Raw genomic sequence first — 56,445 nt, 5'->3', positions numbered from 1 at the left:
TCGCTTAAAGAGACTCGTTCGAAAAACTATCGGTTTCTCGAGATCAGAAGAAATGCACGATAAGGTCATCGGCACCTTTATCGAACGAGAGTTTTACCATTAATCAACAGATTGGAGTCATGACCGGCAGATTTAGTAATGATATTCACCACACCATTAACCGCATTGCCTCCCCAAATCGTTCCACCGGGGCCTTTTAGTACTTCGATGCGTTCGATATCGGCAAGTATATAGTCAACATCGCTCCAATACGTGCCGCCATACACTGGGCTAAATAAGCTTCGTCCATCCATCATCACGAGCATTTTGTTATACAGCCCATCATGAAAGCCGCGCGTCGAAACAAACCACGAGGTCTCGTTAAACTTGGTCACTTTGAGGCCGGGTACTAGCGTCAGCACTTCAGCAATGGTTTTAGCCCCACTGCGTTGAATTCGCTCATTAGAAAGTACATAAACCGACGAGGGAATGTCGGTAAGTTTTTGTGTCACTTTGAAGCCGTTTCCATTTCAACATCTAACATAGACAACTCTTCAAGGCTCATCGACATGAGTTGGTCTAAAGAGTTTTCTTGAGCAACTACAAAAACAGGTGTCGTTAATGCTAGTCCTAAGCAAACCTGGCGCGATATCATGTGCTCACCTAATATACAGATAGATATTAATCCTTTAATCAATAGTTCAACTATATATGAAATGCCATACTGGTAAATTTTCGGTGTCGAAAGTTTGAGTCAGGTCATTGTTTATTTATGGCATTTATAAGACCGTCATTACTTACCTCAACGTAAAGGATTAGCACCACGTGACAACGAAGATTTTGCTTAATTGCGACATGGGAGAAAGTTTCGGCAATTGGAAGATGGGCGATGATGAGTCGGTCATGGAATGGGTCGATATGGCAAACATCGCTTGTGGCTTTCACGCGTCTGATCCGCACGTTATGTCCAAAACCATAAAACTGGCGCAGCACTATCACACTCAAATCGGTGCTCACCCTGGTTATCAAGATTTGGTTGGGTTTGGTCGCCGTTCTATTCCTCATACCATGGACGAGATCAGTGAACTGGTTTGTTATCAAGTCGGTGCACTACAAGCCCTTTGCCGATATCACCATGCATCTGTTGGCTATGTGAAACCTCATGGCGCCCTTTACAACGATATGATGGCGAACATTGATGTGTTTAATGCGGTAGCCCAAGCCGTCGCTGAATTTAACATCCCCTTAATGATCCTCTCTTCGTCAGACAATCAGCAGTATTTAGACATTGCTGACGATCATGACTTACCCCTCTTGTTTGAAGCGTTTGCCGACCGTGCATACTTGAATAATGGGCAGTTATCGCCGCGAACTCAAAAAGGCTCGGTTTACGTCAATCAAGACGACATCTACAACCAAGTCATGCAAATCATTAACTACGGTTCGGTCACGACCATTGAAGGTGAAAGACTGCCGATTGAAGCTGATACCATCTGTGTTCATGGTGATAACCCCCAATCCATCGCATTAATTAGAAAAATCAGACAAGACCTTAACGCTTTTAACTAGTATGGAGCGTGTGATTGGTATGGCACATGACCTTATCACTCGCCTAACCGAGCATCTAACCAATTGCTCGTAAGGTCTAATCGCTTTGTATTGGTTTAGACACGGAAGTGAGACACGCCAAATAAGCAAACAAACGTATGGAAACGAAATGACGACGAATCAAATTGAGTTCAATATAGCGCCAGTCGCGGAATGCAGCGTTTTGGTGACCTTGACGCTATCGCCTTCAAATAATCAATCTAGCGCCGAATATGCGCAGTACATGGCTCATTTTTCCGATGCTATTCGTCAACACTTAGCATCTATATTGATGAATGTGACACCGGCTTACCACACCATTCTGGTTGACTACTTACCTTATCGAATATCAGAACATCAGCTCATGGAACAACTCCACTCTTTGTTGAGTCATGCTATTTCGTCCTTCTCTAGTGTTAGTAACACGCGTAACACTATCGAGCTTCCCTCTTATTACTCACCAGAAACAGCACTCGATTTAGACCGATATCAAGACAAAGGCATCTCGCTGGATGAGATCATTCAACATCACACCTCACAAACATACAGCGTCAGTGCCATTGGGTTTACGCCTGGCTTTGCGTTTATGTCTGATGTGGTCAATGAACTTGCTTTGCCTCGTCATTCAACCCCACGCTTAAGTGTGCCGAAAGGCAGTATCGCCATCGCGGATACGAAAACGGCGGTGTATCCTTCGGACTCACCGGGCGGTTGGAATATTATTGGCAATTGCCCGCTCGCACTATTTGATCACAGCCAATTGAAGAACGCTGATACCACGCAAACGCCGCTGTCTCTGCTTAATGTTGGTGATACGGTCCGTTTCATCGCGATTTCAAAACAAGAATTTGTAGAGCTTAGGCTTATGGAGATTAGTGGAGATGTTGCTCATGGTTAATACAATAGCTAAACCAACACTAACAGTGATTAAACCTGGCCCGTTGAGTTTGATTCAAGACTTCGGACGATTTGGTGTCGCTCATCTTGGATTAACACAAGGTGGCCCTGTTGATGATTACTCGTATAGCTGGGCCAATCACCTGCTCGGAAACCCAGTCAACCAAGCGGCGTTGGAAATCACGCTTGGGCAATGTGCGTTACGAATCGATTTTGATTGCGAAATGGCGTTATGTGGTGGCGATTTACAAGCGAAGCTCGATGGCAAACCACAGTCGAACTGGCGTACTTTTCAAGCTTTCGCAGGGCAAGTTCTCTCATTTGGTTTACCTAAAAATGGTCTAAGGGCGTATTTAGCCGTTAAGGGTGGCTTCGATGTCCCATCAACTCTTGATAGCTGTTCTACGGTGACTCGTGAAAAGATTGGTGGATTAACGCAAGATGGAGAGCCATGTCAACAAGGGCAACAAATTGCGTTTACCCAACACAAACTCTCTCGCCCGTTTAAAGCGTTGAGTGTCACTTTCCGATACACGCCTAATTACAACCTACCAGTGAACCTGCGAGTGATTGAAGGCTATCAAAGCGAGCTGTTCTCCGAGTCAGCAAAAGAGACTTTGTATAACGCACAATATCACGTTGACCAAAATTCAAATCGCATGGGTTATCGACTGAGTGGTGAATCGGTTGATTCACCTTATATTTCGCTATTGTCAGAAGGCATTGCCTTGGGTGCGATTCAAATCCCCCAAGATGGGCAACCTATCGTGTTGCTTAATGACAGACAGACCATTGGTGGCTATCCGAAGATTGGATGTGTCGCCAGAGTCGATTTACCGCGCTTAGCACAAGCCAAACCGGGACATGAGGTCTCGTTTAGTAAAGGCGATCGCTTAGGATTACAAGATGTGTGGTGCCAATGGGCTCAGTTTTTCGGCTATTAGTTTTTACTCTGTAGCTATGTAGCTCTGTAGCTATGTAGTTATGTCGCAAAGAATCTAAGAATCCAAGAATCTTGAAAGAGTTAGCCAAGAAGATTTCGTTTAGAAGATGTAGTTCAGGCAATTGACAAGATACAGGCAGGCGTTGCAGTTAAAGGTTCGGCTTACCTGTCAAAGTAAGCCGAATTGAAGATGTTCAGCGTAGTCGATTATGACTGAGTATTAAGCGTGATCTTGGCCTGATACCTTTGCAAGGGCTTCTGGGTATCCACGTTCTTGTGTCAAATCTATCGCTCTATTCTCAATAGCATTTAGATTAAGTGACATTGTCACCGAGTGCGTATCTTCAATCGATACTGACTCTGCGACATCAAACCAATGCTCAGCGACCTTTTGTGCAGCCTCTAAGGTTGAGGAAGCTTTGACTACTTCAAGTCGAGCATAGCGATCACCACAGAATGAAACGTCTGAAGCTCTTAAGCTCGGATCGGTTCCCGGAATCTGCTGTGCACCGAACAGAGGCTTACCACCTACCAGTGCAGAGCTGAAACTTGGGATGAACTGAGACATATGCGTTATCGCAGCGCGAGTTCTTAATTCAAGCTGCTCTTCACTCCAACCTGATACGATTTTCTTAAGAAGCTTAGAAGGCAGCTGAGGCTGTGATGAATCTGTTGATGATGAAACAAGCCCACCCTCAAACAGAGTAATCCCTTCTGTCATACCGTGAAGTTGGAACACACCATCAGCGTAGGGCGTTAATTGCGCCATGCCTTGCGGTGTGCCTCTCGGGCCATGGAAGATAACCTCTGGCCACTCTTCCTTACATTCTTGCGAATACGGCCACTCTGTAACGTATGCGGCTTTGAACTCAACAAGCCTTTGTTGCTTAGAACCGACAAAGTCATCCACGATGCCCGTTTCAAAGCCACTTGCATTAATCAAGTAGTCGGTCGTTAAATGACAGCTTTGGTTCTCAGCGTCTGTATAAGTCAAAGACCAGCCTTGCTCTAACGATTCAACAGATTGTAATCGGCTGTTGGTTAATACTGAGCAATTCGATTGTTGCCCCAAAGACAGTTGAGCGGTTGCAGACAAGCGGAATACACTCCAGCCATACTCTTGAACCATAGCAACAGGATACTTAAGGGTTTCTAGATCCGTATGTTTAGCGAAAGGAATACACCAATCATCAAGCGATGTTGGTTTGAGAGGCTGTGTTTGGGTGGCAAGTGTTAATAACTCTTCTTTGCTGTACAGCTTGTAATAATCTTCCGGCTTACCAAGCACTTGGTTACTTTTATCTTGATTAACAAGTTCAGCATAAGCGTCCTTGATTATCTTTAGACGCGGAAGTAGATCCAACGGCTCTCCACCATCACTGTGTGGAACAGCGATAATTGTCGGACGAATATTGATCGTGTGGGGAAACAAGCGGACGGTATCAATTGACTGCGTGAGCAACTGAAGACACTGCTCTACAGAAATATCTCGATACAAATTGCCGCCAGCGTGCAGGTGGCAAATTGGTGGACCATTAACCAAACTCGGCCCTTTTTCCAAGATAGTGACCTTAAAACCCAACTCACTAAAGTGAATCGCGCTCGTTGTTCCGGCAATACCACCACCAACAATGGCAATAGAAGGCTGATTTGTATCCGTTTTGTTGTGGTTCATCGTGTTCTGTAGAATAAGATTAACTGCCGCTATTCTACTTTTGTTCTGCGATGAATTAAAACACATTTTTATCAAGGTCTTAGTTAAGTGGGATTTAATATCTATGTAAAAAACATAAATAATCTCTTGACTCAATAACTCCAGATAGAGTTTTAAAGGTTATTCTAACAGTCAAAATTGTCCTAAGTGACGCCACATAAAGGCTGCATCAGTACTCTTAAAACATAGATGTTAACTTATCCCTAAAGTTATCCACCGTTTTTGTGGATAACTGTTGATAACGTTCTTGCTAAGTTGCGCAAACCCTTTGTTTACAGGGACTAACCGCTGTTCATTAAATCGGCATTATTGTGCGATTAGTTTTAAAAAACACTAAAAAATTGGAAAATTAAGGTGCGATATTCGTTACTTGTGCTACGCATTGGTCAAATAAAAAACGGTCTAAAGCGACGCCTTATAAATAGTGCATGACTAAATATAAATAATGTCACTTTTAGACCGTTTTAAGCATTTGTGAGATCTCGCTAGAGACTAGCCAAAATCCTTGTTTACTGGTGCCAACAAACGTTTGATTAAGCTATTCACTACCGCGGCCAATGTGATAAACGTTAGCACGGGTAGCGCTATCCACAGCATTGGGTGGAGTGAAGGCTCTAACTCGAAGCCAAAGTTCATTACCCCTGCAACACTGAGCTCAGAACCCATCGCAGCAATAGAGCCAGCCACTAACGCCATTAACCCGTATTCACACCAAATAGTGTTGAGAATTCGCTTCTTACTCGCACCTAGAGTGCGATACAAACGTATCTCTTGTTGTCTTTGAGACAAGCTCAATCGCAACAGAGTAAAGATTAGCAACAACCCCGCTACCACACCCAAAGCCGCAAGTACGGTTATCGACCAAACAATCTGTTTGAGCAACTCTTGGATCTTGCTACCCATCTTACGAATATCCATCAAACTGACGGTTGGGTGATTTCGAGAGAGTTCGTTGAGCATCTGATTATGTTGTTCTTCTAGTCGGAAACTCACGAGCCAAGTAGAAGGAATAGAGCTCAAAACATCTGGCGTAAATATGAAGTAGAAATTCGGCTTCATTTCTCGCCACTCTACTTTTCGGATGCTGTTCACCTTGGCAGAGACATTCTGGCTGTTGATTGTGAACGATAACTCATCGCCAATCTTTAGACCCAGCTGCTCCGCGACATCGGATTCCACAGATACGCCCTGCTCTTGTGTCCAGCTGCCCTCTAACACTTCATTGTACTCAGGCAGGCTATCTCCCCAAGTGAAGTTGATTTCGCGGCTTAGTGCGTCTGTTTCTTCTGAGGTCTCGCTGTATTTTGCCGCCTCAACGCCGTTAATGGTTGTGAGTCTTCCTCGTATAATTGGAAACGCTTGAGTACGCTCTACTTCGTTTGCATCAATCGTCTCGAGATAACTGTCTTTCTCATAACTTGCAATGTTAAGGGCAAACGCATTGGGTGCGTTCTCTGGTAAGGTTTGCTGCCAATCTGACAGTAAATCACTCCTGACCAACCAGATGATAGACAGCAACATCAGTGAAAGCGCTAAAGAGCCAAATTGAATCCCAGTTGCTAATGGGGTGCGATTAATTCGACTCAATGCTAAACGCATAGACGTCGATGTCGGTAACTTGCCAACCAAACGCAGAACAAGCGTACTGACAATTGCGAGCACTAAGAACAGGCATGCGATACCCGCTAGAACTATCCATACCAACAGGTTATCGCCGTACATCAGCATCATTGGAATAATAGGCACCAGCAACAACAGGTATTTCTTGTAGCTTTCATTGGACTGATGACTTGATTGAATCACGCTGATTGCCGAGGTGTTGACCAAGCCAATTAACGGAATACCAAGAGCAGGCACACCAATGAGGATGCTTGATAAAATCGCCAAAATGACAGGTTCAATACCATAGCCAGGAAGTGGTGTTGGCAACAAATCACCCAATGGTATACGAAGTAAGAACTCTAAGCCGACCCCTATTGTAATTCCAAGTACAGCGCCGATGACCACTAACAGAGACACCTGTACAAACAACCATTTAATGATCCATTGCTTACTCGCACCTAAACTCTTAAGCATCGCAATGGTTTTACGGCGACTCGCAACATAATGTTGGCACGTAAGTACCAAAGTGGTCGCCGCCATGATCACAACGATAGCAACCGTTAGCGAAAGATATTGAGTCGTGCTTTCGAACATGTCGTTAGTGCGACTCGCAGAATCTTGCGTGCGCCAGCGATCGCTCGGTGTCAATTCTACGCTGTCTTGCGCGGCTTTCAGTTTTGTATCATCACCGTTTAGAAACAGCCTAAAGCTTACACGACTGCCCGGTTGAATTGCTCCAGTGGCCTCGATATCGCTGGTATGAATTAGCACGGCTGGCATTTGTTGGAATGGGTTAAAGCTCAAACCTGGCTCTTGGGTGATACGCCCTGTTATCGTTAAATCGGCATCGCCAATAGTGACATTGTCACCAATTTCAACCTCTAACTGTGCGAATATACGTTCATCTAACCAAAGTTCACCCGGCTTAACATGGTTACTTGATGCTTTATCAGCGCCCTCTAAGATCATTTCACCGCGTAATGGGTAATTACTTTCAACCGCTTTCACCGTCACTAACTGCATTGAGTTATCACTGAATGCCATGGTTGAAAAACGAGTCAACTGAGAGCTTTCTAACTGTTCAACCTGAGTGAGGTCTAACAAGGGTTGCGGGATGGGGTTTGCTGAGATAAACACGCTATCGGCAGTAAGCGCATCTTTGCCCTGCTTAACAATTACCTGCTCCATACGTTCGGCCAACGCCGACAATGCAAACACACAAGCAATAATAAGCGTTAAAGCGATTGAAACTGGCCACAACTGACCGTGTCGAATCTCTTCGACACTCCATGAGAACAGGCGTTTATTCAGTCCGTTTGATGAATTCAATTTAGACTTCCTCTATCTGACCGACATGCATCTTAAGTGTTCGTTGGCAACGTTGTGCGAGTTTAGGATCATGCGTCACTAGAACAAGCGTTGTGCCGTGGGATGAGTTCAACTCAAACAACAACTCGACAATTTTGGCTGCCGTTTGTTGATCTAGGTTGCCTGTGGGTTCGTCAGCAAAAAGGATTTTTGGCTTGATCATAAAAGCGCGAGCTAAAGCGACCCTTTGTTGTTCACCGCCTGATAGCTGAGATGGCAGGTGATCAAGTCTGTCTTTTAAGCCCACTGATTCAAGCAAAGCCGTCGCACGTTCGATGTCTTCGTCTTCACCTTTAAGTAAACAAGGAAGCGTGACATTTTGCAGCGCAGAAAGGCTTGGAATTAATAAGAAGCTTTGAAATACAAACCCTACCGATTCACTGCGGATCTTAGCCCTTGCCTCATCATCAAGCTGTGAAAGCGGCTGTCCTAATAAACTGATTTCGCCTTTAGTTGGCACATCAAGCCCTGCAAGCAACGTCATTAGGGTTGATTTGCCTGCGCCAGACGTGCCGACAATCGCGACAGTTTCACCTTCACGAATATCAATATCGACGTGCTCTAGGATTGTTAAATGTTCTTGATTAGTAGACACTGTCTTCGAAACAGCTTCTGCTTTAATGATGGATGTATGCATGACTCGACTAATTTCCTTTTTATTCTTTATTATATTTTCAACCGCTTCTTTGGCTCAAGATACCGAGTTAGATTCTAAGTTACTGGTACTTGGTGATAGCTTGAGTGCTGGTTATAACATGGACATCAAACAAAGTTGGCCAAGTCTATTGCCAAACGCATTAGCGAGGCATGACAAAACAGTTACCGTGGTTAACGGCAGTATTTCAGGTGACACAACCGGCAACGGGCTAGCTCGTTTACCACAATTGCTTGAAGAACATGCTCCAGACACTGTTCTTATCGAACTCGGTGCAAATGATGGTCTTCGTGGCTTCCCACCAAAACTGATGTCTGCAAACCTTGATCAAATCATTGAGCAGATAAAAGCTGCGGGCGCCAAGCCAATTATGATGCAGATTAAAATCCCACCGAATTACGGTAAGCGTTACAACCAGCAATTTGAATACGTTTTTGCAGCGCTTGCTGATCAACAAAATGTGCCGCTTTTGCCGTTTTTCCTAGAGCATATCATCCTTAAACCTGAGTGGATGATGAACGACGGACTGCATCCAAAACCAGAAGCTCAACCTTGGATCGCTGAATTCGTCGCCGAAGAATTATATCAGTATCTTTAAGTTTTAATGGTCTAGCTCAATAAATTTTACACAGCTTTACGTTAGCCTGAGTGCATATCACCGTTAACTGTAAGGTTATTTATGCTGATCGAACCTATTATCAAGGGTGTGGTAGCCAAAAGCGCTCACCCTCTTGGCTGTCAAGAAGCCGTAAAGCAACAAATCAAGTTTGTTAAGAGTGCGCCGCAAATCAAAGATGGCCCTAAACGAGTACTGATTATCGGCGCTTCCTCAGGCTTCGGCCTTGCCGCTCGTATTGCCGTGACCTTTGGCGGTGCAAAAGCTGACACCATCGGCGTCTCATTCGAGCGCGGTCCTAACGAAAAGTCCCTCGGTAGTGCTGGTTGGTACAACAACATCTACTTCAAGAAAGAAGCCGAACGAGAGCAACGCACTGCTATCAACATCGTTGGCGATGCATTTTCACAAGAAACACGTACACAAGTTGTCGAAGCCATTGAAACCTACTTCGAAGGTGAAGTGGATCTGATTATCTATAGCTTAGCGGCTGGCGTTCGACCTAAGCCAAATTCTGATGAGCTTTGGCGCTCCGCGATTAAGCCTATTGGTGAAAGCGTTACCGGCGCGACTATCTCACTAGAGCACGACAACTGGGTGACAAACACACTTGCTGCAGCGACGGAAGAAGAAGCCGAAAGCACACTCAAAGTCATGGGCGGTGAAGATTGGGAACAGTGGATAGATGAGCTCATCAACGCTGAATCCATTGCCCCTGGTTGTAAAACCATCGCATTTTCCTATGTTGGTCCAGAAGTTACGCACCCTATTTACTTAGACGGCACTTTGGGGCGCGCTAAAATAGACCTTCATCAAACCAGCCATGCGCTGAATCTTGAACTAGCAAACTTTGGCGGTAATGCCTACGCGACTGTGTGTAAGGCACTCGTCACCAAAGCCAGTGTATTCATTCCGGGATTAAGTCCTTACCTACTCGCTTTATATAAAGTGATGAAAGAGAAAGAGACGCACGAAGGCTGTATCCAACAAATGCAGCGTTTATTCAGCAGTAAACTGTATGGTCAATCAAAAGTCCCTCTGGACGGCGAACGCCTAATTCGGATGGATGAATGGGAACTCGATCCAGAAACCCAAGCTCATGTGACTGAGCTACTTGAAGCTATGGATGAAAACAACTTCCAAGCAATTGGCGACTATCAAGGATTCAAAGAAGAGTTTTTACAGTTGAACGGGTTTGCTCAACCGTCGGTAGACTATAAAGAGAAACTTAACACTGATGATTTTATAAAGTTAAAGCCTTAATCGAAACTTATCTCATTACTGAGACCCAGATTCACATTTGAAAACCTCTGCAAAATTGCAGAGGTTTTTTTGTGCAACATTTCTTATACTTAGTAAAAGTAAGATTCACAGTTTATTTGGTTCATCTTAATTAACACAGGATGTGTTGATGCATTTAGCATAATTGACTCGGAGTCATATGAAGAAGATAAAAACGATAGACTTAGATATCCCTGACGATATGGCCTCCAGTTGGCAGAATATTGTCGACCTCTTGGCTCAAATCACTGAAGTTCCCGCCGCACTTATCATGCGCGTTCACACCAACTACATTGAAGTTTTCTCTACCAGCCGCAGTGAGGATAACCCTTACAACAAAGGCGATTCTGAGACCTTAGGAAATGGGCTTTACTGCGAAACGGTGATGGAATCTCAGCAACAGCTTGTGGTGCCCAATGCGCTTGCCGATCCTGATTGGGAAAACAACCCCGATACAAAGCTTGGCTTAATCTCTTATTGTGGCATTCCGCTGTTTTGGCCTAACGGCGAATTGTTCGGTACTATTTGTATCTTGGACTCGAAAGAAAACCACTACACACCTACCTATATCAAGCTATTAGAAAGCTTTCGTACCTCGATAGAGTCCCAGCTTAAAACCTTGTTTCAGCACGCTAAGCTCACCCAAATGAATCGTGACTTAAAGAACCGGGTTTACACTCGCACTAAAGATCTCGCAAGCCTCAATTATTCTTTAAACCAAGAGATCGATAAGCGAAGAGCGGCTGAACAAAAGATAAACTTCCAAAAGAATCATGACATCGGCACCGGTTTTTTGAACCGAACCGCATTCGAGTCTCGCCTAAATAACAAACTATCGTCACAACAAAGGCTGACGGACAGTTCATTTGCGGTTATTCATATAGGGTTTACGAATGGAAGGCGCATACAGGCTCGATATGGCTATGACGCGTTAGACCAAGTGCTGGTTGAATACCGAAAACGTATCGACAGTATCTCTGATATCGAGGTACTAACTGCACGCCCTACTTCTATCGATCTCGTACTGGCGTTCAGCGTAAAAGATTTGCACCAACGCCTAGAAGAACTTTGCCAGACGCTCGTTAAAGTCGGCCATTCAGAGTTCGATATCGACAGTGACAAAGTGCATTTGCATGCCTTTATCGGGATTGCGATTACTGATAACGAAGACGATGCGGAAAGCATTCTCCAGAAATCATCAGAAGCCATGCTCGCCTGTAAAGATTCCGGGCAAAAATTCGCTTACTACTCTCAATCTCATACTGAACAACAAAGTCACATCAATAAGATCGAAGGTTATTTGCTTCAAGCTGTCCGTAACGATGACCTCATGCTCTACTTTCAACCTAAGGTATGTCCATTAACGCATCGTTGGGTTGGTGCTGAAGCCCTACTACGTTGGCGCCATCCAGTATTAGGTGATATCTCCAACGAAACCTTGATACATATGGCCGAGCAAAACGGCTTGATTTTCGAAGTCGGAAGCTTTGTTCTGCGTAATGCGATTGAAAAAGCGAAAGAGTGGTCCGAATACGTTGAAGATTTCAAGATGGCTGTGAATGTGTCTGCAATTCAACTCAAGAATGTGCACTTTGCGGAACAAGTGGTTCACCTACTCGAAACCTATCACCTAGAACCCCACTTCTTGGAACTTGAAGTGACAGAAAGTGGTCTGATTGCCGATGAGGTTGTCGCTAAGAACACCTTAGAATCACTGCATGACATTGGCGTTACATTGTCACTGGATGACTTTGGGACGGGCTACGCCTCTTTCAGTTATCTCAAGAAATTTCCGTTCGACACGATTAAAATTGATAAGAGCTTCATCGATCAGATGCTTAACTCACAGGAAGACTCGGAAATCGTTCGTTCTATTGTCCAAATCGCGAAGAAGCTCGACCTAAAAGTCACAATTGAAGGCATAGAATCGGAAGTTCAGGAGCAATTTATCATCAACGAGGGCTGCGATGTGGGCCAAGGTTACCTTTATGGGCGCCCAATGCCGAGCCAAGAATTCGAACACAGTTTAATCAATCAAAACTATTTGGGGACAACCCGTTACGCTTAAAGCGAAAAAGAGCAGTTTGTTTTGGATTTAGGCCTACTTTCTCTTTACTCTAAAGGTGGTGATTTTTATAATCGCCGCCTTTCTGTTTTAATCTTCCCTTTATATAGGCATTCCTCGTTATGGATCAGTTGACTGCAAAGCTTAAAAAGCTCGAAAAACAAAACTTCCGCGCATATCAACAAATTAAAGGTCAATACGACTTTGCTGATTTCGAATTACACATCGACCACGTTCAAGGTGACCCGTACGCATCTTCTTCACGTTTTCGCGCAACACGCGCCTGGTCGTTAACAGGGTTAGGTTGGCTGAAAGAAAAGTCTTACGAATACCAAGTAGCAGCGCGTGATTTTATTGCACGTAGCTTCTCTGAATTTGCTAAGCAAGAAACAACTGTGTCTATCGCACTAACAGGCCAAACTGTTTTAGATAACACATCTGTGGTTTTCACCGAGCACGGTATCGAAATCCGTTTTCGTATCAACCTACCGGCTGATGGGCGTAGTATTCTTGCAAAGAAAGCAATCAACATCATTACATTCTATTTGCCTAAGTTTATCCGTCGCGCAACGCTTGAACGCGAACTCAACATTGAAGCGATGATTAAGCATTGTGAAGCCGTTGAAGACCAAGACGCGTTACGTGCTCAATTGGAAGAAAACAATCTGGCGGCATTCGTAGCAAATGGCAGCGTATTACCTCGTATTGCTGGTAACTGTGACCTACCAATGAAAGGTGCGGTACCTTTCGCTGCTCCAGAATCGTTGAGTGTTACGTTAAACACACCGAACCAAGGTGATGTGACTGGCCTAGGTATTCCAAAAGGTATCACGCTAATCGTTGGTGGTGGTTTCCATGGTAAATCTACGCTGTTAAACGCCGTTGAACGTTCTATCTACAACCATATTCCTGGTGACGGTCGTGAAGGTATCGTGACGGCGACTGATACGATGAAGATCCGCGCTGAAGATGGCCGCTGTGTTCACAACTTGAACCTATCAAATTACATCAACCATTTGCCGATGCAAAAAGACACGTCTGATTTCAGTACACAAGATGCATCTGGCTCGACATCGCAAGCGGCTTGGTTACAGGAATCAATTGAAGCAGGCGTTCAAACGCTACTTATTGATGAAGATACGTCAGCGACTAACTTCATGATTCGTGACGAACGTATGCAAGCGCTAGTATCTAAAGGGGCTGAGCCAATCACACCACTTGTTGACCGTATTGGCCAACTACGTGAAGAGATGGATATCTCTACCATTGTTGTAATGGGTGGTTCTGGCGATTACCTAGATGTGGCTGACACTGTGATTCAAATGCACGATTACCAAGCGGTAGACGTCACTGCAAAAGCACAAGAAGTGATAGCTCAACACCCTACTCAACGTACTAACGAATGTGAGACGGCATTAGAAACGTTTGTTCCTCGTTCGTTAAACCGCGCAGCACTGATGAATATTCTTACTGACGGTAAGTTCCGTGTTAACGCGAAAGGCAAAGAGTCTCTGCGTTTTGGTAAGGAATTCGCTGATCTTTCTGCATTAGAGCAGTTAGAGTCAACATCAGAAGTTAACGCGATTGGTTGGGCATGGTTCCAGTTTGCACAAACTCCAGGTTGGTCAAACAACCCTGCTAAAGAGTTTAGCGCGATCTTAAGCGATGAGTGGCACGTTAATATGCCAAACTACGGTGACTTAGCGAAACCAAGAGTATTGGATGTAATGGCCGCACTAAACCGTATGCGTAAATCTCAGTTCAAGCCTTCGAACTAGGTTAGATCCAAGCATCATAAATTGTATTGACGGCTCTCATTCTGAGGGCCGTTTTTTTTATTCGCTAGCTCTAGCTCTAGATCTAAAGCCTTAAGACCGTCTCCTGCCTCACTTATCTTGTTTGGCGATAAAACCGACCAATATTGTGTTTATCCTAAAAATCATGACACAGCTTTTACAAAACTATGGCGATATTCATATAAAGTTCCAACTCGACAGGTGTAACTAAATGTAACAAACCCTTGAGGCTTCAATGAATCATAAACGCGTTAAGATGCGTGACCATAAAAAAGAAGTAAATCTGTTCAAAAACCGTGTAACCGTTGCGTTTTGTGGGATCTTGCTGTTCACTCTTGTCTTAGTCGGCAACCTTTACCGACTTCAAGTCGAAAATTTTAAAAGCTATCAAACCCGTGCCGATGGCAACAGAATCAAAGTATTACCTATTCCCCCGACTCGCGGGCTTATTTACGACCGCAATGGTGTGTTGCTCGCCGAGAATGAACTTGTCTTTAATCTGACGATGATTCCAGAGCAAACTGATGATGTCGATGCAATGCTTGCTAAGTTGGACAAATACATCCCGCGAGAGGCTGAGCAGATTGCTCGTTTCAAAAAGCGTTATCACAACACCCGCCGTTTCAAATCTGTCACGATATTAGAGAACCTAAGCGAAGAAGAAATTGCTAAGTTCTCAGTGCACCAGTACCAATTCCCCGGCTTATCGATTGATACCAGCTTGAAACGATTTTATCCAAATGGAGAAGTACTTACCCATGTTTTGGGATATGTCGCACACATCAATGATAGCGATCTTAAGAGGCTAGAAGAAAAAGGCATCGAAGCGAATTACCAAGCCACAACAATCATAGGTAAGCTCGGTGTTGAACGTTATTACGAAGACATTTTGCACGGTACCAAAGGTTATCAAGAAGTCGAAGTAAACAGCCGTGGGCGAGTCGTCCGCACCATTGAGTATGTAGCTCCGGTAGCAGGAAAAGATATCGTATTAAATATCGACCTCGAACTACAAAAATACGTATTCGACCAGCTTGATCACCGAACAGGCAGCGCGGTCGTTCTTGACCCGAAAGACAACAGTGTACTTGCAATGGCATCAAGCCCCAGCTACGACCCGAACCTCTTTGTCGACGGTATTTCTAGCAAGAACTATCAACGTTTATTGAATGATCCTGCTCACCCATTGGTAAACCGCACTACTCTCGGCGTTTATCCTCCGGCGTCAACCGTGAAACCATTTATGGCTGTAGCGGGACTGCAAGAACATGTCATCTCCGAGGATACGATTCGTAATGACCACGGCTCATGGCAAATTCCCGGTTCCAAACGCAACTCTAAATCATGGCGAGACTGGAAACGTTGGGGTCACGGCCCTGTCGACGTAACGCAAGCCATTGAGGAGTCTGTGGATTCGTTCTTCTATCAAACCGCTTTTGACTTGGGCATTGACCGTATTTCAAGCTGGATGAATCGCTTTGGTTTTGGTGAACCTACAGGTATCGATATCTATGAAGAAAGCACCGCTAATATGCCGACTCGAGAATGGAAGATGATGCGCTATCGTACCCCTTGGTATCAAGGTGACACTGTTCCTATTGGCATTGGCCAAGGTTATTGGACATCGACACCAATGCAACTGGCAAAAGCGACTTCAGTGTTGGTCAATCATGGAAAGGTGATGCCACCTCATATCCTGAGAGCAATCTTGGATCATGGTGAGGACTTTGACACACAACAACTCGTTACACCTGAGCCTATGCCGTCTATCACTGAAGTCCCTGACAAAATATGGGATGTACCTATCAATGCAATGAGACTGGTAAACCACGGTAGTCGAGGTAGCGGTAGGCGCGCATTTAAGGGAACTAACTACACGAGCGGCGGAAAATCAGGTACGGCACAAGTATTTGATCTTGCGAAAGATCAGGTCTACAACTCGAAGAAGTTGGCTAAGCATTTACTCGACCATGCTCTTTATACGGCTTTCGCACCTTACGAACACCCTGAATATGTCGCGACGGTGGTCATTGAACACGGTAACGGTGGCTCAAAAGTCGGCGCGCCATATATCCGTAAAGTACTCGATTATGCATTTGAGCATAAAAGTGGTGAAAGCAAAGACCAGTCGTAGCAACAATAAATGAAGTAGTAACGACGCTTAATCTAGTTGCAACACATAACGTATTTACAAAACATAATATAGTTACAGAACATAGCGTAATGATGACAAAGCCCCACTTGTATTACTCACAATGTGGGGCTTTTCAATTTTATATATTAGGGCCTAAATTTTACTCTATCTAAAGGGTCAATAAACCGCGCAGTAAGAGTTACTTTCGATTACGAGCTTCGTAATACATTCCATGCTTCACAGAGCGTCTGGAATTTCGCCGTGTTGCCCTCGTCTCTGTCTGGATGCCAGCGCAAAGCCAATTGTCGCCAGCGCTTTCTAATCTCATGGTGAGTCGCGTCCAACGGTAACTCAAACAAATTTAACGCTCGGCTTCTATCCATATCGAGTTCATCACCACCGACAAACTTTCTGTACCGAGTCCAGAACTCGTTCAGCAGCCTTTTGACTTCGCCCTCGTCCGCTTCATAGTTAATCCAATTAATATAGTATTCTCGCAGTGGGTCTTGATGATCGATGCTGTGACTGCTTCCGTGATACCGACCATTCATCAATTCAATGTCCATCGCTTGGACTTGTAACCAACCATCAGGGTGTAAGGTTTCTTGAAGCTGATAAAGCGCATTCATTATGAGGAAGTTCTTTTTAAACAACTCTTTCTCAGGTGCTGGGTCTAACACCGGTACAAACCCAAGGTCGTTAAGGTGAGCCGCCAATGTGTGTACTTTCCAGCCGCTTGGCTTTTGCTTAAGCACTTCCATAATCGGCCAAAGCAATGGGTTCTCCATGTGGCAATGAAAGTTTGCTCTCACCTCTTGATGATTCGACATAGTGGACTCAGTTAGATTTTCTGTATTAATGGATGACTAGGGCTTTGGATACAATGAGCAACCTACATCATAACCATTGGCGTATCTCTTTTAATTGAAAGCGATTTTCTGCGATTTGTCGAGCTAATGGACCAACAACTTTCAAACGCTTGGCTCAAAGGCACCCTTTCATCATGAAACTGAAAGTCATTAAGTGAGTGCAACCGCCATCAATGCAGAAGTGACCCTGAAGTACAGGTACAAAAAAGGTCAGCAATTTAGCTGACCTTTGATATCTATACCAATTTTAGTACGAAATATTTCGCTAATTAGATAACGCCAAGTTCTCTTAGGCGCTCCATTAGGTACTCGTTTGCTGTGTACTTTTCAGACAGCACAACTTCCGGTTTCGGGTGAAGGAATAGAGGCAAAGAGATACGAGATTTCTCTTGGCGTTCACCTGATGGATTGATTACACGGTGAGTTGTCGATGGAAAGTAACCACCCGATGCCTCTTGAAGCATGTCACCAATGTTGATGATCATGTTGCCGAAGTCACATGGAACATCTAACCACTCGTCGTTTTGAGCTTTAACTTGAAGGCCCGGCTCGTTTGCTGCAGGAAGAACAGTCAGTAAGTTGATGTCTTCGTGTGCTGCTGCACGGATAGCGCCAGGCTCTTCGTCACCTTGCATTGGTGGGTAGTGAAGAACACGAAGCAGAGTCTGCTCACTGCCGTTGATCATTTCAGACAACGCGATAGAGAACTTCTCTTGTACTTCTTTAGGAGCATGAGCTTCAACCCATCCTAGAAGCTCTTGAGCAAAAGCATTCGCACGTTGGTAGTAATCTAGAATCTGTTCTTTCAGCTGCTCAGGAATTTGGCCCCAAGGGTATACGTGAAAGTACTCTTTGATGTCTTTTACAGTGTGGCCCTTAGCAACTTCAGACACTGATGGTGGAAAGTATCCATCTTGTGTTTCAACATTAAAGTGGAAGTTCTCTTTTTCTTCAGAGATGAAGAATTGGTACCAGTTTTCGTAAATAGACTCAACAAGCTCTTTCGGGATTGGGTGGTTCTTAAGAACACCAAAACCAGTTTCACGTAGAGAGCGAACAAATTGTTCTGCTGCGTCGTCAGCAAGGTAATCGACAGTTTCCAGTTTCATGACTTTTCTTTCTTGTTATGTAGTGATGAAGCGATTTTAAGGATCGCTTTGTTGTAAATCAAACTTTTGTGAAACTCTCGCAACCGTTTGTCTAGATACTGGGCGATAACGCCAGTTTTCAACAAATATGGTGATTACAGCTCAATTGAACACCGTTCAATATTGTGCAACACTATTAAAAACTTCGACGAGAGATCTCGATATGACAATTACGCCACTTGCTCAAAATCGACCATTACTTTCATTAACGACGCTGTATCTGATTGTGTTTCTATTTTCAGCGTTTGCTCCCTCTTCAAGAGCAGTATGGATTGCCGAAATTATCCCGGCTCTAGCGATATTAGTGGGTATCTGGTGGCTATCAACCAAGCTGACCTTCACTAAGACTGCCTACATTTTGATGTTTATCTGGCTGATGTTACATACGATAGGCGCGAAATATACCTTTGCAGAAGTGCCGTTTGAATGGTTTAACAACATGATTGGCTCTGAACGTAATAATTTTGACCGTGTCGCGCATTTCTCTATTGGCCTTTACGCCTACCCACTCGCTGAGTATTTGATTCGTAAGAAACTGGCTCAACCGGTACTGGCATGTTTCTTTGCCTTATTTGCGATCATGAGTGTTGCAGCAGGTTATGAGATTATTGAGTGGTGGTACGCGGAGATTGCAGGTGGTGATGAAGGTATCGCGTTCCTTGGCTCACAAGGTGATATTTGGGATGCGCAGAAAGACATGCTGTGTGATACAACGGGTGCTATTGTCTCGCTATTACTTCTGAAACTTCAAGGGCGAGTTAGAGCTCAGTAGTTCGTGGATAGCCTGCTCAACTTCTTTCTTATAAGTTAATTAGTCGATTTAAATGCCACGACACACAAACTGTGTCGTGGCATTTGTTCTTTTCTATTTCATAGTCACCTTGCCACCCACAAACTTGTAGGCTGGTGTACCTCGAACCAAGGTATCTCGCGCGAATTCAATCCCACATTCAGGGCACACACATGGCTCTTTAGTGAAATCTTCAACAATACGTTCCTTAAAACACTTCACGAGTGTACCTTTGCCACCTTTCCGATACTTAAAAAGTTGCGTTTTGCATTTCGCACAGAAAATCTGAACCGTTTTGGTCGGTTGTTTCTTGTTTGGTTTAGCCATAGAAGTTAATGATTGAACTCTTTATTTCTTAAGTTTAGGTGCGACAAGAACCAAGCTTATCCCGAGTAAAATAACGGTCGATGAGATAATGAATTGCATGGTGACCGGCTCAGAGAGTAACAAGACGCCACCGAGTGTCGCGATAACAGGCACAGAAAGCTGTGCAATGGATGCGACCACTGTATTCAGCTTTTTCACCACGTAATACCACAAACTATAACCCACGCCAGAAGCCACCGAGCCCGATATAACCGCGTAAATCAAACCTTGCTCAGTGATAGAGACTTGAGGCATTGCATTAGGTATTACAACTAGAAGGCTTAAACCTGCAAGGATAACTAGCGAGCTAAATCCAAAGTTAGCGGTCGTCGATTGCAGTGCGTTTAAAGATTTCTTTCCTGCCAATGTGTAAATACCCCACCCAACTCCGCCCAGAGACATCAAGATGATAGAAACTAAGTCTGGTGCCTGTGTCGATTCAGTTGGCATTAACAGGTAAACAAGCCCTGCCACCGATAACAAACATCCGCCCCATTCAAGTAATGACATTCTGTTTCCAGAGAACAAGTGCGCGGCAATCATCGTAAATTGTACTGCGACAAACAACACCAGCGCACCAAGACCTGCGCCAAGCTTTAAGTAAGCGAATGAGAAGCCAAACATATACACAAGCAGTGACAGTATTGATGTGAGTTGAAACTGTAACTTTAGCTTTGTATATACCGATGTGCTGTTGTTTGCTAGCTCCTGTTTATGCTTAGATTGGGAAGATAAAGTGAATAAAATCAGAAGTGTAAGCGCACCAGACCAGATGCGCACGATCGAAAAGCTCAAAGGATCAATCGTTTGATCCATTAAAGCCCAGCGACACAAAACTGAATTAGCAGCAAAGGCCACCAGCGTAATAAATGTAACCATCACAGTTTGCATCGTTTTGTCCTAATTGAGTTGTTTGGTCCTAATAAGTGTTCTTGGGTTTTAATCAACGTTGGATTTCAATCAACGTCAGGCTTCACCCAAACTTGACTAAAGTCGAACCAACCTAATGCATTACATTTTGCGTTCTGCAACGTACCACATTGATCTTTGTTAACGCCCAACCAACAGTGGAACATCGGAATTAACTGATTGCTTTGCACCAGTTGTTTACCTAACTGTCGTGCTGGGAATTGCTCGAATTCTCCCGAACGCCAACGATCAATCATGTGACACCATTGGTCGAAATCTTCAGCTGGGCTAGATTCATCAAGAAAACTGTAGTCCATTAACCAGCCGGCCAATGCATCGTCTCTGTTGTTAGCGATACCCATAGGGTTAATCCAAATATCAACATTATCGGCGTGTGGAGGATCGGTTTCGTAACCGATAAGCTCAACATCGACATTATATTGCTTCAACACGGTGACAATCGCTTTGGCAAGTGTTGGGAACATCGGGTGTTGGCATTGGTACGCCAATCTAATGGTTGGTTTCGCATTTGCTGGTGGACAGACCGGCGTGTTTAACTTTATGTCATACCAACCAGGTTTTATCCCATAGGCGTGTAGAACGCCCAAATCGATGACGGTCTCTTTTGGGATATGAACAAACAGATCAGCTGCATTCAATGCGTTAGACAAAAACTCCGCCCATGCGGGATCTTGTGCGATGCCCTTCTTTCTATTCAACAGTAAATACGTACAGCCGGGATCAAGCTCTACTTCATCACTATCACCACGGTCGGCCATTACCGGTTTCGAAAGACTTGGGTAAACCATAGAAGAATACGCCTCATCAACCACCCAAACCTCAACGCGATCAATCAGCGGCCTGAAACCAAAGTATCCGTTAAAAGCCGTTAGTACGAGTTGCTTCTCATCGTTCTTCTCAATGCGATACGGCCCCGTACCAATTGGTCGAATATCGTAGTCTTCGCCACGTAAAATCATCGGTAAAGTGACCTTAGCGACCGACTCCGTGAGCGCGAGTGGGAAATACTTATCTGGGCGCGTTAAGAAGACATCAACCACGCAATTTGCGGGTGAAGAGACATCTTTAATATGCGAGAACAAATTGAGTGGTTCGAGCGCAAGAAGCGTGTCGACGACATGATTCGTTAATAGAGGCTCCCCGTTATGAAAACGGACACCCGGCCTTAAGAAGAATCGCCATTGATAGTCACTGATTTTTTGCCATGAATGAGCAAGATCGGGTTGTAACTGATCATTTTCATCCAGTCGCGTTAACCCACTGAAGACTTGGCAGGCAATATGCTGTTCTGAACGTCGCATCGATTTTGTAGGGTTAAGCATTGAGAGCGGTCGGTAATAAGGCAAACGAATGACCTGCTCACCTTCTTGATATTGCACACCCAAATAGTTTTGAATAACCTGAGTAAGCTTGGCAGCATTGTGGTCAAGCACTGACAGCGCCTGACCAATTTTACCTTCCTGTAAGTACCGCCTCGCTAAGTTTTCACTGACATCGCAACGATTCTGCTTAAAGATAAGTTGAGATAACTTACCTCGGCCAGCCGCCGGTAGCCACTCTACCCAGCCTTGTTCTTCAAGTTTGTTGAGTACCATTCTTGCATTACGACGCGTACAACAGAGTACATCTGTTATGTCATCGAGCTGAACATCAGAATCTTTACCATCGAAGTATTCAAACAGGGTTTCAAATTGAACGCGAAGTCTTGGGCTGCTCATAAAGAGGAAAACTTATTCAAAGGACATTGAATTCAGTTTCCCTATTTTAAGACGTAAAATCAATCTTACTGACGTGTTTTTATTGCGAATTATTGGGTATGACGTCCCAAGATGTTATTCAAACAGAATGGCTAAGTACTTTTGCAGCATACGGTTACATCACATCGCAGCCGATTTCATTGGCGATGTCACGAAGCTGTTGTTCATTATCTAATTTAATTGACCACTTGCACTCAGAGCCATTCGCCGAAATGACATTTGCCCCTTTTCCAATTAATTGAATCGCATCAACTTGCGCTTGCAGCGTGACTCTATGTTCACCATCTAAACGAACAACCAGCTCATGTGCGGTTGCGATAACTTTTCCACTTTTAAACGTTATGACCATCGGTTTCTCTAGCTACTTCTTTGAAATACAAATTACTATTTTCTAAATAGAACAAAGTTAACTGCTGCCTACTCTATTATCGCTTATGTTTCTTCACGGCAATCGTTAATCGACTCGTACAAACTAAGCGTTGACGCTCGTCAGTGATATTGATTTGCCATACTTGGGTAGAGACACCAAGGTGAATAGGTTCAGCAGTACCAATAACATGGCCTTCACGCATTGATCTTACGTGATTCGCGTTGATATCTAATCCAACGCAATAGTAGCCTTCTGGTACGCAGAAATTAGCCGCCAATGAGCCAAGCGTTTCAGCTAGCACAACCGATGCTCCGCCATGAAGCATGCCTAGTGGTTGGTGCGTAAAATGACAAACCGGCATGGTTGCCACTAAGGAATTGTCGTTTACTTCTGTGTAAACAATGTTGAGGTGCTCAATTAAGGTATTTTTTGAGGTCGCGTTGAAGGTATCTAGGTCAACGGGCTTTTTCCAAATACTCATATGGGTTCCTTAATTATTGACTTTATTAGTGCGTGAATCGCTTTATTAGTAAGTGAATAGCTTCATTATCGTTAATAGTGATCTTAACGATAACCATGTTTTTAAATACAATACTTATCTTACAGCTCTTAGTTATTACGCAAGTTGATGTTAACATGCATAAAAACCGAATACACAGAGGATATTGTATGACGTCATGGATGAAGTTTACCTCGCTTCTCACACTTGCAGGCCTAACCGCATGTAGCGCTTCCCCGACAGGAAGAAACCAATTACTGCTTTTTTCTGATCAAGACATGTCTCAACTTGGGGCACAATCTTTTGAACAAATGAAGAAAGAACAACCAATAAGTAAAGACGCTAAAACTAACGCTTATGTACAGTGTGTAGCGAACAGCATCACTCAACATATTCCAAAACAAGGCTTTAGTGAATGGGAAGTTGTTGTTTTTGATAGCGACCAAGTGAATGCCTTTGCTTTGCCGGGTGGCAAGATTGGCGTATACACAGGGTTACTTAAGGTAGCGGTCAATCAAGACCAACTTGCAACGGTTATCGGACACGAAGTGGCTCACGTTCTCGCTGACCACAGTAATGAGCGTCTATCCCAGTCTCAAATTGCTAATACTGGTTTATCAATTACCAGTGTTGCGTTAGGAGCATCAGAATACAAACAGTACCAAGGAATGACAATGGCTGCCCTAGGTTTAGGTGTTCAATACGGGGTTATTCTACCGTATGGCCGAACTCAGGAATCAGAAGCAGATGTTGTTGGTTTAGAATATATGGCTCAAGCAGGGTTCGATCCTAAACAGAGCGTCGACTTGTGGCAAAACATGGCGAAAGCATCAGGTGGTAGCCAACCGCCAGAATTGCTGTCTACGCACCCTTCCCACAGTACGCGTATCAAAGATCTACAGGCGACGATCAAAACGTTACCTCAATCGGGTTCACCAAGACCAAATTGCAAAGCGTAATTTTATACCAATCGTAGTAAATAACTGGTCACCCTAGCTTGCTAAAATGCTCGATAACTGCGTTAGAATTTTTGATTGTAGAATAACTACTTATCGAAAAATTCCGCCTCGTTCTCAAGCCTTTTCCCTACGCTAATTTTGGTCACTTACTTACTGTGATTGGTATTACATTTGTTTAGACGCTAAACTTCGAATACAAAAATGCCCTATCCATATTGGTTATTGTTTTTGATTCTTGTTAAGTACCAAGAATTTGCAATGGTAGGCTTAATAGCTGATCGCCAGTAGATGCAAAATACCAGATAACACCGATCAAGCTACTCACTAGACCCACATACCAAACAAACGACACGACTTGACCGTATTTGTCTAATGGCAACAAGTGACTGTGGTGACGCCCTTTCCATTCGAAGAGTATTTCCACACTGCCCATAATCAATAAGAAGCCAAACAGGGTCAAATTCAACTGATAACTCAGTACCACGCCAGCAATAGCGGCCGCAACACACAGCACAATACCAAGCACACTGTTCATCGAGAAACTGATACTTTTTAGTACATGTCCGCCATCGAGAGGCAAAATTGGTAATAGATTAAATAGGTTTAATAACGCGTTAAATACCGCAAGCCCAGCGAAGAACATTTCGCCAGTCGCCCAGTACAACACCATAAATATCAACGACAATATCAAGCCAAACAATGGTCCCATGATCGAGATAACCACATCTTGCCAGCGCGTATTGATCTTTTCGTCGGATAACGCCAAGCCACCAAGGAACGGTATCAAATAGATGCCTTTGGTCTTCATTCCAAAGTATTTCATTGCTCTAATGTGGCCATATTCATGGAACATTAAACAAGCGATCAAGGCTAAAGCGAACTGAATTGAAAATAGCCATGAGTAAGCGGCTAAACTCGCAGAGGCAAGCACCACCTTGATTAACTTGGCACTCTTGAGGGCTTTCATTCCCAGCGAAACTAACCCGATTAAGCTAAAACGCTTCTCTGGTTTTGGTGCGACAACCGGGGTTTGTTGCTCGATATCTTTGGTGTTTCGACTGCCTTCGGTAACGGTTTGGCCATTCACGGTCGCTTTATAGGTCATCTCAAACGGTTGCCACTGAACGGTCGCCTCAACGTTACACTGCAACGTTTCTTCACCTGCGCGCAGAGTAAATGCATGCGTTCGAGCGTCATCTTGATCTGTGGTTGCGTCTAATTGGGACACCAAAGTATTGTCCCAATACAACTGTTGCCACCCTGCCATTGACCCCTCTAAACGAAGTGGTTTTCCAAGAAACTCTATCGCGAGTAATTCCAAACTTTAATTCCAATTTAATGACTATCAATATGAATCGATATTATGCCGATTTAGCGATTGACGGTAAACATAAACAAAGTTGTTACATATTGAGCAGTTGAACACTATTTATACCACCACCTAACATAAACATTCTGGTCACACCTCCAACCACCCATAAATCATTGATTGTAATTATATTATTAGTGTTAGAGTGCCGCCCTTTGAAAATATTACTTCACAAAATGACAACTCATTCTTTGACTTTATATTAAACATGAATTTAACATTCCATTTACATTAGAGCTTAAACACCAACAACGCTCAGTGTGTTTTCAACAATAAGAATGAGATTTGATGCCCTAGGAGGGTCAAGGATGAAAACAATACAACGCTCTCTCGTTTCACTTTCTGTGCTATTTGCATGTAATTCACTTGCGGCTGGTTTCCAAGTTGCTGAGCACTCTGCCTCAGGTCTTGGTCGCGCATTTTCAGGTGAAGGTGCTGTAGCTGATAACGCGAGTGTACTAGCGAGAAACCCCGCCGCAATGACCCTATTTGATACAGCCCAATTTTCAGGCGCGGTTTCTATCGTTGATCCAGAGGTGGATATTACTCAAAACAATGTTCCAGGTTCAGGCGGACAGAGCCAAGTATCCAAAGACGTAGCGCCACTGCAAGTCGTTCCTGCTGCTTACTACATCAGCCCAATCAACGATAAATGGGCTTGGGGTATCGGTATGTTCTCTAACTATGGCGTTGCTACCGATTACCCAGATGATATTTATGCGGGTGATCTTGCTGGTGATACTTCACTGATATCAGTAAACGTAAACCCTAATGTCGCTTATCGTATTAATGATCAATTTAGTGTCGGTGCGGGTGCAAACCTTGTTTACGCAGAAGCCGAACTTAATCGTCACCAAGGCTCTATCTCTAACATTACTGGTGACTCTGCCTCTACAAAACTGATCAGCATGACAGGTGAAACATTTGCATTTGGTTGGAACGTAGGTGCGTTATATGAACTGAATGAAAACAACCGATTCTCTATTGCTTATCGTTCAGAGGTAGACCTCGACTTTGATGATGGTGACTTTACTGATTACACGGGCAGCATCGTGCAAGGTAGTGTTACGACAACAACAGGCCGTCTAAAAATCACGTTGCCTTCAATTATTGAAATTTCAGCTTTCCACCAATTGACCGACCAATGGGCAATTCACTACGGCTGGCAACAAACTGGATGGAGTAGCTTTAAAGAGCTTAAAGCGACGAGTTCAGATTGCGCAAATGGCGAGTGTTTTAAAAAGACCGAAGACTACGACGACAATAACCGTTACTCACTGGGTGCAACTTACCAGTTAAACCAAGAATGGACCTTAAGAGCTGGTTTAGCTTATGACGAGCAAGCTGGTGAAGCGACATTGAGTATTCCAGATAGCGATCGTTTCTGGTACAGCGCAGGTTTGACATATCAGTACAGCCCTAACCTTTCAATCGATGCTGGTTTCGCTCTTGTTCAAAGTAAAGAAGGTGATTTCACTGAAACCAATGAACTTGGTCAGGAACTTGAATTCTCTGGTGATGCAGTCGCTTACCTATCTGCAATTCAAATGAACTACACCTTCAACTAAACGGAATTAAAACATGAAAAAGTTATTTAATGTTTCGCTGCTCGCTTCAGCAATGTTTCTTGCGGGTTGTGGTGATGACTCTTCGAGTTCAGGTGCTTCAACAGCGATTCAATATGAGCAATACATTCAAGATTCACTCGCACAAGCGACGAGCATCAAGTTTCAATTAACGGGTGCTGATATTGCTGTTCCTCTTCCTAGTTTCGCGTTGATGGATGCTACCGACGGTACACTTGGCTTGCCAACTAGTGGCAATGACTCATTAACCAACCCTATTGCAGCAATGAATACAATGGATGGTTGGTCTACCTCAATGCCAATAATCATGGACTTTGAAGGTACTGGTTTAGCTGATGGTGTCGCAACTGGTGGTGTTTACCTACTAAAACTTAGCGGCTCACTCACTTCTGAAACCGCACCAATTGTTACGGGAATATTGACTTTAGGCACTGACTTTAACGTTTTATCTAGTGCATCAAGTGACAAGTTCACAATAGTGTTCAATGAGTCACTCGATGCTTCAAGTGAATACGTGTTGGCTCTGTCAAATGAATTAACAGATGTTAACGGCGACCCAGTTGGCATGTCGGCAAGTTATGCTGCGCTGAAATCAAGTGCAGTAACTTACACCGAAGGCAGCCTAGCTCAAGCGCAACAAGTCACTCAAGGCGTTGAAAAGATCTTCGCCGGAGCGAACGCTCAAGGTGCGATTAACCTTGATACTGAAAACATCATTTACTCGACTTGGTTTACTACAGAGTCTGTCGGTGATTCCCTTTTCGCTACAAAAGCTGCAACCGCAACAGGATTGGCTGCAGCAAACCTCAATAACGTTTGGACTGGGAGCGCGAACCCTAATTCTGTTGACCTTAAAACAGCTTACGCAATGCAGTTTGTTTCTACTGAAACGTTCAAAACCGCATTGACTAACGATGTTGATTTTGACAAATACATTGGCGGCGGAGATGCAGCAACAATCGCGAAAGCCAAAGGAGCCATCGAATTTATGTACGGAGCCACTGACAACGTAGATGTCAGCCAAGGATTTGTTCAATTACCTTATTATCTAGAAACAAGTGCTACTGAATGGAACTCGCAACCTTTTGAATCTGGTATGCCTAGCCTGGCTAAAGTTTCAAATGCTTTGAGCGATAGCGCAGAACAAGCCAATATGGCTGCTCAATTGGTTACTGCAGGCATAGATACAAGCGTATTAGCGACCAGCCAAACTGAACAGCTGAAGTTAATCGGTTTAAATTTAACGCTGGCTGACGGCTCACCGCTTGATATTGAAAGAGTGCTCACCAAGTACTCTCCTGTCCCACAAGTTAAATCATTGGAAGCTGTTGAATTCTTGTTGTTTACACCGAATGGTTCTGATCCTGCTAATGTAGTGATCTACCAACACGGTATCACCTCAGCGAAAGAAAACGCTTACGCATTTGCCTACAACTTAGCACGAGCCGGAACAGCTGTTTTAGCGATTGACTTACCGCTCCACGGTACACGTAGTTTGGATGATACTCGTTCGGCAAACGCTGACGTTCTGGCTTATCTAAACTTAGCGAACTTACCCGTCGCTCGCGATAACGTACGCCAAAGTGCGCTTGATGTAATGGGCTTACGCGCGGCTTTAGCCGTATCATCACAAGCAACATTGTTAGGCGCGTCGCCACTTAAAGGTTTTGATTTAACCAAAGGCTCGCAAGTTAAGTTTCTAGGTCACTCACTAGGCGGTATTGTTGGAACGACTGCAGTTGCAGCCTCTAACCGTACGCTCGGTAGTGTCGCAGCTAATTCGCTTTATTCATTCAGTGCTGCAGCTATAGAAAACTCAGGCGGTCAGATATCTAACCTTCTACTGGGTTCTACAGAGTTTGGTCCTCAAGTTAAGCACAGCGTTGCATTGAGCGCTTCAACTGAATACGCAGGTTTCGCAACCGCAAACTGTGGAAGTCTTTCTAATAAGCAGTGCTACCAAACGTTTGAAGCAAACGCGACTGCAGCACAGAAAGCAACCATGACAGCCGCTTTTCAACAGTTCGCTTACGCTGCACAAACTGTGTTAGATACTGTTGACCCATTTACCAATGCTGCTTATCTAGTTGCTTCTGGCTCACCTGTTCTGCCTATTTATATGGGGCAAGTACAAGGTGATGATACAGTACCAAACACTGTGGCAAACGCTCCGTTCGCGGGAACCACACCGTTGGCAACGAAGCTTGGCCTAACAGTCGTTGATTCGAGTAACACGACCCCTGACGGTGCGAAGGACTTTGTTAAGTTCAGTGATGTTGCTGCGCATAGTACATTTGTATTACCGCAAGATACCACTACACCAACACCTTTGGACGCAGGTCATCATGCAAGCATGCAGACACAAGCTGTAGACTTCTTGATCGACAACGCGTTAACTTCAGGATCCATTACTGGTTCCTTCTTAGAATAAGTAATAGTTGCAAGTAAACAAATGCCAGCCTAACCGCTGGCATTTTTGTATCTATCGACATCCCATCGTCCCTAGTTAACCGTTTGCATAGAACCTTAAAACACAAATGGTTGATCTCAGCTAAAATTAATCAAGACAGAATACCGTACGACCTCTTTCTTTATTGCAAATAAAGTGGATAATAGCCCCGTAATTTAATACCTAATAAATGTGAGTCCATTATGTCTTCTGAAGCTACGATGCTAGAACGCTGCCAATCTAAATGTGAACTATGTGGTTCTGATTCTTCTCTTACTGCATACGCAGTACCGCCACACAGCCACGTAACAGTGGATCACGGCATCATGGTATGTGACAAATGCCTTGGTGAGATTGACGATCCAAAAGATATCAACCACTGGCGTTGCCTAAGCGACAGCATGTGGAGCCAAGAAGCGCCAGTTCAAGTAATGGCATGGCGTCAACTTACTCGTCTGAATTCTGAAAGCTGGGCTCAAGACGCGCTAGACATGATGTACCTTGAAGAAGAAACATCAGTTTGGGCACAAATCGGCATGTCTGCTGATGACAAGCCTCTTGATGTGAACGGCGTTGAACTTAAAAAAGGTGACGACGTAACAGTAATCAAAGACCTGCCAATCAAAGGTACTAACCAAGTGATTAAGCAAGGTACTGTTATCCGTGGCATCAGCGTTGGTGACGATCCTAAGCTTGTTTCTGGTAAAACAAACGGCGGTCAATCAATGTACGTAATCGCTGAGTTCTGCCGTAAGAAGTAATTCTTCTCTTAGCTGAACAAAATCTAAAAGGCGCTAATGAATAATTAGCGCCTTTTTTAATATCTCCAATTTTCACGACTTAAAACTATCAATAAGTTGCTCGCGGTACTCTTTAATAACAGACACCAAAGAGCCTTTGATACCACTGACTTGCTTCGAGTGCGGGCACCACAACGCGAATCCAAATTTGAATCCTTCCACCATTTGCGCAGAGTGAATGGGCTCTATTGAATGTTTTGAAAATTCAGAGTCGGTAAAAAAAGCCTTAGGAAGAAGTGCCCATCCAAAACCCTCTTCAAGCATTTTGATCATTAACGAAAGCTGATCGATCTCTTCATAGTCAGAGCTCACAATAATCTTTTCAGACATCCCTTCATCAATCAGAGACTTCAATACGAACTGTTTTGAGTTCCTTAGTGCCACTAATACTTCATCTTTATTTATATGTGAGAGCGCTCCCCCTTTTTGTCCGAATGGGTAGAACTCGAAATGTCCAAGGAAAGTAGAATCAAAACTGTGCATCGCTCGGCTATTATGAGCATTCACAAGTCCAAAATGATATTCCCCACTTTGTATCCCTTGCTTAATTTCGTTCTTATTCCTAACCAGAAAGTTCACTCGCATCATTGGGAAGTCGTGCTTAAGTCGTTTACGTATATCGACCAACACACGTTGTGGAACGAAACTAGAATACGCGATTGTGATGTTCTCTAGCCCACCATAAGAGAGGCTCAACGCCACTTTGTCAAAAGTACGAGCTTGTTCAATCGTCTGTTTTGCGTAGTGATAAAGGAGGTGCCCGTCCTCCGTTGGTTCAACAGAGCGGCCGACCCTTTCAAAAAGATTCACTGCAAGGTGATCTTCCAAGTTTGTAATCACCTGACCCACGGTCGTTCTGTGCTTGTTAAGCTTTACCGCCGCCTTGCTAAATGACCGCTGTTCATAGACAGTCACAAACGCGAGAAGTTGTTCAATACTGAAGTTCATTTTGATGTGCTTACTTTCTTAGTCATGCATATGAGGTAGAAAAATATCTACTGCATCAGAATAATAATGATAAAAAGACGGAGCTAAATAGCTAATGATTTGTGCCTTTTGCCAACTCTTCTTCCTAGTATATACCTAAACCTGTCTGTATTTGATGGATCTGATCCTCTATATACGATTATTAACATCACCGCATTTCCTTTATCGTTACCTTCTTAAAACGATAGAGACAGACCCATGAACACAATGCCACATGAACTCGTGTGGGGTGAGATCTACTTCCCTCCTTTGCTATTGGTTATCGCGTTAGCTTATGTATTGACGATATTGACTGGCTCAATCGCGACAAAACTTGGGCTACATAAATATGTCGCTTTTCCTGCAATTGCCGAATTAAGCCTAATCGTGATTTTCGTCGGCGTTATAGGTCAATTCATTACCATCTTCTGAGGCATTCACCTTGATTAAACGTTATCTCATCATGCTACTACTGGTCGTTGCCGCAAGCTCTGTGGTTTATAACTATTACCAATCCTATTCAAGTAATCCTTGGACTAGAGATGGTCAGGTCAGCGCATACATAGTTTCTATTACCCCTCGAGTCACCGGGCAAGTAACCAAAGTCCATATTGAGGACAACTCACAGGTAGCTAAAGGGGATCTACTGTTTGAGATCGACCCAAGTATTTATCAAGCGGCCTACAATAAAGCACTCGCGACACAGAAGCAGGCTCGCGCGCTCTTAGCAAAAGCTAAAAACGAAGAGCAACGCGCGTTGAACTTAGAAAAAAGAACGCCTGGCGCGCTGCCAGTGCTGACCTTGAATAACCTGAACAACGCGGTTGAGACAAATGCAGCTAACGTTGCACTAGCAAAGGCCAATGTTGAAGAGGCACATTTAAATCTCAAATACACCAAGGTTTACGCTCCAACGAATGGCTTCATCACAAACTTAAACCTACGAGAAGGCTCTCAAGTCGTCGCTAATACACCGGTAGTTGCGCTGATCGATGAAGACAGTTTCTGGATCGAAGGCTATTTCAAAGAAACTGATCTGGTTAATGTTAGCCCTAACGACAAAGCGCTTGTCACTCTTATGATGCACAACAATATTCAATTGGAAGGCCATATCAAAAGCATTGGCTTTGGCATTGCGACACAAGATGGCAGTACTGGTAATGACCTTCTTCCCAACGTGAACCCAAATTTTCAATGGATTCGCCTCGCTCAGCGTATACCAATTAAAGTAGTACTCGATAACGTGCCTGAAGACTTGCAACTTCGTGTCGGCATGACAGCTTCAATCAAAATAATCAAATAGTTGGATGGCATTTATGTTCAGTGCATCGACCAAAGAAGCAATTAAGGCTTCTCTCGCGATTGTTATCTCTATCTGCCTTGCGTTGTGGTTTCAATGGGAAAAACCATATTGGGCGGCAATTGCGGTTGCTGTCATGGCATTGAACGAGAGTTTTGCCCATTCAATAAACAAAGGCCATAACCGATTAATGGGAACCTTGTTAGGGACGGGTTATGCCTTTTTCTTGATTGCGATGTTTTCTCAGGACCGCTTTCTGTTTCTGATGTTTTTCACCTTATTTCTCGGTACGTGCATCTTCATGTCGAGTGATGAAAAATACGGTTATGTCTTTTCTATAGGCTTTGCTGTCTGCTCCATCATCTCTTGTATGGGGGGATTCGATAACCAAATTACATTCTATTTTGCAGTTCTACGAATACAAGAAACTTTGCTAGGCGTTATCACTTTCTCGATTGTTTATCGTCTAATCTGGCCGGTAAGCACTGAACAAAACTTCGTACAACGATTTGAAACAAGCAGAGAAACGCTGATAACAGCAATGAGCGATACCAATAACCTTGATATAGAAGCCTTAGAGTCCAATACCGCTAATATTAAAAAGCTTTATCAGCTGTTGGATTTACCGCTCACTGGCAGTTATCACCTAAAGCAAAATATCCAAGCGTGGCGCTTACGTGTCCGTGAAATGGCTCATATTCAAGATCGTCTGCTTGTACTCGCCTCGGATGAACTTACTCAACCTATTGATTGGCCAATTCTCACAGAAAAACTGGAAAAACTAGAGTTAATGGCGCCACACTTGTCATTGATTGATGATGTGCCGTTTGTGAAGAGTGAGAAGAAAAACGTTTCTTGGCACCATGAGCACCGTACCTTTGTTCAACATCTGGATGAAGATGGGAGAAAAGTCTTACAAGGAGTCTCGATGTTCGTAACGTCGCTACTGGTTTGGATATATCTACCTGTGCCGGGTGGTTTTATTTTTCCGATGATTGCAGGCGTATTTTCTTCCATGTTACCGACGATGCCACCAAGTGTGATCAAAGATGCGTTTTTCGGAGTGATAGGCACAGGTAGCATTATTTTACTTCAATACATCTTTATCATGCCGATGATGACTGAGTTGTGGCAATTGGCATTGTTCTATTTCATTAATAGCATGGTGATATGGAAAGTATTCGCAACGCCTAAACTTATGGTGCACCGAATACTTGGCATTAACCTGCTGGTCGTACTGACGTCTGGCGCGCTTAATCTAACACCGGTTTATCAGATTCAAACACCATTACTGATGTTAACCACACTGCTCATCATTTTGATGATCGGCAAACTATTTACTGACCTCTTTAGAGTCAAGAGTGTCGTTTAATCTCGTTATGCGGATTCGTTAAACTTAGGGCTAAAAATAAAAAAGGCGCAATTAAGCGCCTTTAGAAATTCCATTTTTTTCTGACTCAATATCAGTTGTTTCTCAGCCACACATCTTGGTTTTTAGGTGCTTTCTTCTTTTTCTTCTTGCCTGTGCCAGCCGGTGGCGCAACGGGTTTTAGTGCAGCAACAAGTTCAGCCGTAGCTTCTTCATCCACTTCAAAACCTTCAATTTGCTCACGCTCAAGACGGATTTTGTTCTTCTTCTCAATGATTGTGAAGTGATGGTAATCTTCGTGGTCGATCAAAGATAGCGCTAGACCAACCTCACCCGCACGGCCACTTCGGCCAATACGGTGCATGTAGTCTGATGGGCTACGCGGTAGGTCAAAGTTGATTACTACTGGTAGCTTTTCGATATCCAGACCACGTGCCGCGACGTCTGTCGCGATAAGAACGTCAATCTCGCCAGATTTGAAATCTTCAAGAATACGAGTACGTGAACCCTGCCCTTTATCGCCGTGGAATACTTCTGCGATGATACCGCGCTTGTAAAGCTTGTCCGCAAGGTGCTCACAGCTGTTTTTCGCGTTTACGAAGATAAGAGCTTGGCGCCATTCGTGCTGTTGAATCAGGTGCGCTAACAATGCTGTCTTACGACCTTTTTCTACTTCGAATACACGCTGAACCAATGTGCTCGCATTAGCACTTTGAAGTTGAACTTCAATTGGATCATTCAGTAGTTCGTGAGTCAGCGTTTTAACTTGCTCGGGGAAAGTCGCAGAGAACAACAAGGTTTGTTTTTTGCTTGGCAGAAGTTTCAAGATCGCGTCTAGTTCTTCTGTAAAACCAAGGCTTAACATTCGGTCAGCTTCATCAAGCACTAACGTTTTTACTTTATCTAGCTTGATAGCATTGCTTGAGATCAGATCCAGTAAACGACCCGGTGTCGCCACCAAGATATCAGTGCCGCCACGTAGCGCTTGCATCTGAGTGTTTACCGATACACCACCAAATACACAAACCGTTTTGATCCCACCATTGAAGTGTACTGCGTAAGACTTAACGCTGTCAGCCACTTGCTTAGCAAGTTCACGAGTAGGAACTAAGATAAGACCAGACACAAAGTTACCTTTGCCTGCTCTGCGGTCTAAAGGTGCATCTTCATGGATTTGTTGTAACAGCGGCAGTGCAAATGCTGCAGTTTTACCTGAACCCGTATTTGCACCTGCAATTAGGTCGCGTCCTGCTAACACACTTGGAATAACTTGCGCTTGGATAGGCGTTGGCTGTTGGTATTCAAGCTCTGTAAGACGAGCCATCAAAGGAGAGATTAAGCCAAGATCAGAGAAGTTGGTTGGTGTTGTGGTGGTGTTAGTCATTAATTGCAGGAACTCAAAGCTAAAATAATAGCGCGCTATATTAACGTATTTCAGCGGTATTACGTAACTAAATCGCCCTTTCGCTTCTATTTCACCGATTAATACCCGTCAGAAACCAAGTTATCGATGTCAGAACCTCGATACTCGCCTTACCAACTTCGTCTAAGAGTATTCCAGGCACGCAATTGTCGTGGTTGGCAGTTAGTTTAGCCACCCTGCTACCGTTTGTTCCGGTACATATGAGTTCGGCTCGGTTAACCAAACGGCGACTGCATCTGGTGTAGCGACGAGTGGCTCGAAATTGATGTTAAATTGCCAATCAGACTCACCACGTTGATAGCCGTCGTAAACCACGACAAAATCGTGCTTAAGTTTCTTACCTCTGTTCTCGCCCGCTTTAACGCTGGTGACTTCGTTCATCGCCAACAAGGCAATATGAGCGACATAATCCCCTTTGCCTTCGTAACTCACGTTGAACGTATCGCCTTTATGGTTCACTGTTAATTTGGGATTAGTTTGTTGTTGGAGCGAAGGCAACGTTCTGTCTAGCCAATTAAAGTAACCACGCCACTCTTTTCCATCGACAACAAAGCCCGGTGTATAAACGCCACTTGTTACCCCATAAGCTTTGTATAAACGCTGCTTCTGACTGAATGCCTTGCTGGCGAACTTGTCTCCCCAGCCTAAGTAGTCCCAGTAGTCTACGTGATAAGCAAGCGGTATGACCTCGGTCCAAAGTTTTGGATGATCTGCAAAAGTACTAAGGTACGTATCAGCAGGTGGACAACTTGAACAACCTTCAGAGGTAAACAGCTCAATAACCTGAGCAGGCTGGCCTTCGTTACTCCACGTTTGTGCAAACGACACAGAAGAATGGGCGCCGATTGGCAAGGCAAGTAAACAGAGTTTAAGCAATGATGAATTGCGTGTGGCGTGTGACATACCGAGATCCTTGTACAAAGCGAATTTACTGGCGCTCAAATAAAGACCGTTATGCCTAAGTATTTCTTTCAGGTGATGAGTTTCTTTCAGATGCTGGGGTTATTCAGATGTGTAGTTTATTTCAGATGCACAGCTTGTTTCAGATACAAAAACGCCAGCTTTAAAAGCTGGCGTTTTTAAATTCTATATTTTTACATGTTAACGCAGAGATTAACGGTTGATACCGATATCGCGTTGCATGTGACCAGATAGGTCGCTTGCGTAGTAACTACGTGGAGAGTTGTCTACGAAAAGAATATCGAAAATGTGTGCAATCAATCCTTTGATGTTAACCGAGTAGGTCTTCTTATCCATAGAGTTAGGAACAGCGATAGTATTCATTTGCATTGCTTGAGCCATGATTGCCTCTCTATAAATTTGTTTATGTGGTTCGTTCTGATGACAAGAATAATAGGTGATCTTTTGCAGGTTAAAAAATGACTAAAATTAGAAATTCAGATTAGTTTTTCTAATAAAACAATCCATTAACAACACCTCGAAATACATATTCACGCTTGATGAGTAAAAATTCACAACAGTGCCTAAATCATGCATTTAGTACAAATAACCCTCAAACAACAGTGGCCAATGTCACAAAAAATTTACATAAATAAATTTCAAGCTTCATTGACCACCTAATCCTTATCGAGTTTTCGATAAGTTATTTTTGTTTTAATTTACTTGTTCAATGTCTGGCTTCTTCGCATAAACCGACGCTATAACCGCAATCGTCATAGTAGAAATCAGAACAGCTAGCGACCAATACGTTGGGATAGCCCACTCACTGTCAACCAATAGCATTTTCACACCAATGAACACCATGATGAATGCCAGTGCAGGCTTCAAGTAGATGAACTTATCCATCATACCTTGCAGAACAAAGTACAAAGAACGAAGGCCAAGCAATGCAAATACGTTTGCAGCCAGTACTAAGAATGGCTCTCGCGTAACGGCGAAAATTGCAGGAATAGAATCCAGTGCAAACATCACATCCATAACCGCAATGGCACCAATCACCAACATCATTGGCGTGAGTACCCATTTAGTGCCTTGCTTGATCATCAACGCTGGACCATGGAAGTCTTCTGTCACTGACATCACTTTACGAAGTAACTTCTCAGGTAGCGTATTCACACTCTCCTCTTCGCCCTTGTCTAGCGCTAGTTTAATACCCGTACCAATTAGGAATGCAGCAAATACATAAAGCACCCAATGGTATTCAGCCAATAGCTGAGCACCTAATACGATCATAATTACACGAAGCACCAATGCACCAATTACGCCCCAAAGAAGCGCACGAGGTCTTAGATGCTCAGGAACTTGGTATTGAGCAAAGATCATCGCGAAAACAAACAAGTTGTCTACGCTCAATGATTTTTCTAGCAAGTAACCGGTAATGAATGACACGGTTGCTTTTTGGGCTGTGTATTCACTATTCGGCGCATAGATGTCCCAAAAAAGGTAAATGGAACCAGCAAATAAAAACGCGAGCACAAACCAGAAAACGCTCCAAATTGCCGCTTTCTTGATGGTTACACTTCCACCACGAGTCTGATAGATATCAATAGAGACGAGAATGACTGTCAGCAGGAAAAAGCCCGCATAAGTCGTCATGATTGGCGATGAAAAAAAGGATTCACTATTTGTAGATAATAGAGATTGAGTTGAGTTCATTATTCCTCCAGGCGGAAGAACTGTACAAAGACCTTCCGCAAACAAAACTATCAAGTTCCACGACGGATCTTGATTGTGATTGCGTTGGTCTCGTTGAAGTGAAATATGGGATTTCACCTTTACATACCGGATAGACTCTTGGCCTAACGAGATGACGATATGTAAACTTGCGCTAACTACTCCCCAAACGCGTGGATAATATTCCTCTATCTTTGTTTCGTCTAGAAAAATTTTCGGAAATAAATAAAAAAGGAGCAAAACGCTCCTCATTTATTTCTATAGGCTTGTCAAAACGACATTCGTCTTGATTCTGAGAATACTACTGAGAGGATTATCCCCTAATACCGTTACTCAGTGATACAAATCCGTTACTCAATGATGCGAATAACGAACGAGTCTTGTACGCGCTTTGTCTGACAGTTCACTTCAAGGCACGCTACGTTATAAACCTGCAGCGGGTACCAAGTACACTAACGCAGACCAAACCGATACCCAACCAACCACTGCTACCGCATCTAACCAATCTTTCTTATCCATGCTTATCTCCACAAGAAGGCGACCTGCAGGAATAAAGCATAAACAATGCCAAATTTATAAATAGACTAAACTAATAACACCAATCACAAGTATTACCTGTAGCTATCTATAACACTCCAAACAATTCAGCGGCTCGTTGTGTTGCAGTGACTCTGGGTGGTCTTGTAGAAACTCGATGAAACAGTCTGCCATTGAGTCGGTCGTGACCATGCCATCACCTATCATATCCAAGACGGCGTTATAGCCCTCTTTTCCTTTCATGGTATAGGCTGACGACGCGCCACGGTAAATACGGTTGCGAGAAACAGTCTGCCATCCCAATTCATCAGAGTGGATTTCTAGATGATGAATCCTGTGTCCCAAAGGCGCTTCTTTGTGGTAGCAAAACCTCAGGTTATGCGTATAAGGAAAGCTGCCTGAACCTGTCCCTACAACGCCATTATCCAGCGCGTTATTGATTGCACCTTCAAGCATGCCTGCGATCGTTTCACCTTTTACTTCATACACACCAATAGGTACGGCAAACGGTAGTAGTTTTCCGGCAATATCGGCAACAGAGACATCGCCGCTATTCAGTGAATTTCTAACACCACCTGCGTTGTGAATGGCAAATTCAACCTGAAGCCCTTTTTTGTTCATTAGGTAGTGAAATGATTGAGCAACCAAGGGCGCTAGTTGGCTCGGGCCTTTCTCGTCCGGGATGCGTATGTGGCGCAGTTTTGTATCTGCATGAGCAATCACTTGTTGCTGAAGCTTTCGAACTCGCGGCTGGTATTTATCCGTCAGAATGCTCTGAAGTTCCGGATCTTTTTTACATACCGCAATATTGGGGTGGTTGTTCAAAAACTCACACGCCATATTATGAGCGTCGTCTTGCCCGACTTCACTTAGCTTTGCATCTATAAACAGTCGACGGCCTAACAGCAGTTCGTTCTTACCGTTGAAGTGCGTCACTTTGCCTTCAGCATCGAACTCGATTTCGCAGTGTCCTAGGCTCATGGCGTGGAAACCCGCTTGCACAACATAGGTGTCACCGACTTTCACGCCGTAATCATCATCTTTAACTAAGCCAATATCAGAGAAATCACCTTGTAAGCGATGACTATGACCACCAACAATGACGCCAATACCTGTTACGTTGGCTGCTAACTCTAAATCAGCTTCGTAACCAAGATGGCTAAGTAACACAATCTTGTTGATACCAGCTTGATGAATCTGCTCAATGGTCGCTTTTGCTGTTTCTAAAGCATTTTCAAATGGTGTATCGATATCTGGATTAGCAATGCCTGCCATCTTGTCGATGCTTAAGCCGAATATTGCAACCTTCTCGCCATCAAACTCTTTCGTTATAAAAGAAGCACTTCGCGTTTCAGTCAGATAAGGCTTAACAATTTCGTTGTCCGCTAAGGTATGAGTTTTATTGATATCCTCATTCGATAGATTCCAGTTACCGGCCAACAGTGGGAATTTGATTCTTTTCGCGAAAATAGCAACGGGCTCATTACCCATGTCTAGCTCGTGATTGCCGAGCGTCATGGCATCTATATTAAGGGCATTCAACAAATCGGCGTTGGCTTTTCCCTTGAATAAAGAAAAGTACAAAGTGCCCTGGAAGCAGTCACCAGCATGCAGGAACAGGGTTCCAACCTTCTGACGCTGGGCATCTTGTTCTATTTGTTTGAAGCGTGTTGAAATTCGAGCAAAGCCACCAGTACTGACATAAGGTTCAATGATGTGGTTGTTCATTTTAAGTGATAGCTGTAACGAGGTTGGTTCAAAGTATGAGTGGGTGTCGTTGATGTGTGCCAACACTATTTTTGTCGGCTTATTCTTTTTAGTCATATTTTCTTCTCTCTTTGTCCCTTCATACTAGGTCGAGAATCATGACAGAATCGTGAATTTTATGAAACTGCACTGCAAAAAAATTCTCGAGATAGATCAAAAATCCCATTTTGATCCGTATAAATAAACAACGGGTTTTGTGACAGGTGAGCATACCGGATTGGTATTTTTCGATTATGATTAAAGATATCTGTTAGCTTTCAAACAATTAGCAGAGCCTTCCGTTAGGAGTAAGCCTATGCAACTAGAAAGAATCGAGATTTCTGGCTTTCGAGGTATCAAGCGCATGTCACTCGCGTTTGACGAGCTAACCACGCTGATTGGTGAAAACACCTGGGGTAAGTCTTCATTATTGGATGCCCTTTCCGTCGTTCTGCCCTCAGACGGTGTGCCATATCACTTCGAAATGGCTGATTTTCATGTCGATTACTCGGTTTCACATCCACAGTCTCAACATCTTCAAATTGTTCTCGCATTAAAAGCCAACGACAAGAGCGAACTCAACGCAGGTCGTTATCGCAAACTCAAACCTATTTGGGTTCAAGATGAGTTTGGCACCTACCGTATCTATTACAGAATCAGTGCCACATTAGAACAATATGAAACGACCACAAACTACGCATTTTTAGGTTTAGACGGTAATCCGCTCAAACTCCATCATTCAGAAAAGCTCGCTCAAGAATTAATGACCTTACATCCTGTGATCCGTTTACGAGACGCTAGGCACTTTGATCGCCCTTTCAACGTAAATTCACTCAACCACAATGCTCACCTGCCGACTAATGTTCACGCTAATAACGGTCACGCTAACAATGCAAACGGAAATGGGAATGGACATAATCACACGACCAATGGTCATGGCACGAATGGAAACGGCGGCGGCAGCAATGGCAATGGCCGTCAGGCAAGAATAGAAAAGCGCATCGACAACACCTGCCGCCGTCTTATGGCGATACCCGGACATGTTAATAAAGGTGAAATGCGCAGTAGTCTTGAGTCAATGCAAAGCTTAATAGAACACTACTTCTCATTTAAGAGTGTCTCACGCAAGAACCCGAGAAAACCGCGTGACGGGCTACTGTACTCAGCTGGAGCGAACGACAAGAGCATTCATCAATTGGTCGAGGAGACCAAGAATAAGCAAACTCGGCTGTTATTCATGGGCTTACTTAACGCTTATCTACAGGCCAAAGGGCCGACTGACTTAAGACGATGTGCGCGCCCTCTTTTGATCCTTGAAGATCCAGAGGGTCGACTGCACCCAACGCACCTAGCAAGGGCTTGGAGCTTGATGCAGAAGTTACCCATGCAAAAAATCCTTACCACCAACAGTGGCGATCTACTTGCTGCTGTACCACTTCAATCGATTCGTCGTTTGGTGCGTCAGTCCGATAAAACCATCGCTAACCAACTCAATATGAACCACTTTAGCAAAGATGAGCTTCGTCGAATTGGTTTTCATATTCGTTTCCATCGTTCAGGTGCTCTGTATGCTCGCTGTTGGTTATTAGTAGAAGGTGAGACTGAAGTCTGGTTGTTTAACGAGTTAGCCAACCAATGTGGGTATAACCTTGCTGCGGAAGGCGTTCAGATTATTGAGTTCGCTCAATCAGGACTAAAGGCATTAATCAAAGTCGCCCAAGAGTTTGGCATCGATTGGCATGTCGTCACCGATGGTGATGCAGCAGGCAAAAAATATGCGGCAACAGTGCTATCTAAACTCGGGAACGATCAAGAGCGACATCGCCTCACAGAGCTTCCTGACAGAGACATCGAACACTACTTGTATATGAATGGGTTTGAGAACTTTTTCAGAGACATGGTTAAGATTCCTTACGACCACCCTATCCCAGCGAAAAAAGTCGTGGCTAAAGTTCTTAAGAAACACGCAAAACCAGATCTGGCTTTAGCGATCGTGTCTCATTGTGAGAATCAAGGACAAGACTGTATTCCCTTGTTATTAAGGTGGACGCTAAAACGTGTCATCACCATGGCAAACGGGAACACCTAAGCGCTTTAATTAATTGATAGATGCTATTGGTTCTTCTGCAGATGATTTTTTAAACTGATTGGCTTAACCAAAACCAAAAAAGGCACACCAAGTGGTGTGCCTGTATAAATCGATATACAAATTAATTGGGGGTTATCTTGCAAGAGTTTACAGTGACTAAGCTAAGGTTGGTTAACGAATTAAGGTTAGGTTAACGAATTAAGCCTTGGCTTGCTTAGTGTGTTGTTCAACCACTTCCGAAGATTGAGTCGATTTCTCGTGAAGCCATAGCCCCGTTGCTTTCATCAAGTATCCAAATACACCACCAAGCAGTAAAGATGGTACTACAAGTTGCCAATCGCCACCTGCAGCAAACGTCGCACAACAACCAATGAAGGTTCCTGGGATATAACCTAGCCACGCTTGTTTCGCTTGGATACACATAAAGAAAGCCACAATAGCAGTAATCATGTAGCCTAAAATCTCTAAACCTGCGAAGGTTGAGCTTTCGATAATCACCATTGCCCAGAATACGCCTGTCATGTTAGTCAATAAGCTACCGGCTAGTCCTTTTACGCCGCCTGTTGGCGAAGCAAAATAACTGGTGCAACCTAAGAAACCTGCCCATGACAATAAGCCGAAAGAGATAGCAATCCATCCCCATAGACCTGACAAAATACCTGTTGTTAATGAAATCGCGACTAATGTACTCATACTATTTCTAAAGCCTAATTACGTAATTTATCGCAACCGGATTTAGCCTCACTTAAAATCAAGTAAGCATATTATGGGAAGAACACCCTTTTTTAGCCGACCTCGATCACATTAATAATGTATGCGAACATGCATTTATCACCAGATGGAGACCGGAATCGCTTATTCAACACAATTAGTTATCAGGGGCCATTGGCCTTTCGAGGTCGATTTTGCAGCCTTTGTGGGAAATTTATACAAGACAGAGGCTTTGACGTGTAGCTAGCCTACATGAAAAGCCGATAACGCAGTAGAAATGAACCACAAGGGCTGCCCGAAGGGTTCGGCTAAAATCGCTTTATGCTTTGTTGAAGAATATTTGCTTAGAATGACTAGGCTACATACTCTTCGCCGCGCCTAAAACGATTTTACCTCGAACAAAACTTAACCACGAAAGGTCAACAGCCCCTCGTCTTTTATCAAATCTACCTTACAGAACCGATGGTTTGCCTTTCATCATGCGTTTACCTTCTCGCTTAATACACTCAGCAAGTGGGTTCTCAGACATATCTGCACGCCAAATAAAGGACAAGGTTCTTTCCATTTCAAGCTCAGGGACATTTAACGTGACCAATTGGCCAGACTCAACAAACTGTTCGACATCGAGATAAGGTAAACACGTTAAATATGGGCCGTTTGCAACCAAACTTCTTAAAACAGGAACGTGTTCATACTCTCGCCAAACATCAAGATCACCAATTAAATGATGAATAGAGCTATCAAAAACTTTGCGAGTACCCGAACCATGTTCGCGTAATACCCATTTTGCTTGTTCTAATTGCGCCAAGCTTACTCGTTCACGCTTCGCAAACGGATGATGAGCCGATGCAACCACCGTTAAATGGTCGGTACACCACACTTCTTGGTGAACTCGGTTGTCATCACAACGACCTTCGATAACACCCAAGTCATATTGATAATCTAATACGCCATCAATAACCGCATCGGTACTTTGCACGCCGAGCGAGATTCGCATCTCAGGAAAGTCGTTATCAATAATACTGATGAGGTCAGGAACAAGGTGTTCCGCTGGTGTTTGGCTTGCACCGAGTTTGAGCTCTCCACTCAGTAAATGTTGCTCGTAGAAACCCATCTCAATTTGCTGTGCATCTTGCAGTAAACGCTTTGCTTTTGGCCTTAGCCACATGCCCCAATGCGTAAGAGCCATTTGCTTGCCCTGCCTTTCAAACAAAGGCCTGCCGAGCATTTTTTCCAACTGTGCAAGAGACATACTTGTCGCTGACTGAGTCAACGCCAACTTGTCTGCTGCCTGACTAACACTCCCGGAATCCGCCACTGCATCAAATACCGCGAGTTGCTTTAATGAATAACGCAAAATTCATCCTTAATTCTTTTAATAACTTATGTCCTGCTGCTCGTTTTTTGTTAAGCCGATGAGCAATTAATTTCATTCTACGCGTAACCCAATCTATATCAATAATTTTGATGTGGTTTCTAAAAATTATCAATTTTACCTCTACCCCTCAACCCCCTAATCTGGAATGGCAGGACACAAACGAGCCCTGCAAAACATTACTGATTAACCATTACGGATTAACCAAGTCATTAACACTAGGAATTACACATGACGGATTGTTCAAGGGGGGGATATGGCAACCAGCACTTCTGAAAATCAGCAACTGTTCTCGCCAACAGAAATGATGGCGGAAGCCGAGAAGTTTGCATTAAGCAAAGCAAATAAAACCAGCAGCATGACATTGAGTTTGGCAATCATGGCTGGCGCATTCATCGGGCTTGCTTTTTTATTCTACATCACGGTGACCACGGGTAGCGCTGATGCTGGATGGGGATTGAGTCGTTTAGCCGGCGGTCTTGCATTCAGTATGGGGTTAATCCTGATTGTGATTTGCGGTGGCGAGCTGTTTACCAGTTCAGTGTTATCAAGCATTTCATGGGCTAACAAGCAAATCACCTTCACTAAGATGCTGTCTATCTGGGGCAAGGTCTACGTCGGTAACTTCATCGGTGCCATGTTCCTATTGGCTTTGGTAAGCGCAGCGGGCTTATATCAACTGGATGGCGGGCAATGGGGCTTAAACGCTCTGAACATTGCTCAACACAAGCTACACCACAGCCCTGTTCAAGCTTTTGCTTTGGGTGTGCTTTGTAACTTATTGGTGTGTTTAGCGATTTGGTTAACGTTCAGCTCTGCGAACGCTATGACCAAAGCAATGATGACCGTGTTACCCGTTGCAATGTTCGTAAGCTCAGGCTTTGAACACTGTGTGGCGAATATGTTCATGGTTCCTCTAGGCATCACGATTCAAACATTCGCCCCGGAAAGCTTCTGGATGCAAATCGGTGCAACACCAGCGCAGTACGCAGACTTAAACATCATGAAATTTGTCACCGCAAACTTAATACCAGTGACAATCGGCAACATTGTAGGTGGTTCAGTAGTGGTCGGCTTAGCCAATTGGAGCATTTACCGTCGCCCGCAGCTGAAAGCAGCAAAAATTACAGCAATTACACAAACAACAGAAATTACGTCAGTTAAGGAAATCACTATGAACACAGCAACGACTATCAAGCAAATCATGAACACTCAACCAATTACACTGAGCGTAGAAATGCCTACATCAGTCGCAATTGATTCCCTTCTAGACGCTCAACTTGTTAGCGCTCCTGTTTGCGATGTTGAAGGTCGTCTAGTGGGTATCTTCTCTGTTCACGACGTAATGGTTGACCTTTGGTGCCAAGATTACATCCCGACAAAAGGTCAGAAAGTCGTAGACCTAATGAGCCGTGACGTTGTGGCTATCGATGCAAACGACAAGTTAGTCGACGTTGCTGAGTTCCTATGCATCGATAAAGAACAACTGTACCCGACGACAAGCATGGGCTTCGCAACTCGCCTGACTTCTCTTTCTCTAGAAGAGCGTGCAAAAGCGATGAAAGTAAGCCAACCACATATGCTGCCAGTGTTAGAAAATGGCGTAATGGTCGGTGTATTAACTCGCATTGAAGTGATGCAAGCACTACGTCCAATCTACGGTGACCGACTAAACGTGGTTCCTCAAGCTGAACTAGAAACGGCTTAACTAATCGTAAGTTGAACTATTAGGGATTAGTAGTTCAATTAGATAACTCAGTCATGGCAACGTTGACTGGCAGAAGTAAATGGTGGCTTAAGACGCAGTAAAAGGTTTGACACAAAACAGACCTAAACGCGTGGCCATTTACCTCAATAAAAAAGGCGCAAAGTGAACACTTTGCGCCTTTCTCTATTTCTAGCGGTTTTGCTACTTTCCCTATTGCCAACTAGCTAACTGCTGACCTTGTTAGTATCGACCAAACTTTTGATGTTTCTAAAAAATGTTGATACCTGTCAGAGAGGTAGAAAACTAGAAAGCTAGATTATTTCTTTACACCTTCAACGTGCAGATCCATGTCTACATAGCTTGAAGCGCCCATTACTGGAATGTTGAAGTCAGCAAGCTCTAGACGAGTTGTACCAACGAAACCAGCACGCTCACCGCCCCATGGGTCTTGACCAGCACCAATGAATTCTGCTTCGATAACGATAGGCTTAGTTACGCCATGAAGTTTAAGGTCACCCATTACTTCAAGTTTGCCGTCACCTTTATCAACCACTTTCGTGCTGTTGAATGTAGCATCAGAAAACTTGCTTGCATCGATGAAATCACCGCTACGGATGTGCTTATCACGTTCTGCGTGGTTTGAATCAAGACTTGTAGTATCAACCGTTACGTTTATTTTAGACGCTTCAACGTTGCTTTCATCAAATGAGAAATCACCTGAGAACGTGTTAAAACGACCTTGGATAAAGCTGTAACCTAGGTGGCTAACTTTAAAGTTAACTGAAGCATGCGCACCTTTTGTATCAATCACGTAATCAGCGGCGTTCGCAGCGAAAGGCATTGCCATAGCAAGTGCTAATCCTGTAGCGATAATTGACTTTTTCATTTTGAAGCTCCTATCATTTTTCGTAGCGTATCGTCTTTGTCGATAACGTGGTGTTTTATCGCCGCTAAGGCGTGCACTGATGCCATAATGATCAGTACCCATGCAGCATAGTAGTGAATCGTTCCTGCGAGATCCGATTGGTTTTCAAATAGCTCACCCATACTTGGAACAGTGAACCAATTAAACACGTCGATCCCACGGCCATCTGATGTTGAAATCAAATAACCTGAAATAAATAAAACCGCTAGGTTAATGTACATAAAGCCGTGCGCTATCTTAGCGGCTGCAACTTCATAACTTTTGCCTTCTACCTTAGGTGACGCGGTAACTAGTTTCCAAAGCAAACGGAGAACAGTAACTGTAGCCAAAAGAATGCCTACCGAACGGTGGTAGTCTGGCGCTGTTTTGTACCACTCGCTGTAGTATGAAAGATCAACCATCCATAGGCCTACACCAAATAAGCCAAATATTGCGAGTGCTGAAATCCAATGCATTGCTCTTGCTAAGGGATTGTAATTTTTAACGTTGTTGTCCATGCATCTGTTCCGAATGTTAACGAGTCGTGTAATTTTGAAAAGCGTACCCTACACTAAGTTTGTGTAACATATTATTTACCAAGCTTTACATTAGTTACATCATTTCAAATTAAACAAGTTATTCAAAATTTTTGAACAAGTTGCTTTATTGACAAATTTCTTTGTCGAACAATCGCTTGCTGTGTCTATATTTCAACGATTTGTTCAATTTCATAGAGCTCATCTGAGATATCTAACATTTTTCGTTCCATGACTTTCTGAGCATCTTCTATCCCCTTGTTGTAGTAAACCGCACCAAACTTTTTGCTAATGAAGTCGACCAAAAATTCCGTGTCGAACTGACCAAGATCTACATCGAGTTCATCTTGCAGGTACTTTTGTAATGTATGAGTGAGCTCAGACTTTTGTTTCGAATCTAATTGAATGGTCATGAATGTGTCCAAATAAAGAGTAAGTAGAACAATTGTGATCAGCTGACTAAGATTAGGTTAACTATCGATAACTTTACTAAGTCACCATGAGCCTGCTAACTCACTATTATTTCTCATAATTTAGATTACAGACCCGTAGAGCGCCAGTGCTATCCATAAAAACGCTCTTCAATGGCTAATTTTGATAGAGGGATCATGAACTGGCACTTTGACGATAGGTAATGGCACTGCAATTACCGTACTATTGCCCATCAATAAGATAGTAACTGTGTATAAGGGACTTCATTGTTATTAGATCTAGTGATTAAAAGCGTCAACCAGTTTCAAGACGATTGCCTAAAGCTTTGTGAACGCCACTACCCTACGGTACACAATCAAGGGATCAGTGAGCACCATATAGGAAAAGCTTTTGCTCGACGAATGGAGCACACCTTCGTTAGCTTTAATCATGCAAGCAACATCAGCCCGCTCGAAATGCTTTCTTCTGGTGAAACCCCTCGACACTTCCGAATCTCCTCGGAAATAGGAACGGTTTGGATGATCAGCCACCACATGGTGAGCGCGGGAAAAACTTGTCGTAGAAAGTTGATGTTGGACATTCATAATTGGCAATCAGAGTATGGATTTGCAATCCAACCCAATGACGTTTTGATCATTGTCTCCGACCATTGGATAACCCGAAGTAAAAACAGCGGTGAACTATTGCATTGGTGGATGGGAGAACTCCCAGACGAGATAACTGAATACAGCCAACAAGGCATCACCCTAAGAGAGAGCGAGTCTCAATTTGCCGCTGATTTGAATATTAACTTTAAAATTAGCCCCTGTTTTATTAAATTTGGCCACCCGTTAAAACGGTCAGGAAATCATCAATTAGTACGTAAATATCTGCAACTTTATGCGGTACTTCAATGGCAGTGATAATACGGGTCAACTTTTTCATTCAATATTGAAAGTAAATTGTTAGACCTTCATCCCAGTATTTTATAAAAGGCAACTCATTCCCTGTTCATTAATTATTCGAACTTCCTGTTTTAATTATTAATAGCCAATCGACTCACAGTCTCGATTTTGAGAGATAGATATCATTTCTGTGTAACTCGCTTAGTCAATCTATTTTATAACTTTGACACTCCCCCATAATTTAAGCCATTAACCCTACTTTTCTCTGGTGTATCAGCGTTCTAGCCTTATATTGGTTGGGATTAATATGTGAGACGTTACTCAGCCATTAGATTCACTTAAACTATCAAACATGGTCAATGATAAGTAAATTTAATGGTTAATGTCATTTATCATGCTGATTTTTCGTTAGTTATATTAATTTAAATATTGACGTTACAAATGAATTTTTATTAATTGACAATTTAGTAACACCTGTCAATATTGTGACAGCCGTGACGTATATTCTCGTCATTAAATAAACACCTTTATTAGCGACTATGATTTTATCAGACAGAAGTGAATTTATTAGCTGTATATCTGTGGATGCCGATATGCAGTTTATTGCGAAATATCAAGACCTAACACTTAGAAGTGTCTACCAACCTATATTTGATTCTTCTATGACTCAGATAGGTGTAGAGGCTTTAGTTCGAATTTCGAACAGCAAAGGTGCCATTGTTCGCCCTGATCACTTCTTTCATTCCGACGAAACCTCATGCACAGACAAAATTAATGTCGAGAGGCTGAGCCGAGCCATTCATATACGCAACTTCGCACAGTCGACTATCCGTCATTTACACCTATTCTTGAATGTTCTTCCTAATGTTGGCGAGCTATTTGCTGCAGAGAAAGTGAGCGACAGCTTGCTAGCTAAACGCCTGCATGAGCTTAACTTATCGTGCGAACAAATTGTGATGGAGTTGGTCGAGCTTAATGTAGAGAGTGAAGAACGTTTGAAAGACGCGGCCCATTCATTAGCGGAAAATGGTTTTCAAATCGCTGTTGATGATTTCGGAACACAAGCGTCAACAGAACAGCGGGTTCGCCATATTAATCCTCATATCATCAAGATAGATCGCTCTGTGATGTTGGATTTTGAACAAGGCGACACAAGTGAAATGGAGTTGGCCCTAAAGCTTGCTACTCAAATCGGTGCGAAGACGGTAATCGAAGGTATAGAAACCCAACAACAACTCGCAGCGATGCAAAATTTAGGCTTCGATATGTATCAAGGTTATCACTTAGCCATGCCAAAGCCGATTGAGTTGGATATTCGCCTCGCAATCTAGAACTGCCCTCTATTCTCTATTCTACAGGAAGCCGCTTTACCATTGGTTAGCGGCTTTTTAATACCTATCTCTTTCTTAACGCAATGCTCGCTGACGCTATAGTCTCTTAGCACGATCTTGTATCGCCAAGTCACACCCATAAAAAAGCCCAGTCAAAATTGACTAGGCTGGCTTAAAAGAATCTGTTTTATATCAATCCCTAATAACCCGCAGTGGACGGTTTGATTCTATATAGAATAGCGAACATCACTGGTACTACTATTAGCGTTAGTACGGTAGCAAAGCCTAAGCCTGCCATGATGGTTATCGCCATTGAGCCGAAAAATGCATCGAATACCAAGGGAATCATCCCCAAGATAGTCGTCAGTGCTGCCATAGATACCGGTCGCACACGACTGATCGCGCTGTCTACAACCGCTAGGTATGGGTCTTTACCTGTTGAGAGTTCGGTGTTGATCTGGTCAAGCAGGACGATACCGTTTTTCAAAATCATGCCGCTTAGGCTCAGTAGGCCAAGGAACGCCGTGAAGCTGAATGGCATATTAGTCCCTAGCAGACCAATCGAAACACCAATGATAGAAAGTGGTACCGTAAACCAAATCACAAGTGGCTTACGAAGCGAGTTAAACAAAAGCATGGTGATGATAAACATCAACAAGTAACCCATTGGCAGTGAACCAAATAGAGATTCTTGTGCATCTTTCGAACTTTCGTACTCGCCACCCCAGCTAATGTTGTAACCTGCTGGTAGCTCTAATGCTTCTACCTTTGGTTTAACACGAGCAAACAAGCTAGCCGGAGTTTCATCACCCAATACATCGTGATCAGCCAGTACGGTTAGCGTACGTTTTCTATCACGACGTTGAATCAGTGGTTCAGACCATTGAAGCTCTACACCATCAATCACTTGTTCAACTGGAATGTAGGTTTGCAGCGATGGGCTCCAAATCTTCACATTGTTCAGTGATTCAAAATCAAAACGCTCTGCTTCAGGTAAACGCGCAACAATAGGCAACATATGAGTACCATCACGCAGTAAACCGATGTTGTAGCCACCAAACGCCATTTGTAACGTCTCGGACAGATCCGTCTTTGAAATACCAAGACGACGAGCCTTTGATTCGTTAAACAGTGGCACGAGCTCTTTGGTGCGTTCACGCCAGTCGTGACGAACATTTCGAGAGCCTGGGTCCGCTAACAAGATATCTTCTACTTCAACCGCAATACTGCGCAAGATTTGTGGGTCGGCACCACTAATACGAGCCTCGATTTTTGAAGCTGGTGACGGGCCAAACTCAATCAGTTTAAATTGGAACGTCGGTTGTTCAAATTTATTGGCCAAGTCCTTGTCTAGCCCTTCTAGGACTTTAAACATGGTGTCTCGGTCAGTCGTTCGTACCTGCAGCTGACTGTACGCTTCGTAACTTTTCTCTGGTTGGTATGTCAGCGCAAAACGTTGCATACCCTGCCCAACCGTTGTTGTCACAAACTCCACGTCATCTTGTTGACGAATGTAGCTTTCGACTTTTTCTGTCTGCTTGATCGTTTCACGAACATCAGTGCCTTCCGGCATCCACATGTCGACATAGAACATTGGCGTATTTGATGGCGGGAAGAACTGCTGCTTCACCTTACCAAAACCAACCACAGAAACTGCTAATAGCGCAACCATACTGACTACGGTAAGCCATCTAAATCGAAGAGCTACTTTCAGGCACGCACCAAATACAACGAACAAGATGCCTTTGTAAGGGTCTACGTTTTCATCAACCTTGTCTTCTTCTTTAAGCAGCATCTCGGCAAGGAATGGCGTTAGTGTTAGTGCTGTTACCCAACTCAAAAACAGTGAGAAACACAGTACCCAGAACAGCGAACCCATGAACTCGCCCGTTGCATCTTTCGACAAACCAATCGGTGCAAACGCTGTGATAGCGATAATGGTCGCACCTAACAGTGGCCATTGTGTTTGTGTCACGATGTCTTTCGCTGCTTGAAGCTTGGTTTTACCTTTTTTCAGGCCAACCAGAATACCTTCAACGACAACAATTGCGTTATCCACCAGCATACCAAGCGCGATGATCAATGCGCCAAGTGAAATACGGTGCAGTTCGACATCGTTGTAGTCCATCAGAATGAACGTACCGAATACAGTCAGCAGCAGAACCAAACCAATGATCAAACCACTGCGTAAGCCCATCGCGAACAGAAGTACGATGATAACAATTGCGACCGCTTCCACTAGGCTGATCAAGAAATCAGCAACGGACTTGTCCACTTCTTGCGCTTGGTTGTAGAAGTAATTCAACTCAACACCGGCTGGCTTAATGCTTTCTAAGCGATCAAGTTCCGCATCAAGCGCGTTACCAATTTCAACGACGTTTACGCCTGAAGAGAACGCAATACCTAAGTTAATTGCTGGTTTGCCATTGTAAGTTAATACATTGCCCGGTTTTTCTTGGATACCGCGAGTTACCTCAGCGACATCTTTCAAACGAATCAAGTTACCTGTATCGCGGCCATGAATGATTAAGTTTTCTAGTTCTTCAACCGTACTTAAAGTGCCATTCGGTTTGATGGTTAGGTTTTGGCCATTGAGCATTACCTCACCAGCTGATACCACACTGTTTTGTTGTGATAGCAGTGACGTAACCATCGACATATCTAGATTCAGCGCCGCTAAACGCTCAAGTGACATCTCAACGAACAATTGCTCTTGTTGGTCGCCTGCGATACTTACCTTGCCTACGCCTTCAACCAGTTCGATTTCGCGTGTGAGATAATCAGCATACTGTTTGAGCTCGACATAATCGTATCCATCACCCGTCAACATGATCATCACGCCAAACACATCACCAAAATCATCGATGATCTGAACAGAGTTAACACCACTTGGTAGTGTTGGCTGTAGATCGTTGATCTTACGGCGCATTTCATCCCAGATTTGTGGTAGCTCGTCTGGACCGTAGTCCATCTTCATGCTGACCATAATTTGAGACATGCCATTCGACGAGGTCGAAGTGATCTTGTCGATATAAGGCAGCTGTCTTATCTCTTTTTCAAGCGGGTAAGTCAGCTCTTCTTCAACTTCCATTGACGTAGCGCCAGGGTAAGTTGAAATAATCATGGCATCTTTAATAGTAAAAGCTGGGTCTTCCAAACGGGATAGATTACCAAAAGACGTCACGCCACCAATGGCCAATATGACGAGAAATAACCAGCTGATTACTTTGTTTTTTATTGAATATTCTGCGATGTTCATTCTGCTTTTCCTGACAATTTGATTCCGTCACGGAGTTTTCTTAGATTCGAGTTTACGAGTCGATCACCTTGCTCAACACCGTGAGCGATTAATGCGCCTTGGCCACTGATCTTGTCGACTTCTACTTCGCTTTTGAATGCTTGTCCGTCTTCCATTTTCCAGACATAAAACTGATTCGCTTCAGAACCCGCTTCTAAAGTTGTCATTGGTAATTGGTAGCCTTGAACATCGCTCAAGCCGGCTTTCGCCATATCCACGTTCACCGTAACGCTGGTGCCCGGCAGGATTTCGTTTTTAGGTTGTTGCATCTGCATCCAAAATTCGTAGGTACGCGATTGCGGGTGCAATTCACTGGTGTGCTCCAAATACGTCAGTGGATATTGCCCTGTGTGACCGCCAAAGGTCGCCTCAGGACGATAGCTATTTGAACGCATGTCTGGACTGATCGATGCCAAGATCGAATCTGATACTTGAATTCGTACATACACCTTATCGTTCTGGTACACGCTTAATAGTGTTTCACCCGGTATCGTGTTTTCGAAACGTTGCTTGTCCACGGTAGAAACAGTCCCGGAAAATGGCGCTAAAAGCTCTGTGTAACTTAGCTTGCGCTCTGCAGCCGCCAAATTCGCTGATGCCAGCTTATAGTTAGCCGTTAGTTGGTCTAACTCTGACTGCGACAACATCTTGCTACCAAACATCTCCGTACCACGAGCTAACTGCTTGCTCGCCAGTTTGAATTGAGAGTTAGCATCAGTAAGATCTTGGAGATACGTCGCGTTGTCTAAGGTCGCAAGTAGCTGGCCTTTTTCGACGTTGTCACCGGCTTCTACCAAGACTTGTTGGATTTCGCCTGCGAGCTTAAATGCCAAGGGGGTCAATTCAGCGGGCATTACCTGACCGTTAAAACTTCTGAATTGATCAGTCAGCGGCGCGCCAACTTCAAAGGTAGAAACTAGCAGAGGGGGTTGTTCACGGTGTACGGCTTCACTGTTACAGGCTTGAAGCAACATAGCCGACGCGACAACAATTGATAATTTGGAAAGGTTCATTAAATACCACCCTCACGTAACCAAGCTTTAACTTGCTGTCCATCGGATAGCACATCCACACCCGCTTCAACGATAAGGTCGCCAGACGACAATCCATCAATAACCTTGCCTTGCTCATTAAGAAGGACTTGTACTTTAGAAATCAATTGAGAGTCAGGGTTATAGCGCCATAGCTCACCATGGTCAGCTTCTTTGGTTAACCAAGCTGAATCAACAATGCCAATACCGTAGTCAGATTTATGCTTCTGAACTTCAACTTGCGCTGTCATCCCAGAAAGTAAATTGATGCCTTCCGGCTTTTCGATGGATACAACCGCTTGGTAGCTGTTGGTGTCTTCATCTGGTTGTGTAGAGATCTCTTTAAAGCGAGTCGGGATACGAATACCACGGTGGCTATCCATCACAACCCACATGTTTGAGCTCGTTAGGTCTTGAATAGAACGATCTTCAAGCTTTGATACTGGAATAGAAAACGTCACGTCCATCTCACTGTGATTCAAAATATTCAGTACAGGCTGCTTTTCTGCGATCAATTGATATTGTTTTCCAAACACCATCGATACCACGCCATCGAATGGAGCAACTAAGGTGGTGTAGCCAAGGTTTGTTTTTGCTTGGTCCAACTCAACGTCAGCGGCAGTAAAGGTGTTCACGGCTTGGTCGTAGTAATCGGTACTGACTAACTTTTTCGCGTACAACTCAGAAGCTTGTTTGTATTGGCTATTCGCAAGATCAAATTTGGCTTGTGCTGCATCAACCGCGATACGGTAATCCGTCGCGTCTAATACGGCTAACACCTGACCCTTCTTCACTTCTTGTCCCATACGAACATCGAAGGTTTCAATGTCGCCTCCTACTTGGAAGGAAAGCGCAGCACGGTCAGTTGCATCCACTTTTGCAATGAAGCTATCAAGCTCGATATCCGTCTGCAAAGGAATCTCAAACAGCTTTACAGGCTTAACAACTTGAACCGTTTCTTCTGACTGAACCTTATTACATCCGGTCAAAGAGCCTGCGAGCAATAGTGCTGTAATTACAGCTCCCATGCGCTTGCTCGATATGGCATTGATAGACAAATTGGACTGCATGATGTCTCTCCATTTAATTATTATGATTTATTACACAGGTGGGCAGTATATTCAAAATCCCGTAACCTACAAGCTTTACTTTCCACCTGTGCAGTATTTTTTATTTGAGTAAAAACAGTGTAGAATGTGGTAATCAGGTAAATGTGTGAAATGAAGATGACTGAAAAGAAACAAGGCAGAAGAAGCGCAAAAGACGCTGAAGAGACGAGATTTTTGATCATGGGTGTTGCTGCGGATATGTTCTGTGAGCATGGTTATGATAGCGTTTCGCTTCGTAACATCAGTGAGAAAGCAGGTGTATCGCATAGCCTTATTCGCCACCACTTTGGCAGCAAAGAAAAAATCTGGCATGCGATAAGCGATTGTTTACACGCCTATTTTCAGTCTTATATTGCTAAGATAGTAGAAGAGTTACCAAAAGGCGTCGCACCAAACATTACTATCTATTTATGGCTCTTCGACGTTTTGTGTGGATTTGGGTTAAAATATGCACCTCCTAAATAGGCTCCAATACAAGGTCCAGCCACATTGAATTCTTCTGATATTTTTATGCTCGGGTTGGGGCTGCAAGC

At 43.7% G+C, this 56,445-nt stretch carries 46 protein-coding genes and 2 pseudogenes; 22 read left to right on the top strand and 26 right to left on the bottom strand.

The window, feature by feature from the left end; translation table 11 throughout:
* A partial coding sequence (locus H5300_RS08895) for an IS1 family transposase (RefSeq protein WP_220503464.1) occupies nt 1-103 on the top strand: 103 nt, incomplete at its 5' end.
* Here H5300_RS08895 and H5300_RS08890 read toward each other — a convergent pair.
* Nucleotides 96-634: pseudogene (locus H5300_RS08890) on the bottom strand (TonB-dependent receptor plug domain-containing protein); the annotation flags it as partial. The gene H5300_RS08895 and the pseudogene H5300_RS08890 overlap by 8 nt on opposite strands.
* A gap of 170 nt (nt 635-804) precedes the next feature.
* Here H5300_RS08890 and H5300_RS08885 point away from each other — a divergent pair.
* The 3 genes from H5300_RS08885 to H5300_RS08875 all read left to right on the top strand — a co-directional run bounded on the left by H5300_RS08885 (nt 805) and on the right by H5300_RS08875 (nt 3,407).
* Nucleotides 805-1,548: a 5-oxoprolinase subunit PxpA gene (locus H5300_RS08885; protein ID WP_017064591.1), complete on the top strand. Its 744-nt coding sequence runs from the start codon at nt 805-807 to the stop codon at nt 1,546-1,548.
* A 148-nt stretch (nt 1,549-1,696) separates the two neighbouring features.
* Complete coding sequence (locus tag H5300_RS08880; RefSeq protein ID WP_182795802.1) at nt 1,697-2,464, top strand: allophanate hydrolase subunit 1; 768 nt, start codon at nt 1,697-1,699, stop codon at nt 2,462-2,464.
* Nucleotides 2,457-3,407, top strand: coding sequence for a biotin-dependent carboxyltransferase family protein (locus H5300_RS08875; RefSeq protein WP_405055136.1), 951 nt, complete (start codon nt 2,457-2,459; stop codon nt 3,405-3,407). Before H5300_RS08880 ends, H5300_RS08875 begins: the two co-directional genes overlap by 8 nt.
* A 219-nt stretch (nt 3,408-3,626) precedes the next feature.
* Here the strand turns inward: H5300_RS08875 and H5300_RS08870 are convergent, their stop codons facing one another.
* The 3 genes from H5300_RS08870 to H5300_RS08860 form a co-directional block, all read right to left on the bottom strand.
* The gene (locus H5300_RS08870) at nt 3,627-5,081 is read right to left on the bottom strand and encodes an FAD-dependent oxidoreductase (protein ID WP_182795801.1); all 1,455 of its coding nucleotides are present in this window, start codon (nt 5,079-5,081) and stop codon (nt 3,627-3,629) included.
* Nucleotides 5,082-5,612: 531 nt separating this feature from the next.
* A complete protein-coding gene (locus tag H5300_RS08865; RefSeq protein WP_182795800.1) occupies nt 5,613-8,051 on the bottom strand; it encodes an ABC transporter permease in 2,439 nt (812 codons plus the stop codon).
* 1 nt (nt 8,052) lies between these two features.
* The gene (locus H5300_RS08860) at nt 8,053-8,727 is read right to left on the bottom strand and encodes an ABC transporter ATP-binding protein (RefSeq protein ID WP_004730959.1); all 675 of its coding nucleotides are present in this window, start codon (nt 8,725-8,727) and stop codon (nt 8,053-8,055) included.
* On the opposite strand from H5300_RS08860, the gene H5300_RS08855 reads away from it, so the two are divergent.
* The 5 genes from H5300_RS08855 to mrdA all read left to right on the top strand — a co-directional run bounded on the left by H5300_RS08855 (nt 8,726) and on the right by mrdA (nt 16,637).
* On the top strand, nt 8,726-9,343 hold the full coding sequence (locus H5300_RS08855) for an arylesterase (protein ID WP_182795799.1): 618 nt from the start codon (nt 8,726-8,728) through the stop codon (nt 9,341-9,343). The genes H5300_RS08860 and H5300_RS08855 overlap by 2 nt on opposite strands.
* An 81-nt stretch (nt 9,344-9,424) precedes the next feature.
* Nucleotides 9,425-10,624 (top strand): enoyl-ACP reductase FabV, encoded by a 1,200-nt coding sequence (gene fabV / locus H5300_RS08850; RefSeq protein ID WP_017089214.1) that lies wholly within the window; start codon nt 9,425-9,427, stop codon nt 10,622-10,624.
* A 178-nt stretch (nt 10,625-10,802) separates the two neighbouring features.
* The gene (locus H5300_RS08845; protein WP_054541091.1) at nt 10,803-12,710 is read left to right on the top strand and encodes an EAL domain-containing protein; all 1,908 of its coding nucleotides are present in this window, start codon (nt 10,803-10,805) and stop codon (nt 12,708-12,710) included.
* A gap of 119 nt (nt 12,711-12,829) precedes the next feature.
* Nucleotides 12,830-14,485: an ABC-ATPase domain-containing protein gene (locus H5300_RS08840; RefSeq protein ID WP_004730952.1), complete on the top strand. Its 1,656-nt coding sequence runs from the start codon at nt 12,830-12,832 to the stop codon at nt 14,483-14,485.
* Between the two features lie 253 nt (nt 14,486-14,738).
* On the top strand, nt 14,739-16,637 hold the full coding sequence (mrdA, locus tag H5300_RS08835; RefSeq protein WP_054541092.1) for a penicillin-binding protein 2: 1,899 nt from the start codon (nt 14,739-14,741) through the stop codon (nt 16,635-16,637).
* 209 nt (nt 16,638-16,846) lie between these two features.
* On the opposite strand, the gene H5300_RS08830 is transcribed toward mrdA, so the two are convergent.
* Both H5300_RS08830 and H5300_RS08825 read right to left on the bottom strand, forming a co-directional pair.
* Complete coding sequence (locus H5300_RS08830; protein WP_017079221.1) at nt 16,847-17,467, bottom strand: DNA-J related domain-containing protein; 621 nt, start codon at nt 17,465-17,467, stop codon at nt 16,847-16,849.
* 308 nt (nt 17,468-17,775) lie between these two features.
* Nucleotides 17,776-18,615 carry an isopenicillin N synthase family oxygenase gene (locus H5300_RS08825; protein ID WP_004730947.1) on the bottom strand — a complete coding sequence of 280 codons (840 nt, stop codon included), beginning with the start codon at nt 18,613-18,615 and terminating at the stop codon, nt 17,776-17,778.
* A 202-nt stretch (nt 18,616-18,817) separates the two neighbouring features.
* Here H5300_RS08825 and H5300_RS08820 point away from each other — a divergent pair, with 202 nt between their 5' ends.
* On the top strand, nt 18,818-19,426 hold the full coding sequence (locus H5300_RS08820; protein WP_102496125.1) for a DUF2238 domain-containing protein: 609 nt from the start codon (nt 18,818-18,820) through the stop codon (nt 19,424-19,426).
* A 93-nt stretch (nt 19,427-19,519) separates the two neighbouring features.
* On the opposite strand, the gene H5300_RS08815 is transcribed toward H5300_RS08820, so the two are convergent.
* From H5300_RS08815 to H5300_RS08795, 5 genes are all read right to left on the bottom strand, one after another.
* Nucleotides 19,520-19,771 (bottom strand): hypothetical protein, encoded by a 252-nt coding sequence (locus H5300_RS08815; protein ID WP_182795798.1) that lies wholly within the window; start codon nt 19,769-19,771, stop codon nt 19,520-19,522.
* A gap of 21 nt (nt 19,772-19,792) precedes the next feature.
* A complete protein-coding gene (locus H5300_RS08810; RefSeq protein ID WP_182795797.1) occupies nt 19,793-20,701 on the bottom strand; it encodes a DMT family transporter in 909 nt (302 codons plus the stop codon).
* A gap of 65 nt (nt 20,702-20,766) precedes the next feature.
* Nucleotides 20,767-22,458, bottom strand: coding sequence for an SgrR family transcriptional regulator (locus H5300_RS08805; RefSeq protein WP_017079218.1), 1,692 nt, complete (start codon nt 22,456-22,458; stop codon nt 20,767-20,769).
* Nucleotides 22,459-22,612: 154 nt separating this feature from the next.
* Entirely contained in the window at nt 22,613-22,846 is a 234-nt protein-coding gene (locus tag H5300_RS08800; protein ID WP_004730938.1) for a DUF3389 domain-containing protein, read from the bottom strand.
* Between the two features lie 76 nt (nt 22,847-22,922).
* Nucleotides 22,923-23,348 (bottom strand): hotdog fold thioesterase, encoded by a 426-nt coding sequence (locus H5300_RS08795; protein WP_004730936.1) that lies wholly within the window; start codon nt 23,346-23,348, stop codon nt 22,923-22,925.
* A gap of 188 nt (nt 23,349-23,536) precedes the next feature.
* Here H5300_RS08795 and H5300_RS08790 point away from each other — a divergent pair, with 188 nt between their 5' ends.
* On the top strand, nt 23,537-24,325 hold the full coding sequence (locus H5300_RS08790) for a M48 family metallopeptidase (RefSeq protein ID WP_108180351.1): 789 nt from the start codon (nt 23,537-23,539) through the stop codon (nt 24,323-24,325).
* A gap of 238 nt (nt 24,326-24,563) precedes the next feature.
* Here the strand turns inward: H5300_RS08790 and H5300_RS08785 are convergent, their stop codons facing one another.
* On the bottom strand, nt 24,564-25,646 hold the full coding sequence (locus H5300_RS08785; RefSeq protein WP_182795796.1) for a site-2 protease family protein: 1,083 nt from the start codon (nt 25,644-25,646) through the stop codon (nt 24,564-24,566).
* A 356-nt stretch (nt 25,647-26,002) separates the two neighbouring features.
* Here H5300_RS08785 and H5300_RS08780 point away from each other — a divergent pair, with 356 nt between their 5' ends.
* The 3 genes from H5300_RS08780 to H5300_RS08770 all read left to right on the top strand — a co-directional run bounded on the left by H5300_RS08780 (nt 26,003) and on the right by H5300_RS08770 (nt 30,490).
* Complete coding sequence (locus H5300_RS08780; RefSeq protein WP_182795795.1) at nt 26,003-27,262, top strand: outer membrane protein transport protein; 1,260 nt, start codon at nt 26,003-26,005, stop codon at nt 27,260-27,262.
* A gap of 13 nt (nt 27,263-27,275) precedes the next feature.
* The gene (locus tag H5300_RS08775) at nt 27,276-29,711 is read left to right on the top strand and encodes a VolA/Pla-1 family phospholipase (protein ID WP_182795794.1); all 2,436 of its coding nucleotides are present in this window, start codon (nt 27,276-27,278) and stop codon (nt 29,709-29,711) included.
* 221 nt (nt 29,712-29,932) lie between these two features.
* Entirely contained in the window at nt 29,933-30,490 is a 558-nt protein-coding gene (locus H5300_RS08770; protein ID WP_004730927.1) for a PhnA domain-containing protein, read from the top strand.
* 72 nt (nt 30,491-30,562) lie between these two features.
* On the opposite strand, the gene H5300_RS08765 is transcribed toward H5300_RS08770, so the two are convergent.
* Complete coding sequence (locus H5300_RS08765) at nt 30,563-31,477, bottom strand: LysR family transcriptional regulator (RefSeq protein WP_182795793.1); 915 nt, start codon at nt 31,475-31,477, stop codon at nt 30,563-30,565.
* A 237-nt stretch (nt 31,478-31,714) separates the two neighbouring features.
* Here H5300_RS08765 and H5300_RS08760 point away from each other — a divergent pair, with 237 nt between their 5' ends.
* The 3 genes from H5300_RS08760 to H5300_RS08750 are packed head-to-tail and all read left to right on the top strand — an operon-like array spanning nt 31,715 to nt 34,167.
* Nucleotides 31,715-31,927 (top strand): DUF1656 domain-containing protein, encoded by a 213-nt coding sequence (locus H5300_RS08760; RefSeq protein ID WP_004730923.1) that lies wholly within the window; start codon nt 31,715-31,717, stop codon nt 31,925-31,927.
* Between the two features lie 10 nt (nt 31,928-31,937).
* Complete coding sequence (locus tag H5300_RS08755) at nt 31,938-32,798, top strand: HlyD family secretion protein (RefSeq protein ID WP_029224373.1); 861 nt, start codon at nt 31,938-31,940, stop codon at nt 32,796-32,798.
* A gap of 13 nt (nt 32,799-32,811) precedes the next feature.
* A complete protein-coding gene (locus H5300_RS08750) occupies nt 32,812-34,167 on the top strand; it encodes an FUSC family protein (RefSeq protein ID WP_182795792.1) in 1,356 nt (451 codons plus the stop codon).
* Nucleotides 34,168-34,258: 91 nt separating this feature from the next.
* Here the strand turns inward: H5300_RS08750 and H5300_RS08745 are convergent, their stop codons facing one another.
* The 5 genes from H5300_RS08745 to H5300_RS08725 form a co-directional block, all read right to left on the bottom strand.
* Nucleotides 34,259-35,548, bottom strand: a complete 1,290-nt coding sequence (locus H5300_RS08745) for a DEAD/DEAH box helicase (protein WP_182795791.1) — start codon at nt 35,546-35,548, stop codon at nt 34,259-34,261.
* 201 nt (nt 35,549-35,749) lie between these two features.
* Entirely contained in the window at nt 35,750-36,490 is a 741-nt protein-coding gene (locus H5300_RS08740; RefSeq protein ID WP_182795790.1) for a DUF1223 domain-containing protein, read from the bottom strand.
* Nucleotides 36,491-36,700: 210 nt separating this feature from the next.
* Nucleotides 36,701-36,889, bottom strand: coding sequence for a hypothetical protein (locus tag H5300_RS08735; RefSeq protein ID WP_017079198.1), 189 nt, complete (start codon nt 36,887-36,889; stop codon nt 36,701-36,703).
* 312 nt (nt 36,890-37,201) lie between these two features.
* Entirely contained in the window at nt 37,202-38,203 is a 1,002-nt protein-coding gene (locus tag H5300_RS08730) for a TerC/Alx family metal homeostasis membrane protein (protein WP_182795789.1), read from the bottom strand.
* A gap of 639 nt (nt 38,204-38,842) precedes the next feature.
* Nucleotides 38,843-40,582, bottom strand: a complete 1,740-nt coding sequence (locus H5300_RS08725) for a bifunctional UDP-sugar hydrolase/5'-nucleotidase (RefSeq protein WP_182795788.1) — start codon at nt 40,580-40,582, stop codon at nt 38,843-38,845.
* Nucleotides 40,583-40,820: 238 nt separating this feature from the next.
* Here H5300_RS08725 and H5300_RS08720 point away from each other — a divergent pair, with 238 nt between their 5' ends.
* On the top strand, nt 40,821-42,593 hold the full coding sequence (locus H5300_RS08720) for an ATP-dependent endonuclease (protein ID WP_182795787.1): 1,773 nt from the start codon (nt 40,821-40,823) through the stop codon (nt 42,591-42,593).
* A 198-nt stretch (nt 42,594-42,791) separates the two neighbouring features.
* On the opposite strand, the gene H5300_RS08715 is transcribed toward H5300_RS08720, so the two are convergent.
* Nucleotides 42,792-43,286, bottom strand: coding sequence for a DUF1097 domain-containing protein (locus H5300_RS08715; protein ID WP_017079195.1), 495 nt, complete (start codon nt 43,284-43,286; stop codon nt 42,792-42,794).
* Between the two features lie 469 nt (nt 43,287-43,755).
* Entirely contained in the window at nt 43,756-44,661 is a 906-nt protein-coding gene (locus H5300_RS08710) for a LysR substrate-binding domain-containing protein (protein WP_017064628.1), read from the bottom strand.
* A gap of 274 nt (nt 44,662-44,935) precedes the next feature.
* Between H5300_RS08710 and focA the strand changes: the two genes are divergently transcribed.
* Nucleotides 44,936-46,387 carry a formate transporter FocA gene (gene focA / locus H5300_RS08705; RefSeq protein WP_182795786.1) on the top strand — a complete coding sequence of 484 codons (1,452 nt, stop codon included), beginning with the start codon at nt 44,936-44,938 and terminating at the stop codon, nt 46,385-46,387.
* 316 nt (nt 46,388-46,703) lie between these two features.
* Here focA and H5300_RS08700 read toward each other — a convergent pair whose 3' ends face one another.
* The 3 genes from H5300_RS08700 to H5300_RS08690 form a co-directional block, all read right to left on the bottom strand.
* Nucleotides 46,704-47,273 (bottom strand): YceI family protein, encoded by a 570-nt coding sequence (locus H5300_RS08700; RefSeq protein WP_004730890.1) that lies wholly within the window; start codon nt 47,271-47,273, stop codon nt 46,704-46,706.
* Nucleotides 47,270-47,809: a cytochrome b gene (locus H5300_RS08695; RefSeq protein ID WP_004730891.1), complete on the bottom strand. Its 540-nt coding sequence runs from the start codon at nt 47,807-47,809 to the stop codon at nt 47,270-47,272. The genes H5300_RS08700 and H5300_RS08695 overlap by 4 nt, the downstream gene beginning before the upstream one ends.
* A gap of 185 nt (nt 47,810-47,994) precedes the next feature.
* Nucleotides 47,995-48,240 carry a DUF2164 domain-containing protein gene (locus H5300_RS08690; RefSeq protein ID WP_004730892.1) on the bottom strand — a complete coding sequence of 82 codons (246 nt, stop codon included), beginning with the start codon at nt 48,238-48,240 and terminating at the stop codon, nt 47,995-47,997.
* Nucleotides 48,241-48,525: 285 nt separating this feature from the next.
* Here H5300_RS08690 and H5300_RS08685 point away from each other — a divergent pair, with 285 nt between their 5' ends.
* A complete protein-coding gene (locus tag H5300_RS08685) occupies nt 48,526-49,161 on the top strand; it encodes a hypothetical protein (RefSeq protein ID WP_017081124.1) in 636 nt (211 codons plus the stop codon).
* Between the two features lie 575 nt (nt 49,162-49,736).
* Nucleotides 49,737-50,474 (top strand): EAL domain-containing protein, encoded by a 738-nt coding sequence (locus tag H5300_RS08680; RefSeq protein WP_004730894.1) that lies wholly within the window; start codon nt 49,737-49,739, stop codon nt 50,472-50,474.
* Nucleotides 50,475-50,673: 199 nt separating this feature from the next.
* Here the strand turns inward: H5300_RS08680 and H5300_RS08675 are convergent, their stop codons facing one another.
* From H5300_RS08675 to H5300_RS08665, 3 genes are read right to left on the bottom strand one after another with little or no spacing between them, the layout of a single operon-like run.
* A complete protein-coding gene (locus tag H5300_RS08675; RefSeq protein WP_182795785.1) occupies nt 50,674-53,733 on the bottom strand; it encodes an efflux RND transporter permease subunit in 3,060 nt (1,019 codons plus the stop codon).
* A complete protein-coding gene (locus H5300_RS08670) occupies nt 53,730-54,785 on the bottom strand; it encodes an efflux RND transporter periplasmic adaptor subunit (protein ID WP_054541107.1) in 1,056 nt (351 codons plus the stop codon). The genes H5300_RS08675 and H5300_RS08670 overlap by 4 nt, the downstream gene beginning before the upstream one ends.
* Complete coding sequence (locus H5300_RS08665; RefSeq protein WP_017082285.1) at nt 54,785-55,873, bottom strand: efflux RND transporter periplasmic adaptor subunit; 1,089 nt, start codon at nt 55,871-55,873, stop codon at nt 54,785-54,787. The genes H5300_RS08670 and H5300_RS08665 overlap by 1 nt, the downstream gene beginning before the upstream one ends.
* 150 nt (nt 55,874-56,023) lie before the next feature.
* Between H5300_RS08665 and H5300_RS08660 the strand changes: the two are divergent.
* A pseudogene (locus tag H5300_RS08660) lies at nt 56,024-56,326 on the top strand (TetR/AcrR family transcriptional regulator); the annotation flags it as partial.
* Nucleotides 56,327-56,445 lie beyond the last annotated feature (119 nt).

This window comes from Vibrio sp. SG41-7, assembly GCF_014164465.1.
Taxonomy (GTDB): domain Bacteria; phylum Pseudomonadota; class Gammaproteobacteria; order Enterobacterales; family Vibrionaceae; genus Vibrio; species Vibrio splendidus.
This window is presented reverse-complemented; position numbering and strand designations above follow the sequence as displayed.

Bases quoted from the DNA above. Each gene is read 5' to 3' on its own strand.
- H5300_RS08880 (WP_182795802.1), top strand. From the start codon at position 1,697: ATGACGACGAATCAAATTGAGTTCAATATAGCGCCAGTCGCGGAATGC.
- H5300_RS08875 (WP_405055136.1), top strand. From the start codon at position 2,457: ATGGTTAATACAATAGCTAAACCAACACTAACAGTGATTAAACCTGGC.
- H5300_RS08870 (WP_182795801.1), bottom strand. From the start codon at position 5,081: ATGAACCACAACAAAACGGATACAAATCAGCCTTCTATTGCCATTGTT.
- H5300_RS08855 (WP_182795799.1), top strand. From the start codon at position 8,726: ATGACTCGACTAATTTCCTTTTTATTCTTTATTATATTTTCAACCGCT.
- H5300_RS08860 (WP_004730959.1), bottom strand. From the start codon at position 8,727: ATGCATACATCCATCATTAAAGCAGAAGCTGTTTCGAAGACAGTGTCT.
- fabV (WP_017089214.1), top strand. From the start codon at position 9,425: ATGCTGATCGAACCTATTATCAAGGGTGTGGTAGCCAAAAGCGCTCAC.
- H5300_RS08845 (WP_054541091.1), top strand. From the start codon at position 10,803: ATGAAGAAGATAAAAACGATAGACTTAGATATCCCTGACGATATGGCC.
- H5300_RS08840 (WP_004730952.1), top strand. From the start codon at position 12,830: ATGGATCAGTTGACTGCAAAGCTTAAAAAGCTCGAAAAACAAAACTTC.
- mrdA (WP_054541092.1), top strand. From the start codon at position 14,739: ATGAATCATAAACGCGTTAAGATGCGTGACCATAAAAAAGAAGTAAAT.
- H5300_RS08830 (WP_017079221.1), bottom strand. From the start codon at position 17,467: ATGTCGAATCATCAAGAGGTGAGAGCAAACTTTCATTGCCACATGGAG.
- H5300_RS08825 (WP_004730947.1), bottom strand. From the start codon at position 18,615: ATGAAACTGGAAACTGTCGATTACCTTGCTGACGACGCAGCAGAACAA.
- H5300_RS08820 (WP_102496125.1), top strand. From the start codon at position 18,818: ATGACAATTACGCCACTTGCTCAAAATCGACCATTACTTTCATTAACG.
- H5300_RS08815 (WP_182795798.1), bottom strand. From the start codon at position 19,771: ATGGCTAAACCAAACAAGAAACAACCGACCAAAACGGTTCAGATTTTC.
- H5300_RS08810 (WP_182795797.1), bottom strand. From the start codon at position 20,701: ATGCAAACTGTGATGGTTACATTTATTACGCTGGTGGCCTTTGCTGCT.
- H5300_RS08805 (WP_017079218.1), bottom strand. From the start codon at position 22,458: ATGAGCAGCCCAAGACTTCGCGTTCAATTTGAAACCCTGTTTGAATAC.
- H5300_RS08800 (WP_004730938.1), bottom strand. From the start codon at position 22,846: ATGGTCATAACGTTTAAAAGTGGAAAAGTTATCGCAACCGCACATGAG.
- H5300_RS08795 (WP_004730936.1), bottom strand. From the start codon at position 23,348: ATGAGTATTTGGAAAAAGCCCGTTGACCTAGATACCTTCAACGCGACC.
- H5300_RS08790 (WP_108180351.1), top strand. From the start codon at position 23,537: ATGACGTCATGGATGAAGTTTACCTCGCTTCTCACACTTGCAGGCCTA.
- H5300_RS08780 (WP_182795795.1), top strand. From the start codon at position 26,003: ATGAAAACAATACAACGCTCTCTCGTTTCACTTTCTGTGCTATTTGCA.
- H5300_RS08775 (WP_182795794.1), top strand. From the start codon at position 27,276: ATGAAAAAGTTATTTAATGTTTCGCTGCTCGCTTCAGCAATGTTTCTT.
- H5300_RS08770 (WP_004730927.1), top strand. From the start codon at position 29,933: ATGTCTTCTGAAGCTACGATGCTAGAACGCTGCCAATCTAAATGTGAA.
- H5300_RS08765 (WP_182795793.1), bottom strand. From the start codon at position 31,477: ATGAACTTCAGTATTGAACAACTTCTCGCGTTTGTGACTGTCTATGAA.
- H5300_RS08760 (WP_004730923.1), top strand. From the start codon at position 31,715: ATGAACACAATGCCACATGAACTCGTGTGGGGTGAGATCTACTTCCCT.
- H5300_RS08750 (WP_182795792.1), top strand. From the start codon at position 32,812: ATGTTCAGTGCATCGACCAAAGAAGCAATTAAGGCTTCTCTCGCGATT.
- H5300_RS08745 (WP_182795791.1), bottom strand. From the start codon at position 35,548: ATGACTAACACCACCACAACACCAACCAACTTCTCTGATCTTGGCTTA.
- H5300_RS08740 (WP_182795790.1), bottom strand. From the start codon at position 36,490: ATGTCACACGCCACACGCAATTCATCATTGCTTAAACTCTGTTTACTT.
- H5300_RS08735 (WP_017079198.1), bottom strand. From the start codon at position 36,889: ATGGCTCAAGCAATGCAAATGAATACTATCGCTGTTCCTAACTCTATG.
- H5300_RS08730 (WP_182795789.1), bottom strand. From the start codon at position 38,203: ATGAACTCAACTCAATCTCTATTATCTACAAATAGTGAATCCTTTTTT.
- H5300_RS08725 (WP_182795788.1), bottom strand. From the start codon at position 40,582: ATGACTAAAAAGAATAAGCCGACAAAAATAGTGTTGGCACACATCAAC.
- H5300_RS08720 (WP_182795787.1), top strand. From the start codon at position 40,821: ATGCAACTAGAAAGAATCGAGATTTCTGGCTTTCGAGGTATCAAGCGC.
- H5300_RS08715 (WP_017079195.1), bottom strand. From the start codon at position 43,286: ATGAGTACATTAGTCGCGATTTCATTAACAACAGGTATTTTGTCAGGT.
- focA (WP_182795786.1), top strand. From the start codon at position 44,936: ATGGCAACCAGCACTTCTGAAAATCAGCAACTGTTCTCGCCAACAGAA.
- H5300_RS08700 (WP_004730890.1), bottom strand. From the start codon at position 47,273: ATGAAAAAGTCAATTATCGCTACAGGATTAGCACTTGCTATGGCAATG.
- H5300_RS08695 (WP_004730891.1), bottom strand. From the start codon at position 47,809: ATGGACAACAACGTTAAAAATTACAATCCCTTAGCAAGAGCAATGCAT.
- H5300_RS08690 (WP_004730892.1), bottom strand. From the start codon at position 48,240: ATGACCATTCAATTAGATTCGAAACAAAAGTCTGAGCTCACTCATACA.
- H5300_RS08680 (WP_004730894.1), top strand. From the start codon at position 49,737: ATGCAGTTTATTGCGAAATATCAAGACCTAACACTTAGAAGTGTCTAC.
- H5300_RS08675 (WP_182795785.1), bottom strand. From the start codon at position 53,733: ATGAACATCGCAGAATATTCAATAAAAAACAAAGTAATCAGCTGGTTA.
- H5300_RS08670 (WP_054541107.1), bottom strand. From the start codon at position 54,785: ATGAACCTTTCCAAATTATCAATTGTTGTCGCGTCGGCTATGTTGCTT.
- H5300_RS08665 (WP_017082285.1), bottom strand. From the start codon at position 55,873: ATGCAGTCCAATTTGTCTATCAATGCCATATCGAGCAAGCGCATGGGA.